The organism is Nesterenkonia sp. AY15 (assembly GCF_022565855.1).
In the GTDB taxonomy this organism is placed as follows: Bacteria; Actinomycetota; Actinomycetes; order Actinomycetales; family Micrococcaceae; genus Nesterenkonia.
Genome location: NZ_JAJOYV010000003.1, coordinates 281,347 through 338,581 on the forward strand (window position 1 = coordinate 281,347; position 57,235 = coordinate 338,581).

Genomic DNA, 57,235 nt, shown 5'->3' on the forward strand with positions numbered 1-57,235 from the left:
CTTCCGGTGCGGCCGCACAGCAGTGCTCTTGACGCTCAACACTAGGAGAACCCGTGGCCCTGACTCACGATGTCACCATCGAAATTCCCGAAGGCTCCCGCGTGAAGTACGAGATCGACCATGAGACCCACCGTCTCCGGCTCGACCGCGTGCTCTTCACCCCCATGCAGTACCCGACCCACTACGGGTACTTCGATGACACCCTCGGTGAAGACGGTGACCCGCTGGACGCGATGGTCTGGATCCCGGGCGTGGACCTGGTCCCCGGCGTCGTCGTGGAGTCCCGCCCGGTGGGCGTGCTGAACATGACCGACGACGGCGGCGGCGACGCCAAGCTGCTCTGCGTCCCCAAGGACAAGCGCTTCGATCACATCCAGGAGCTCGAGGATGTGGATCAGTGGACGCGCCAGGAGATCGAGCACTTCTTCACCCGTTATAAGGACCTCGAGCCCGGCAAGTGGGTCAAGATCGAGGGCTGGGCCGGTCGCGAAGAGGCTGAGGCCGAGCTGACCCGCTCCATCGAGCGCTTCAAGGGCTGACCCAGCCCGACTTCCCAGCGAGTGGGCGATCTGAGCGACTTTTCCGCCGTCTTCGACGGCGATCTTCGCTCATATCGCCCACTCGCTGCGTGCGGCGGTGTTCGCGCGCTCGCGGACCCCGCCGCGTCCAAGCACCCGCTGCGCGCTGGGGCACCTGGCCTGGGCCGGACTCTTCGGCCGACGGATGCTCAGCGACAAGATACTGGACCAGATCACCGGCCGGGTGATGGGCTGAGCGTCGCCGCCATGGGCTGAGCCCGGCCGCCCGGCTGGCGGCGCTGTCACGGAGCTGAGGTTGTTGTGGTGTGATGGACCGATGAACAGCACCTCCACGGCACAAGCCAGTGACCTGATGATCAATTGGGAGCTCGCCACCACGACGGCGGCACGAGTGGCCCCGGCGGGGCCCCGGTTCAGCGCCGCCCAGGTCCAGGAGGAGGTGGCCGCCCTGCGCGGCGCAGCCGCCGAGGCTGTTGACCACGTGCACCGGATCACCGGGCTTGAGGCGGCCCGGAACCTGGGCGCCGATCCCGCCGAGACCCTCGTGGTGGACCGCGCCACGTGGTCCAAGGCCAATGTGGAGAGCTTCCGCGAGCTGCTGGGGCCCGCGCTGAAGGTCGCCCTGGAGCAGAAGCCGGAACTCGGCAAGGAGGGCTCCAACGCGCAGGTCTTCGGCTCCTCCTTCGCCGGCGCCGAGCTCGGCGCGGTGCTGGCCTTCCTCTCCGCCAATGTGCTGGGGCAGTTCGATCCCTTCACGCAGAACCGGCTGATCCTGGTCGCCCCGAACATCGTGGAGATCACCACCGAGCTCAACGTGGTGCCCGAGGATTTCCGCCTCTGGGTGTGCCTGCACGAACAGACCCACCGGGTGCAGTTCGCCGCCGCGCCCTGGCTCGCCGACCATCTCAAGGCCAAGATCACCGAGCTGAGCTCTTCCACCATGGGTATGGCCTCAGGACTGGGGGATCGGCTCGGGGAGATCATCGAGCAGGTCCGGGCCGGCCGGGGACTGGTCGAGGTCATCCAGACCCCGCAGGACCGCGAGACCATGTCCCACCTGACCGCCGTGATGAGCCTGCTCGAGGGTCACGCCAACGTCATCATGGACGGGGTCGACGCCTCGATCGTGCCCAGTGTGAAGACCATCCGGCGGCGCTTCGAAGCCCGCGGCAAGACCCGCACCCCGCTGGAGAAATTCATCCGCAAGCTGCTCCAGCTCGACGTGAAGGCCGCCCAGTACCGGGACGGACAGAAGTTCGTCGGACACATCGTGGATGCCATCGGCATGGACTCCTTCAACATCATCTGGGAGTCCCCCGAGCACCTGCCCACCGAGCATGAGCTGCACCACCCGCAGGAATGGATCGAGCGCATGGGACTGGCGTGAGCCCCCGCTTCCCCGACTCGGTGAACCGGGCGCGCCGCGCCGTCGAAGCCGTCCTTGATCCTGAGGGGCTGACCCTGGTGGCCTGTTCCGGCGGAGCCGACTCGCTCGCCCTGGCCGCTGCCGCCGGCTTCCACCAGCAGCGCCGCGACGGCGGCAGGGACAGCCCCAGCCCTGACAACAGCCCCAGCCCTGACAACAGCCCCAGCGCACCGGGCGGTGCACGGGTGGGCGCCGTCGTCGTGGACCACCAGCTGCACCCGGACAGCGAGGCCGTCACCACGACGGCGCGGGCCCAGCTGACACGCCTTGGGCTGCACCCGGTGATCTCCGTGAAGGCGACCGTGGACCCCGACTCCGGCGAGGGCCCCGAGGCGGCAGCCCGCTCGGCGCGCTACCGGGCCTTCTCCCAGGCGCTGGCCCAGACCGGGGCCACTCGGATCCTGTTGGCCCATACCCGTGATGATCAGGCCGAGCAGGTGCTGCTGGGCCTCGCCCGCGGGTCGGGGACCCGCAGCCTGGCCGGGATCCCTGCCGTGCGCGGCCCATTCCGGCGCCCGCTGCTGGGGCTGACCCGCGCCGAGACCGAAGAGATCTGCGCCCATGCGCAGCTGAGCCCCTGGCAGGATCCCGCGAACACGGATCCCCGCTTCCTGCGCTCGAGGGTCCGCACCGAGATCCTGCCCTATCTCGAGGACCAGCTCAGCAGCTCCATCCGAGAATCGCTGGCGCGCACCGCACAGATCGCCGCAGAGGATGCGGCATACCTGGACCAGGAGGCGAAGGCCCACTTTGAGCTGCTGCTCGAAGATCCCGGGCTTCAGGGGCAGCTGCGGATGGCGCTGCCAGCGCTGCTCGGCGCGCCGCCGGCGATCCGACGCCGGGTGATCGCGCTCGCCGTCGTCGCCGCGGGAGGCGCCAACCCCTCGTTCGAGCGGCTCGGCGCGGTGGAGAAGCTCCTGGCGAAGACCGGATCGGCGGGCCCGATCGAGCTGGAGGGAGGGGTCAGCGCGCACCGCGGGACGCGGGGGAGCCCGGACTATGCGAAACTTGTCATCGTTCCACGCCTGAACTGAGGAACGCGAGACCTTCTACAAGGAGCTGGACACCACCCATGGACGCTCAGGATGTCAGTGCAGATCTCACCGAGGTGCTCTACACCAAGGATGAGATCGACGCGAAGATCAAAGAACTTGCCGCAGTCATCGATCGTGACTACGCAGACAAGGACGTGCTGCTGGTCGGCGTTCTCAAAGGCGCGGTCATGGTCATGGCCGATCTGGCCCGCGCGCTGAGCTCACACGTGACCATGGACTGGATGGCGGTGTCCTCCTACGGCTCCGGCACCAAGTCCTCCGGGGTGGTGCGCATCCTCAAGGATCTCGATGCGGACCTGATGAACCGCCATGTGCTCATCGTCGAAGACATCATCGACTCCGGCCTGACGCTGTCCTGGCTCAAGACCAACCTGGAATCCCGCGGGCCCGCCTCGCTGGAGATCTGCACACTCTTCCGCAAGCCCGACGCCGTGAAGGTCGACATCGACGTGAAGTACGTCGGCATGGACATCCCGAACAAGTTCGTCGTCGGCTACGGCCTGGACTTCGCCGAGAAGTACCGGAACCTCGACTGTGTCGGGATCCTGGCTCCGCACGTCTACCAGTGAGCTGACCGCTCGCCGCGGCAGACACGGGAGGAGCTGGGCTGTGGATGAGATCGTACCGGTGCGGCCGGTGAGCAAGGCCGCGGCCGCCTACTCCAGCCTGCGCAGCAGCATCCAGGCCGGCGAGCTCGCGCCGGGGGAGCGCATCACGCTCAGATACCTGAGCGACATGCTCGACATGAGCCTGACACCGGTGCGCGAAGCGCTGAATCGGCTTCAGGCCGAAGGGTTCGTGGTTCACGACCCGCACGGCAGCACCTTCATCGCCGAGCTCACCCCGGAACGCATCGAGCAGGTCTACCGGCTGCGCGCCGTGCTCGAGCCGCTCGCGGTGCGCCAGGCCGGGCAGCAGCTGACCCCAGGTGATCTCGAGGATCTGCGCGAGCTCGTCTGCGCCTGCGATCAGGCACAGACCGCGCTGGAGGTCGTGCAGCGCAACGAGGCCTTCCACTACGCGCTGTATCGGCTCAGCCGAGACGCCCTGATGATGGGCTTCATCGACCAGCTCTGGGCCGGCATGCCCTATCCCTCTCTGGGCCTCTACGCAGATCAGGAGCGGGTGTCCCAGTCCAGCCGTGAGCACCACGCGATCCTCGACGCCCTGGTGGCCGAGGATCTGGATGCCGCAGCCGCACTGACCGCGCAGCACATCGAACACGGCCGTGAAGCCGCCCTGAACAGGCTCTGAGCCTCAGGCCGTCGAGCCGCTCCGGCCCGAGGACCCTGGCGCATCCCGGGCCACTGGCACACCGGCACCCGCCCTCTGCCGGGTCCGTCCGCCGCCTCATGCAGGGTGCCGCTCGCCTCGTCAATCCTCCCACCGCTCGCCTCAGTTGATACTTTATAAAATGCAAAGTAGCGTAACGCTGGCCACACCGGTGACGTGCCACACACAGGCAGTGAGCCCGCGCGGTCAGGCATCTGAGACTTTCGAGGAGACACGTGCGCGGCGAGACTGAATCGCGGGCAATGCAGCCCGCAGGATCCCCCTCCGAGACGCTTCCGGGCGAGGGGACTTCCAGCGAGACCCACAGGATGACGACGCCGGCCGAACCGGTCCACGCAGACGCCGCCGAGGAGTTTGACCGGCCCGAGAGCTGGACCCGCATCATGGGTCTGCCCATCGGATGGTTCGCCCTGCTGTTCGGCGTCATCCTGCTCTGCGCCGCGCTGGGAGTGCTGCCGAACACGATGCTCGCCGGCTTCGCCGTCGTCATCCTGGTCGGGGCGCTCCTGAACTGGCTCGGCGGACGAGTGCCCGGCCTGCGCAACTACGGCCTGCCCACCGTGCTGTGCATCCTGACCCCGGCGATCCTGCTCCACTTCGGCTGGTTCCCCCAGTCGCTTGCGGAGAACATGGAGATCTTCACCGACGGCTCCGAGATCGGCTTCATCGACTTCTACGTCGCCAGTCTCATCGCCGGCTCCATCCTGGGCATGCCGCGAGCGCTGCTGCTCAAGGCCGGCGCGCGGATCGCGGTGCCGCTGATCGGCACCATCATCACCGTCTTCGTCGTCGTCGGCGCGGTGGGAACCGCGCTGGGCTTCGGGCTGCGCGATTCGGTGCTCTTCGTGGCGGCTCCGATCATGGGCGGAGGTGTGGGCGCCGGCATCGTGCCGATGTCCGGGATCTACTCAGACCAGATGGGCGGCGACGCCGGAGCCTATGTGGCACAGCTGATCCCCGCGGTGATCATCGCCAACGTGCTGACCATCTTCTGCGCCGGCATCTTCAACGGCATCACCTATAAGGGCCAGCAGTTCTTCGTCGGCTTCAACGGCAACGGGCAGATCGTGCGGGTCGAAGGCAGCGCTGATCAGTTCAAGTCCAGGCCGAAGCCCACCAGCGGATCCTTCAACGTGCTCGTCGTGGGCCTGACCCTGGCCGCCACGCTCTTCCTGGCCGGCAGCATCATCGCGGAGTTCGTCCCCGGGCTGCACGCCTACGCCTGGACCATTCTGCTGGCTGCCTCCATCAAGATCTTCGGACTGATGCCAGCCTCCTTCGAGGACGCCGTCTCGAACTGGTTCGGGTTCGTCTCCGGAACGCTGACCCCGGCGCTGCTGGTGGGCATCTCGATCACCTTCTTCGAGTTCGACGAGCTCGGCCGGCTGCTCTCCGACTGGCGCTACCCGGTGCTCGTGGCGCTGGCCGTAGTGGTCGCGATCCTGGTCTCCGGTGCGCTGGGCTGGCTGGTGAAGATGTATTACGCCGAAACCTCGATCGCCATCGGCATGGGCATGACCGACATGGGCGGCACCGGGGATGTCGCCGTGGTCTCCGCCGCGAACCGGCTTGAGCTGATGCCGTTCCTGCAGGTCTCCTCCCGGATCGGCGGGGCCCTGGTGCTGCTGACGGTCTCGCTGCTGATCCCGATCATCGGCTGACCCGGTCGTTTCGCCCCTCCGTTCGGCGCACGCTCCCGGCTGGGCGAGTTCTCCCGGAGGCGAACTTGTCCAGCCCGGGTTAGCCCCATCACCTCGAGCCCGAGTACCTTTAGATGCTAGGTATATCTGCGTCTGACGGAGCTGCATGAACTTCAAGAAGATCTTCACCGGGCCACTGTTCTGGATCGTCCTGGCGGTGGTGCTGCTGCTGCTTGTCGTGCCGATGATGTTCTCCTCCTCGGCCAACGGTCAGCGGGTGGACACGAATGTCGGCATGGAGCTCCTTGCCGAGGGTGAGGTCGTCGAAGCCTCCGTCGAGGACGGCGACCAGCGCGTCGATCTGAACCTGAGCTCCCCGTATGAGCAGGACGGGCAGGAGGTCGGCGACGTCGTCCACTTCTTCTACTCCTCGGCTCGCGCCGAGACCGTGGTCGAGGCCATCGCCGACGCTGACCTCGAGGGCTACACCGATGAGCCGGAGCAGTCGAACTGGCTGCTCTCCATGCTCGGCTTCATGATCCCCTTCCTGATCATCGCGCTGCTCTTCATCTGGCTGCTGACCCGCATGTCCGGCGGCAACTCCCGGGTGATGCAGTTCGGCAAGTCCAAGGCCAAGATGTTCGACAAGGACATGCCCCAGGTGGCGTTCGGCGACGTGGCCGGCGCTGAAGAGGCCGTGGAGGAGCTCCATGAGATCAAGGAGTTCCTCTCCGAGCCCGAGAAGTTCCAGCGCCTGGGGGCGAAGATCCCCAAGGGCGTGCTGCTCTATGGCGCCCCCGGCACCGGCAAGACGCTGCTGGCCAAGGCCGTGGCCGGCGAGGCCGGCGGCGCCTTCTACTCGATCTCAGGCTCGGACTTCGTGGAGATGTTCGTCGGCGTCGGCGCCTCCCGCGTGCGGGACCTCTTCAAGCAGGCCAAGGAGAACGCCCCGGCCATCATCTTCGTCGACGAGATCGACGCCGTGGGCCGCCAGCGCGGCGCCGGTGTGGGTGGAGGCAACGATGAGCGCGAGCAGACGCTGAACCAGCTGCTGGTGGAGATGGACGGCTTCGACGCCAACACCAACATCATCGTCATCGCCGCCACGAACCGGCCCGACGTGCTGGATCCGGCGCTGCTGCGTCCCGGCCGCTTCGACCGACAGATCCCCGTGGAGGCCCCCGACTTCGCCGGCCGCCGCGCGATCCTGGAGGTCCATGCCAAGGGCAAGCCGATGGTCGACGACGTCGACCTCAAGGCCGTGGCCCGCAAGACCCCCGGCTACACCGGTGCGGATCTGGCCAATGTGCTCAACGAGGCCGCGCTGCTCACGGCACGCTCCAACGCCGACCTGATCGATGACCGCGCGATCGACGAGGCCATCGACCGGGTCATGGCCGGACCGCAGAAGCGGACCCGGCTGATGAAGGACCACGAGCGCCGGGTCACCGCCTATCACGAGGGCGGCCACGCGCTGGTGGCGGCTGCGCTGAACTACTCCGCGCCGGTCACCAAGATCACGATCCTTCCGCGCGGCCGCGCCCTGGGCTACACCATGGTCGTGCCCGAGGAGGACAAGTACTCCACCACCCGCAACGAGCTGCTGGACACCATCGCCTACGCCATGGGCGGCCGGGTGGCGGAGGAGATCGTCTTCCAGGACCCCTCCACCGGGGCCGCGAACGACATCCAGAAGGCCACCGAGACCGCACGCCGGATGGTCACCGAATACGGGATGAGCGCGAGGGTCGGCTCCGTGAAGCTCGGTTCCGGCGACACCAGCCCGTTCCTGGGACGCGAGATGGCCCAGGGCAAGGAGTACTCCGAGGACCTCGCCTCCGTCATCGACTCCGAGGTCCGCGCCATCATCGACGAGGCCCACGACGAGGCCTACCACGCGCTGCATGAGAACCGGCATGTGCTCGACCGCCTCGCCGAGGAGCTGCTCCGCGTGGAGACCCTCAACGCCAAGGAGGTCGCCGCGATCTTCCACGACGTGATCAAGCGCCCGGTCCGCCAGATCTGGGAATCTTCCCCGGGACGACCGGTCACGATCACCTCCGAGGTGGTGCCGGAGGACGAGCGGGACCCCGAATACCAGTTCGGCGGCGAGAACTCCGATGCCTGACCGCCCTCCCACCCCATCCGCCGACCGGTCGGGCAGTCGCTCCGTCGGCGCCGCCGGTGCCGCCGGTGCGGGCACCCCGCTTGAAGGCTCGGTGGATCTGCCGCGGATCGAGGCTGCGGTGCGCGAGATCCTGCTCGCCGTCGGGGAGGACCCGGAGCGCGAGGGTCTCAAGGGCACCCCGGCCCGGGTGGCCCGGGCCTATGAGGAGGCCTTCCAGGGTCTCCGCGAGGACCCTGCCGAGCTGATGTCGACCACCTTCGACATCGGCCACGAGGAGCTCGTGCTGGTCCGCGACGTTCCCTTCTACTCCACCTGTGAACATCATCTGGTGCCCTTCTTCGGCCACGCCCACATCGGCTACATCCCCTCCCCGGAGGGCAAGGTCACCGGACTGAGCAAGCTCGCCAGGCTGGTGGACATCTTCGCCAAGCGCCCGCAGGTCCAGGAGCAGCTCACCACTCAGGTGGTCGACGCCCTGGTCGAGCATCTGGCTCCTGGCGGGGCGATGGTCGTCGTCGAGGCCGAGCACCTGTGCATGTCCATGCGCGGGGTCTCCAAACCCGGGGCGCGGACCATCACCTCTGCGGTGCGCGGTCAGCTCCGCGACGCCGCCACCCGCGCCGAGGCGATGAGCCTGATGCTCCACGGCCGGCCCCACTAGCAACCCTCCTGACTGAATCGGAGAGCCAGATGCGCACTTCCATCATGGGGATTCTGAACCTCACCCCGGACTCCTTCTCCGACGGCGGCCGGTTCGACGACGGCGCGGGCACCCCCGACGTCGTGGCCGCGGTCACCGAGGCGCTGCGGATGACCCAGGCCGGCGCGGCACTGATCGACGTCGGCGGGGAATCCACCCGCCCCGGCGCACAGCCCACACCGTTGCTCGAGGAGCAGCGCCGGATCCTGCCGGTGATCGAGGAGCTGCTGGGCTGCGGGATCGCCGTCTCGGTGGACACCCGCCGCGCGGCGACCGCCCGGGCCGCCTTTGAATGCGCAGATCGCCGCGGAGTCGACCCGCGGACGCTCATCATCAATGACGTCTCGGGCGCGCTCACCGAACCGGACATGCCGGAGCTGATCGTCGAGTCCGGGGCGCAGGTGGTGATCACGCACAACCGCGGAGACTCCCAGACGATGGGGTCGCTGACCGATTATGACTCGCTGCTCGAGGACGTGATCGCCGAGCTGCTCGCCGTGCGGGACCGCTATCTCGACGCCGGTGCCCGCCGCGAACAGCTCATCCTGGACCCCGGGATCGGGTTCTCCAAGACCCCTGAGCAGAACTGGGAGCTGATCCGCAGCCTGGAGAGCTTCGTCCGGCTCGGGCACCGAGTGCTCTTCGGGGCCTCCCGCAAGGGATTCCTCGCCCCGGTCACCTCCGGGGAGGCTCGGGACACCGCCACGGCGGTGCTCTCGGCGCTGGCGGCCCAGGCCGGCGTCTGGGGAGTCCGGGTCCATGACGTGCAGGGAAGCCGCGATGCTGTGCAAGTGATCGACAAGCTGAGAAGCTAGAAGGATGTCCAGCAGGAGCAGCTCCCGTGACACCATCCGGCTCACCGGACTCACGGCCACCGGCCACCATGGGGTCTTCGACTTCGAGAAGCGCGAGGGCCAGATCTTCCGGGTCGACGCCGAGCTCACGCTGGACTTCCGCGCCGCCGGTCGCAGCGATGCCCTCGCCGACACCGTCTCCTACGTGGAGATCGCCGAGCTGATCCACGCCGCCATCACCGGCGAGCCCTTCGACCTGATCGAGGCCCTCGCCGATCACCTGGCCCGGGAGATCCTTGCCGGCGATGAGCGCCTTGCCGCCGCGGAGATCACCGTGCACAAGCCGCAGGCGCCGCTGACCCAGACCTTCCAGGACGTCTCGGTGACCGCCCGCCGGGACCGCGCCGACCTGGCTCCCGGCCTGGACCCGGACGCCGCCCCCGCCGCGGACGTCACCGCCGTGCTGGCGCTGGGATCCAACCTCGGGGAATCAGCGGTGACGCTGGCCTCGGCGGTCGCCGCGCTGGACCGCGTGGAGCAGGTGCGGGTGCTCAAGCAGTCCCCGGTGGCCAAGACCAGGCCGGTGGGCGGGCCTGCCGGGCAGCCTGACTTCCACAACCAGGTCATCGAGATCGCCACCACGCTGAGCCCGCATGCCCTGCTGGGATGCACCCAGCAGATCGAGCAGGAACACCACCGGGCCCGCGGCGCCGCGAACGGCGAGATCCGCTGGGGCCCGCGCACCCTGGACATCGACATCATCACCTACGGCCAGGCAGGAATCTCCTCGGTGACGCTGCAGGTCCCGCACCCGCGGGCCGCACAGCGTGGATTCGTGCTGGTCCCCTGGACCTGGATGGACCCGCAGGCGAAGCTGGCCGGAGCGTCGGTGGCCGAACTCGCTCGGCATGCCGCCGATGCCGGCGCCGTGGAACCGCTGGAGAGTGCGCGATGAGCCGGCTCTCCGTGCTGCGCCTGCTGATCATCGGCGCCGTCGCCGCCCTCGTCGGGTTCATCACCACCGTCTACTTGTCCGCCCACGGGATGGGCTCCCCGGTGCTGCCGCGGACCTCCTTGGTGACCCTGCTCGGGATCGCGCTGATCGTGCTGACCCTGGGGCTGATGGTCTGGCGCGATCAGCGCAGGATCGCGACCGCGGCGGCGAAGGGTCGGCGCAGCCAGCGCAGCCTGCACCCGCTCCACGCCGTCCGGGTCCTCACCGCCGGACAGGCCGGCGCCTACGCCGGGGCGCTGATCGCCGGCTGGCATGCGGGTATCCTCGGGGACCTGGTGCCTGCCGCAGCGCTGACCGCGCCGAACGTGAACTCATCCCTGCTGATGATCACGGGAGGAACGATCTGGGTGATCATTGGATTCGTCGTCGAGCTGCTCTGCAGGATCCCCCCGGACGAGAATCCACCGGGCGAGGGGCGCCGCAGAGAGCCCGAACGCAACACAGGACCGATACCCGAGGAGGGCTATGCCCGCGGAACCCATTGATCCCACAGGTGTCACCTGGACCCGGGTGGACGAGCGGTACATCACCGTGAAGTTCATCACCGGCATCCTCGGCTGGGTGATCACCCTGGCAGTGGTCGGTACCCCGATCGTGCTCGACACCCTCGGGGTCTTCGGCGGCATCCCGCTGTGGATCAAGATCGTGGTCTCCGCCGTGCTGCTGACCTGGGCGGCCGTGGACCTCTGGCTGATCCCGCGTCGGATCCGGGCCATCGGCTACCACGAGCGCCAGGACGATCTGCTGATCCGCCGCGGCATCCTCTTCCAGCGGGTCGTCGCGGTGCCCTACGGCCGGCTGCAGTACGTCGACATCGAGGCCGGGCCGCTGATGCGCCGCTACGGGCTCTGCACGGTCCAGCTGAAGACCGCCGCCGCAGCCACCGACGCCGTGATCCCGGGCGCCTCCCGCGAGGAGGGCGCACGGCTGCGTGAAGAGCTCTCGGTCCGCGGCCAGGCTCGCCTGGCTGGTCTGTGAGCCGGCGCATGAACGAACAAGCCACCGAGGACCACGCCACCGAGAAGCCGAAGCGCACCTCCGAGCGCTGGTTCGACGCGACCTGGACCAAGGTCCACCCGCTGAGCCCCGTCGTGCGCGGCGGGCTCGCCGTCGTCGCCATCCCGGGCCTCCTGCTCAGCTACAACTGGCAGAGCTGGATGGATGCCTGGGAGGCGTTCCGCAGCGGCGAGATCCAGCGCAACGTGGAGTCCAACCCGATGCCGTTCCTGCTCGGCGCCGGCGGCGTGCTGCTGGTGGTCGCGCTGATCTTCGCCGGCTTCGCGCTCTCCTGGTGGTTCACCCGCTACAAGATCACCGCCGAGCATGTGATGGTGAAGTCCGGGATCTTCGTGCGCCAGCACCGTCAGGCCCGGATCGACCGGGTCCAGGCCGTGGACCTGCGCCAGCCGCTGCTCGCCCGGCTCACCGGCCTCGCCGAGCTGAAGTTCGAGGTGGCCGAGGGCGACGGCACCGCCGCCACCCTGGCGTTCCTGAAGAGGTCCCAGGCCGAAGAGCTGCGCTCCGAGATCATGGACCGCGCCGCCGGCCGGAGCGAGTCGCCGGCGGAAGTCGAGGGATTCGGGGAGGTGCCCGGTGGTGCGGGTCCCGACGACGCGGAGGCTGCCCACCGCTATGATCCCTACGCCGCGCACGACCCCTACGCCCAGATTCATCCCACCCCCACCGGCCGTGCAGCTGCGGGTCTGCATCGCGCCGCGCATCAGGACCGCCTCATCGCGAAGGTCCCCACCGGACGGCTGATCGGCTCGGTGCTGAGCGGCTGGGGGACGATCTTCGTCCTGGTCATCGTGGTCATGGCCGTGGTCGCCGTCGGGATCGGTCTCGCGGTCGGCTCCGACGGGGGGTCGGTGTCGATCTGGGCCGTGCTGACCGGAGCCGCACTCCCGGCCGTCATCCCGATGGGCATCGCGGCGATCACGATCTACTACCAGCAGTTCAGCTCCGGCTTCGGATTCACCTCCACCGCCACCAGCTCCGGGCTGCGCGTGCGCTACGGGCTGCTCGAGACCACCAATCAGACCATCCCTCCGGGTCGGGTGCAGGCGCTGCAGATCCAGCAGCCGGTGCTCTGGCGCCCGTTCAGGTGGTTCAAGATCGTGGTCACCGTCGCCGGCTACGGCATCGGGGAGAAGCGCTCGGTGCTGCTGCCCGTGGGTCGGCTCGACGACGTGATGGTCACCGCCGCGGAGATGTTCCCTGACCTGCAGGTCGAGAACCCCGAAGAGGTCTTCACCGCCGGGCTCACCGGTTCAGGCACGAAGCTCGGCTACACCGAGGTGCCCCGCCGGGCCCGCTTCTTCGACCCGATCGTGCGCCGTCGTCGCGGGTTCCGCACCACCCCCACCGCGCTGATGTTCCGCGACGGAAGGGCTTCGCGGCAGCTGACGATGGTCCCGCATGAGCGGATCCAGTCGCTGAGCCTGACCCAGGGGCCGTTGCAGCGCCGGCGAGCGATCGCTGACATCTTCATCCACTCCCCGGCCGGCCCGTTCGCGGCGAAGCTGAAGAACCAGGACCTCGACGCGGTCAAGGACCTCTTCGAATACGAGTCCGATCATGCCGCCCAGGCCCGCCGCTACAGCGATCGGAATCAGTGGATGCGCGCCGAGGAGCTCCGCGAGTTCGAGCGCAAGGCCGCCGAGGCGCTGGCGGCACCGGAGGAGCCCAGCACCACCGGACCGGCACACCCCGCTGCCCCGTTGACCTACCAGGAACAGGACCCCCGTGACCGTTGAGCAGCCCGTGGATCCCTATGCCGCGGAACTCCCGCCCTCCCAGCGGGAAGGTCGCCTCGGCGTCGGCGTGATCTCCGCCGGCAAGGTCGGCGCGGTGCTGGGCGCGGCGCTGCGCGGGGCCGGTCACTCGGTGATCGGCGCCCACGCCGTCTCGGAGGACTCGCGCAACCGCGCCGAATCCCTGCTGGGCGGGGTGCCGGTGCTGGAGATCCCGGAGATCATGCGCCGGGCTGAGCTGGTCCTGCTCGCGGTGCCCGACGACGCCCTCGCCGAGCTCGTCTCCGGGCTGGCCGAGGCCGGCCACATCCAGGCCGGTCAGCTGATCGTGCACACCTCCGGCCGCTACGGCACCGAGGTGCTCGCTCCCGCCCAGCGCAGCGGCGCCATCGGACTGGCGATCCACCCGGCGATGACCTTCACCGGGCTGAGCATGGACCTGCAGAAGCTGCACACCTGTGCCTTCGGGGTCACCGCGCCGGGGCCCGTGCTGCCGATCGCGCAGGCACTGGTGGTGGAGATGGGCGGGGAGCCGGTGATGATCCGCGAGGCCGACCGGCTGACCTATCACGCGGCGCTGGCGCACGCCTCGAACCACCTGAACACGATCACCGGGCAGTCAGCCGAGATGCTGCACCGGATCGGGGTGGAGCGCGCCGAGACCGTGCTGCGCCCGCTGATGCAGGCCTCTTTGGACAACGCTTTGGCCTCGGGGGAGGGCGCGCTGACCGGGCCGGTGGCTCGCGGAGACGTCGGCACGCTCCGGCATCACGTTCAGCTGCTGGCGACCTCGGAGCTGCCCGCCGACATCCGCACCGCGTATATGGCCATGGCGCGCGCGACCACCCAGCGTGCCCTGGATCGCAGCATGATCACCGCCGCGAAGGCCGCCGAGCTGCTCGACGTCCTCGACGCCTGACCCGCGCTTCTCGCAGCCTCCGCCCCGCCCAGCTGCCCCTGACCGACGCGACGGGCGACGGGCGAGCGCCGCGCGCGGTCCTAGACTGTCCCGGTGACTCCACCGCAGGTACTGACCACTGTCTCCAGCTTCCGCGCCGCGCTCGCCGAGGCCGTCGCCGCGCACGTCCGCGAACGCGGGGCCGCCCCCGCGGTGGGGCTGGTCCCCACGATGGGGGCGCTGCACTCCGGACACGCCGCTCTGGTCGACGCCGCCCGGGCTGCCTCAGACATCGTGATCGCCTCGATCTTCGTGAACCCGCTGCAGTTCGACGACGACGCCGACTACCTCCACTATCCGCGCACGCCAGAGCGCGACGTCGCCCTGCTGGGTGTCCACGGGGTCGATCTGATCTTCACCCCGGACCTCGCGCAGATGTACCCCGGCGACTCGCACGCCCCGCTGGTCCGGGTCAGCGCCGGGCAGCTCGGAACCCGCTGGGAGGGGGCCGCGCGCCCAGGACACTTCGACGGGGTGGTCACCGTGGTCGCGAAGCTCTTCAACATCATGAGCCCCCCGGCGCCCGCGAGGCTCGAGGCCTGGTTCGGCGCCAAGGACGCCGAGCAGGTCGCGATCATCACCCGGATGACGGCAGACCTGAACATCGACGTGGACATCCGCACCGTTCCGATCGTGCGGGATGAGCACGGCTTGGCCCTCTCCAGCAGGAACCAGCGCCTGGATGAGACCGACTACTCCGCGGCGCTGGCCATTCCCGCCGCGCTCTTCGCGCTGAGCGAGGACGCCGCCTCCGAGCGCCGGCTGGGAGTGGCCGATCAGGTGGAGGAGCTGAGATCTGCCGAGGGTGTGGAGCTGGACTACCTGGTCGTCGTCGACCCGGACTCCCTGGAGGAGCTCCAGCCCGGCGACGCGCTGCTCGACGAGCACGGGGTGCTGCGCGGGCGTGCGCTGGCGCTGATCGCCGCCCGGGTCGGACCGGTGCGGCTGATCGACAACGTGATCCTGAGTCCGGGCAGGTCACAGCCCCGGGAGTAGGCTGGAACCATGACCGATACCGCGAGCAGCAGCCCGAACGCACCCGCCTCCTTCCCGTACATCGATCATGACGTGCGCCCGCAGGACGACCTGCAGCGCCACGTCAACGGTGAATGGCTCAAGACCGCCGAGATCCCCGCGGACATGGACGCCTACGGGTCCTTCCATGAGCTGCGCGACAAGGCCGAGGCTGATGTCCGGGAGATCCTGGAGCAGGCCGCGGCCGGAGAGATCAAGGCGGAGCAGCTCGACGCCGCCGCGGAGGCCGTCCCGGCCCGGATCGGTGCCTTCTACACCTCCTTCATGGATGCCGAGGCCGCTCAGCGGCGCGGGCTGAGTCCGATCGAGCCGATGCTGGAGCAGCTGGAGTCCGTGCGGAGCGTGGAGGATCTGGTTCGGCTCTCCGCCGCCTGGCAGCGCCAGGGCGTGGACGGGCTCCTCGTCGCCGGGTCCATGCGCGACGCCGGAGATCCCACCCGGATGCTCTGGCACGTCATGCAGTCCGGACTCGGTCTGCCCGATGAGTCCTACTACCGCGACGAGAAGCTGGCCGAGATCCTCGCCGCGTACCAGGACCACCTGGTCCGGGTGCTTGAGCTCAGCGGAGTCGACGACGCCGCGGACGCCGCCGCCGCCGTCGTCGAACTCGAAGGTGTCATCGCCGCCGAGCACTGGGACAAGGTGACCCTGCGTGATGCGCAGAAGCGCTACAACCTGGTGACCGACGACGAGGCCGAGACCTTCATGCCGCTGCTGCGCGAGGCGTTCGCCGGCTGGGGGCTGCAGCCGCGGCACACCGAGCAGCTCGTGCTCGCCCAGCCCGACGTGCTCCCCGGGATGCAGGCGGCGCTGACTCAGCAGCCGCTGCGCACCTGGAAGCTCTGGCTGCGAGTCCAGCTGCTGCGCTGGGCGGCCCCGCTGCTCCACGAAGAGCTGGTGAACGAGAACTTCGACTTCTACTCCAAGCGGCTCTCCGGAGCCCAGCAGCTCAAGGAGCGCTGGAAGCGCGGGGTCGCGCTGACCAACGCCCACCTGGGTGAGGACGTGGCGCAGATCTACGTGGCCCGGCACTATCCGCCTCAGGCGCGGGCCGCGATGGACGAGCTGATCAGCGCGCTGATCGAGGCCTACCGCCAGTCCATCAGCGAGCTGAGCTGGATGGGGGAGGAGACCAAGGGCCGCGCGCTGGAGAAGCTCGACGCGTTCAAGCCGATGGTCGGCTTCCCTGAGCGCTGGATCGACTATTCCCGCGTCGACGTGGACCCGACCGATGTGGTGGCAAACGTCCGCCGTGCCGCGGCGTTCGAATGGGAGCGCGACATCACCAAGCTCGACGAGGGACCGGACCCCGACGAGTGGCACATGCACCCCCAGACGGTCAATGCCTACTACTCGCCGCTGGAGAACGTGATCTGCTTCCCGGCCGCGATCCTGCAGCTCCCGTTCTTCTCCGCCGAGCGGGACATGGCGCAGAACTTCGGCGCCATCGGGGCCGTCATCGGCCATGAGCTCGGACACGGCTTCGACGACCAGGGGTCCCGCTACGGCGCCGACGGCTCGCTGAGCAACTGGTGGACCGAGGCTGACCGCAGCGCCTTCGAGGAGCGCACCACGAAGCTGGTGGAGCAGTACAGCGCACTCACCCCCTCCCAGGCGCCGGAGCACAAGGTCAACGGCGAGCTGACCCTGGGTGAGAACATCGGTGATCTCGGCGGGCTCGGCATCGCGCACAAGGCCTACCGGGTGTGGCTGCAGGCACAGGGCGCTGAGGCCGCCGACGTCGAGGGCTACAGTGCTGACCAGCGGTTCTTCTTCGCCTGGGCGCAGGCCTGGCGGAACCTCACCCGCCCCGAGCGGGCGGTCACGCTGATCAGCATCGATCCGCACGCACCGGCCGAGTTCCGCGCCACCCAGGTGGTCAAGAACCTCGACGCCTTCCACTCCGCCTTCGAGACCCAGCCCGGGGACGGGATGTACCTGTCGCCGCGGGAGCGCGTCACCATCTGGTGACTGCGGGGCCCAGGCTGCCTGAGGGCTGCCTCGGCCCGGTCGGAGCGACGGGGCGACGGGACTGCCGCCGCGATTCAGGCAGGGCGCACGGCACGTAGAATGGCCGACTGTGACTGCCCAGAATTCCGCCGCCTCCGGCGCCAATGACCTTGACACCCACGACCAGCGCGCCGTGCGCCTGGACAAGCGTGAGCGCCTGCTCGCCGCCGGGGTCCAGCCCTATCCGGTGAACGTCGAGCGCTCCGCCTCGCTGAGCGAGGTCCGGGAGCGCTTCCCGGACCTGGAGCCCGGCGCTTCCACCGGCGAGACGGTGGCGGTGACCGGTCGCGTGATGTTCGTGCGCAACACCGGCAAGCTGTGCTTCGCCACGCTGCAGGAGGGCGGCCCCGACGGCAGCGGAGTCCGGCTGCAGGCGATGATCTCCCTGGCCGAGGTGGGGGAGGCCGCGCTCGCCGACTGGAAGTCGCTCGTGGATCTCGGTGACCATGTCCGGGTCAGCGGTGAAGTCATCGCTTCGCGCCGCGGGGAGCTCTCCATCATGGCGAGCTCCTTCGAGATCGCCTCCAAGGCCGTGCGGCCGCTGCCGGTGCTGCACGCGGAGCTCAACGAGGAGACCCGGGTGCGTCAGCGCTACGCGGATCTGATCGTGCGGGACGAGGCGCGGCAGATGGTCTTCCGTCGTGCCGCGATCACCCGCTCCCTCCGCGAGACCCTGCACGGACGCGGCTACGTGGAGGTGGAGACCCCCATGTTGCAGCTGATCCACGGCGGCGCCCAGGCGCGGCCTTTCCAGACGCATCTCAACGCCTTTGATCAGGGCATGACGCTGCGCATCGCCACCGAGCTCTACCTCAAGCGCGCCGTGGTGGGCGGCATCGATCGGGTCTTCGAGATCGGCCGGGTCTTCCGCAATGAAGGTGTGGACTCCACGCATTCCCCGGAGTTCACCACGCTGGAGTCCTATGAGGCATGGGCGGACATGTACGTCATGGCCGAGCGGATGCGCGAGATGATTCTGAATGCAGCAGATGCCGCCGGGGCGAGCCGTCAGATCCCGACGGATCAGGGCGTCATCGACCTCGACGGCGAGTGGGCCTGGGTCTCGGTCTACCCGGGCCTCTCCGAGGCCGTGGGGCAGGAGATCACTCCTGAGACTCCCGCCGAGACGCTTCGCGCCGTCGCGGCCGCACGCGAGGTCTCTGTGGACCCGGCCTGGGACGCGCAGAAGCTGGTGATCGAGCTCTTCGCCGAGATCGTCGAGCCCACGCTGATCCAGCCCACCTTCGTCTGTGACTACCCGCCTGCGGCACAGCCGCTGGCCCGCGCCCACCGAGACAAGCCCGGCGTCATCGAGGCCTGGGACCTGATCATCGGGGGCATGGAGCGCGGGACCGCCTTCTCCGAGCTGGTGGACCCCGTGCTGCAGCGGGAACGCCTGGTGGAACAGGCCCGGATGGCGGCCGCCGGTGACGACGAGGCCATGCAGCACGACGAGGACTTCCTGCGGGCCCTGGAATATGGTGCACCACCGATGGGGGGCATCGGTCTGGGCGTCGACCGCCTGGTGATGCTCTTCACCGGCACCGGTATTCGCGAGACGATCCTCTTCCCGCTGCTGAAACCTGAAGCGCAGGCGTGAACGTCATGCCGCGCAAAGACGTAGCATGATTAGCAATGGCAGCGACAGTTTTTTAACCTGAATGTAAGCAAGGAATTCCATGGAAAATTTCTGGACGTACTTCGAAGTTCTTGCCCCCTCCATCGGCGTCGGGCTGGTCTTCTGGCTGGCTATCCGCGCCATCTTCCGGGCTGATCGGAATGAGCGCGCCGCCGAGATTCAGGTGCGCGAAGAGGCCTCTCAGCAGGGAGTTCAGCGCGATGAGCCGACTTCTGGCCCGCACAGCTGAACACCTGATCTGCTGCCGGATCCATGATTCTCATGGCGCTGTCATGGCCGTCTCCAGCCGAGAAACTGGTTCCATATGAGAATCATCTTCCGGGCCCAAAAAAGTAACAATCTCTCCAGCTTGACCGTGAATTGTATTTCTTGAAATACTTGGCTTCACATAGATCGTTCTTGATCTATCGCAGCGAGAAATGCGCCGAGCGAGATGAGACCCATTGCGTCTCGGCGTGTGAGTGAGCAGTGAGGTGTATGAGATGGCCCAGAAGGTAGAAGTGGTTCTCGTCGATGATCTTGACGGCAGCGAAGCAAAGGAGACGGTCACATTTGGGCTGGACTCCCGCTTTTATGAGATTGACCTCAGCGAAGAGCACGCCAAGGAGCTTCGCGAGACGCTGAAGAAGTACATCCGCAAGGGTCGGGCCATCGCCCCGCCCTCGCCGCAGAATGAAGCCCGTCAGATTCGTGACTGGGCCGTGAAGAACGGATATCAGGTCTCCAGCCGAGGTCGCTTGCACCGCGACATCGTAGAGGCCTACCGAAACGCCAAGAAGCGCTGATTCTGCGCACCCGTTGCGGTGCTGCGAAAACGACCGACCGAGGTTGGCCTCAAGCCCGGACGCAGCATGATGCTGCGGCCGGGCTTCGCTCGTGCCCGGCGCAGCGACCCTTCCGGGGAGCCGTCGGAGCAGGCAGAACTTTTCCCTATGGCGAACAGCGGCGACTAGACCGCGCGATGCCCGTAGCCTTGAGGCAGAGCACCAACGCTAGGAGTGTCTGTGGCTATGTTCGAGAGATTTACTGATCGCGCCAGGCGCGTGGTTGTGCTTGCCCAAGAAGAGGCACGCATGCTGAACCACAACTACATCGGCACCGAGCACATTCTGCTCGGCCTGATCCACGAAGGTGAGGGTGTCGCGGCCAAGGCCCTTGAGTCGCTGGACATCTCACTGACCGGCGTGCGCGAAAAGGTGCAGGAGAAGATCGGACCCGGCCAGAACGCGCCGAGCGGTCACATCCCCTTCACCCCGCGCGCCAAGAAGGTCCTGGAGCTCTCGCTGCGCGAGGCGCTCCAGCTGGGCCACAACTACATCGGCACCGAGCACATCCTGCTGGGCCTGATCCGTGAGGGCGAGGGTGTCGCAGCCCAGGTGCTCGTGGAGCTGAACGCCGACCTGAACAAGGTCCGCCAGCAGGTCATCCAGCTGCTCTCCGGCTACTCCGGGGGCAACCAGGAGAAGGCAGGCGCCGGCGTCGGACAGGGCGGCGCCAACGAGGGCACCCCGGCCGGATCCGTGGTGCTCGACCAGTTCGGTCGCAACCTCACAGCCGCCGCCCGCGAAGCGCAGCTGGACCCGGTGGTCGGCCGTGACTACGAGCGTGAGCGCGTGATGCAGGTGCTCTCCCGCCGCACCAAGAACAACCCGGTGCTGATCGGTGAGCCCGGCGTCGGCAAGACCGCCGTCGTCGAAGGCCTGGCCCAGGCCATCGTCAACGGCGATGTGCCGGAGCTGCTGAAGGACAAGCAGCTCTACACCCTGGACCTCGGGTCCCTGGTGGCCGGCTCGCGCTACCGAGGCGACTTCGAGGAGCGCCTGAAGAAGGTGCTCAAGGAGATCCGCACCCGCGGTGACATCATCTTGTTCATCGACGAGATCCACACTCTGGTCGGTGCAGGCGCCGCCGAAGGTGCGATCGACGCCGCGAACATCCTGAAGCCGCTTCTCGCCCGCGGTGAGCTGCAGACCATCGGCGCGACCACGCTCGATGAGTACCGCAAGCACATCGAGAAGGACGCCGCGCTGGAACGTCGCTTCCAGCCGATCCAGGTCGAGGAGCCCTCCGTGGAGGTCACCGTGCAGATCCTGCGCGGACTGCGCGACCGCTACGAGGCCCACCACAAGGTCTCCATCACCGAGGAGGCGCTTGAAGCCGCCGCCTCGCTGGCGAACCGGTACATCAACGACCGCTTCCTCCCGGACAAGGCCATCGACCTGATCGATGAGGCCGGCGCCCGGCTGCGGATCCAGAAGATGACCGCGCCGCCGGAGCTCAAGGAGTTCGACGGCAAGATCGAAGACGTCCGGCGGGAGAAGGAATCCGCCATCGACGCCCAGGACTTCGAGGGTGCTGCCAGCCTGCGTGACAAGGAGCAGAAGCTCGTCGAAGAGCGCCAGGCCAAGGAAGACGCCTGGAAGTCGGGCCAGATCGACGAGATCGCCGAGGTCGACGCCGATCTGATCGCCGAGGTCCTCGCGTTCTCAACCGGCATCCCGGTCTTCAAGCTCACCGAGCAGGAGTCCGATCGCCTCCGCCGCATGGAGGAGGAGCTGCACAAGCGGGTCATCGGTCAGGACGAGGCGGTGAAGTCGCTCTCCCGGGCGATCCGCCGCACCCGTGCCGGGCTCAAGGACCCCAACCGGCCCTCGGGCTCGTTCATCTTCGCCGGGCCCACCGGCGTCGGCAAGACCGAGCTGGCCAAGTCCCTGGCCGAGTTCCTCTTCGGCGACGAAGACGCCCTCATCACCTTGGACATGTCCGAGTTCTCCGAGAAGCACACGGTCTCCCGGCTCTTCGGCGCCCCTCCAGGCTATGTGGGCTACGAGGAGGGCGGTCAGCTCACCGAGAAGGTGCGTCGCCGTCCGTTCTCCGTGGTCCTCTTCGATGAGGTCGAGAAGGCCCACGCGGACCTGTTCAACTCGTTGCTGCAGATCCTCGAGGACGGTCGACTGACCGACTCCCAGGGCCGCGCCGTGGACTTCAAGAACACGGTGATCATCATGACCACCAACCTCGGCACCCGGGACATCTCCAAGAACGTGATGACCGGCTTCACCTCCAGTGGGGACACCTCGACCAACTACGAGCGGATGAAGGCCACGGTCAGCCAGGAGCTGCGCCAGCACTTCCGGCCCGAGTTCCTCAACCGTGTCGATGACACGATCGTGTTCCCGCAGCTCAAGCAGGAGGAGATCGTCCAGATCGTGGACCTCTTCGTGAACAGGCTGCGCTCACGGCTCGCCGAGCAGGCCATGACCCTTGAGGTCACCCAGCCCGCTCGGGTGTTCCTCGCCGAGACCGGCTACGATCCGGCGATGGGTGCCCGGCCGCTGCGCCGCACCATCCAGACCCTGATCGAGGACGAGCTCTCCGAGCGGATCCTCTACGGCGAGATCCCCCACGGCGCCGGCATCGAGATCGGCGTCGAGGGTGAAGACAAGGAGCGCAAGCTCACCTTCGAGTGGCACGAGCCGCAGGATCAGATCGAGGCGTCAGAAGAGCCCGCCGCCATCGAGAGCTGATCCCTCGGGTCGGCCAGCGCTGACCCAGACATGAGTGAAGCGCCGTCGGAATCATCCGGCGGCGCTTCACTCATGTCTGGGTCCCTGCAACGCTGAAGCTCTCGGGCCTTCCGGGGCTGTCAGCCCCCGGGTGGGCCGATGATCAGCAGCACCACGAAGAGCATGACGACCCCGGCGCTCAGCACCCCGCCGACGAGCCCGGGCCGGTTCAGCAGCACCCGCAGTGCGCGGTCATGCCAGCTTCTGTCCCGCGGATCTTCGGTGAGCGCCGTGCGCCAGGGCCCCTCGAGCCGGCCGCTGCGCTTGAGCCAGAGATCCACCGGAATCGTCGCATAGGGGATCACCGCGCTGATCACCGCCACCGAGGTGGGGCCGGCGCTCCAGCGCTGATTCTTCGCCACAATCACTGCGGTCGCGGCATAGGCCAGGAACACGAAGCCGTGGATGCCGCCGCCGATGCTCACCGCGATGTCCAGGCCGTTGGTCGCGCGCAGGATCATCCCGCCGATCAGCAGGGTCCAGGAGACGGCTTCGGCGAAGGCCAGCACGCGGAAGAACATCTTGGGGGAGCGGAACACAGGTCTCCTGAGTCGAAAGGGGGATGGGGGCTCCGAGCATCGTACGGGTTGTGACCGGGGTGCGCCGAAATGTGTCTGTGCCCGGCGGTAACGTAGGGACCATGGCAACTCGCACCGCGTCACGGAGTACGGGGAAGTCCCGGTCCAAGGGATCCCCGGCGTTTGAATGCACTGAATGTGGCTGGCAGACCGTCAAGTGGGTCGGCCGCTGCCCGGAGTGCCAGGCCTGGGGCTCGGTGGAGGAGAAGGGCCAGGTCACTGCCAGAACGACGGCGGCGAGCCAGCTTGCTCAGCCGGCCCGGGTGATCCACGAGGTGGATGCCTCCGAGGCGGAGTTCCGTCCCACCTCCATCGGGGAGCTGGACCGGGTGCTCGGCGGAGGGCTCGTCCCGGGCGCGGTGATCCTGATGGCCGGCGAGCCCGGCGTCGGCAAGTCCACGCTGCTGCTGCAGGTGGCCTCCGCGGTGGCCCGCGCCCACCCCGATTCCCCGGTGCTCTACCTGACCGGTGAGGAATCCGCAGCCCAGGTGAAGAAGCGCGCCGAACGCATCGACGCGATCTCCGACGGCCTCTACCTCGCCGCCGAATCCGATCTGGGCCAGGCGCTGGGCCAGGTGGAGAAGCTCTCACCCCAGCTGACGATCATGGACTCGGTGCAGACCTTCTCCTCGGCCGAGGTCGACGGCGCCCCCGGCGGCGTCACCCAGATCCGCGAGGTCACCGCCTCGATGATCGAGTCGGCCAAGCGCAAGAACATGACCACCATCCTGGTGGGGCATGTGACCAAGGACGGAAGCATCGCCGGGCCGCGGATGCTCGAGCACCTGGTGGATGTGGTCTGTCAGTTCGAAGGGGAGCGACATTCCCGGCTGCGGCTGCTGCGCGCGGTGAAGAACCGCTACGGTCCCACCGATGATGTGGGCTGTTTCGATCTCAATGAGGACGGCCTGACCTCGCTGGCTGACCCCAGCGGGCTCTTCGTCTCAGCGATGACCGAACGCGTCCCCGGCACCTGCATCACCATCACCCTGGAAGGTCGCAGGCCGCTCACCGCAGAGGTCCAGGCCCTGGTGGCCGAGTCTCAGGCGGCCCAGCCCCGCCGTGCGGTCTCCGGCCTGGACTCTCCCCGGGTCTCGATGCTGCTCGCAGTGCTCCAGCGTCGCGCCAAGCTCACCGCGCTGATGAAGTCCGAGGCGTATGTGGCCACAGTGGGCGGGGTCAGGATCACTGAACCCGCGGCTGATCTCTCCATCGCTCTGGCGGTGGCCTCCGCGGCGCTGGAGAAGCCGCTGCCGAACCGGTTCGTGGCCTTCGGGGAGGTGGGCCTGGCTGGGGAGGTGCGCCCGGTGCCGGGTCTGCGTCAGCGACTGGAGGAGGCCCAGCGGCTGGGCTTCACCCATGCGATCGTCCCGCGCAGATCCACCGGCACGGAGAAGGACGCCACCCCGGAGGGGATGCGGGTCCGCGAGGTCGGCTCACTGGCCGAGGCGCTGAACCTGGTGCTCGACGGCGGCCAGTCAGGCTGAGCCTGCAGAATCTCTGGCGGCAGTTCCGGCAAGGACAGGCGCGGAGGCGCCCAGCCCACCGGGAAGGCTGATCAGCCCTTCATCGGCGGCGGCGAGCCCGTCGCGCAGCAGCGAGTCCAGGCACCGGCTCCGCTGCTCCTCCGCGGCCTCGGGCAGCGCCAGTCCGGCGAGAAGCTCCGTGCGCTCCACGGTCTGGCCCGTGCGCAGCACAGCCATGATCGCGCCACGCACCTGACGGTCTGTGCCCGCCCAGGCCTGGCCGCGGGTCTGCTGCTCCGCGGTGGGCGGTGGCGATCCTGCGGCACGCCAGGCACACAGGTCAGCCACCGGGCAGGACTGGCACTGTGGCGCACGTGCGGTGCAGATCAGCGCCCCGAGCTCCATGGCCGAGGCGTTCCAGGCGCAGGCGGTGGCGCCGCCGTCGTGATCGGTGGTGGGCATCAGCTCCTGGGCGAGCCGGCGCTGCGCGGAGGTGTAGGTCTTGCCCGGCAGGGCGTGTCCGGTGAAGGCTCGAGCGTGGACTCGTCGGATATTGGTGTCCACCACAACTTCGGGCTCCTGAAAGGCGAAGCAGGCCACGGCGGCGGCGGTGTACTCGCCCACTCCCGGCAGTGCGCGCAGCTCCGTCGCAGCGCTGGGCACCTTCCCGCCGTGGCGTTCGACCATGGCCGCCGCGGCGGCCTGCAGTCGCAGTGCGCGGCGTGGGTAGCCGAGCCGGTCCCAGGCGGTGAGGATCTCCGCGGTCGGCGCCGCAGCGAGGTCAGCCGGGCGAGGCCAGCGCTTCATCCAGAGCTCCCAGCGAGGGAGCACCCGGACCACCGGGGTCTGCTGCAGCATGATCTCGCTGACCAGCACGCCCCAGGGGGTGCAGCCGGGCTCACGCCAGGGAAGCGGGCGGGCGTTGTCCTCGAACCACTCGATCACACGGTCATGGACCAGCGTGGGCTCGGGCGTGAAGCCAACGTCGGGACGGACGGAGCCGTCCCGAGCGGCAGCAGGAGGGCTCGCGGGAGTGGCGCTGGCGGGAGACTCGGCGGCGGGTGTCATCGCCATGAGTCTAGAGAATCTCGGCCTCCGCCGTGCTCAGCTGGTGGAACCGGCTGAGCTCAGACCTTCACGTTCAGGCTGCCGAGAAGCTGGCGCACGCGGGTGCGGATGTCATCGCGGATCACCCGGACCTTCTCGAGGCTCTGCCCTGCCGGGTCATCGAGCTTCCAGTCCTCGTAGCGCTTGCCCGGGTAGAACGGGCACTCGTCCCCGCAGCCCATGGTGATGACCACGTCGGACTGCTTCACCGAATCATCGGTGAGCTTCTCAGGTGTGTTCTCCGAGATGTCGATCCCGAGCTCCGCCATGGCTTCCACCGCGATGGGGTTCAGCGACTCCTTCGGCGCCGTGCCGCCGGAGAACACCTCTACGGCATCACCGGCGATCTCGCGAAGGAATCCGGCGGCCATCTGCGAGCGCCCAGCGTTGTGGACGCAGACGAAGAGGACGGTGGGCCTGGGGGTGCTCATGGTGTTCCTTCCGAGAAGCTGTGAGAACAGTGGGGGTCAGAGACTGTGTGGGGCAGCTGCAGCGATCGGGCTCTCCTGCTTGGCGGGGATGTTCGATCCGATGAAGAACCGGCGCGCCCACAGCGCCACGTAGACCAGCGCGACCAGCACCGGGACCTCGATCAGCGGGCCGACGACTCCTGCCAGGGCCTGACCGCTGGTGGCGCCGAAGGTGGCGATGGAGACCGCGATGGCGAGTTCGAAGTTGTTGCCGGCCGCGGTGAAGGACAGCGTGGTGGTGCGCTCGTAGCCCATCCGCAGCATCCAACCGATGACCATCGAGGCGGCGAAGATGACCACGAAGTAGACCAGCAGCGGGACGGCGATCCGGACCACGTCCATCGGACTACTGAGCACCTGTTCGCCCTGCAGCGCGAAGAGCACCACGATCGTGAAGAGCAGGCCGTAGAGCGCCCAAGGGCCGATCCTCGGCAGGACCTTGGCCTCGTACCATTCGCGACCCCGGGCTCGTTCGCCAAGGGTGCGGGTGAGGTACCCGGCGAGCAGCGGGATGCCCAGGAAGACCAGCACCGAGACCGTGATCGCAACGATGGAGAACTCGGCCGAGGTGGTCTCCAACCCGAGCCAGCCCGGCAGGACCTGCAGGTAGAACCAGCCCAGCACGCCGAACATGAAGACCTGGAACACAGAGTTGATGGCCACCAGCACCGCAGCAGCCTCACGATCACCGCAGGCCAGATCGTTCCAGATCAGCACCATGGCGATGCAGCGGGCGAGACCGACGATGATCAGCCCGGTGCGGTACTCCGGCAGATCGGCGAGGAAGACCCAGGCCAGGACGAACATGAAGGCCGGTGCGAGGATCCAGTTGATCAGCAGCGAAGTGACGACCAGCTTCTTGTCCGAGAGCACCCGGCCGGTCTCGTTGTAGCGGACCTTCGCCAGCACCGGGTACATCATGATCAGCAGTCCGATGGCTATCGGCAGCGAGACGCCTGCCACCTCCATGGACTCCATCGCCACACCCACCTGGGGGACGACGGCGCCCAGCGCCAGTCCCAGCCCCATGGCCGCGATGATCCACACGGGGAGGAAGCGATCGAGCACCGAGAGCTTGGCCACCACGGCCGAGGGGTCCGGGACGGGTGGGGCAGACTGGCTCACAAACACTCCTGGGAAGATCGACAAACTTCGATGCCCCGAGTATCGTCAGAAACATCGATGCATGTCAATCCATGTGACGTTCGCCATGGGGGCAGGCTGGGACGATAGAGCTCGGAGCACTGCTCCCAAGACCGATGACGAACCCTCGAGGAGAAGCGATGATCACCCAGATCGACTGCACGCCCCCGCAGGCGCCCCTGGCGGAGAGCGTCACGCTGGACCCAGAGGGCGCCGCCGAGCTCGCCGTCGGATTCAAGGCGCTCGCGGACCCGAATCGCATCACGCTGCTCACCCTGATCGCCGCCGAGGAGACCGGGGAGGCCTGCGTCTGCGACCTCACCGAGCCGCTCGGCCTCGGCCAGCCCACCGTCTCCCACCACCTGAAGGTGCTGGTCGATGCCGGATTGCTCATTCGTGAGAAGCGCGGCACCTGGTCCTACTACTCGGTGGTGCCCGGCGCCCTGCAGGACCTCTTCAACTCCATGACCGAAAGGACCGCACACTGATGCGCGAGACGACCACCCCGGAGAACTCCACGAGACCCTCGGATCAGCCGGTGCGCGGCGCAGAGGAGGAGGTCGCCCCGGTGGCGCACTCCACTGAGCGCGCCGAAAAGCCAGCGGTGCTCTTCGTGTGCGTGAAGAACGGCGGCAAATCTCAGATGGCCGCCGGGCTGATGCGCCAGGACCTCGCTGCGGCGGGACTAGAGGGCGCCGTCGTCGTCTCCTCGGCCGGCACGCGGCCGGGTTCGAAGGTCAATGCGCTCTCGACAGAGGTGCTTGCGGAGATCGGGGCCGACATCGCCGGAGAGACTCCCACCCAGCTGACCCCGGAGGCGATGCGTGAGGCTGGGCACGTCGTGATCATCGGTGCCGAAGCTGAAGTGGAGCCATTGGAGGGTGTTGAGATCGAACGCTGGGAGGTCGATGAGCCCAGCAGCCGCGGGATCGAAGGGCGGGAGCGCATGGAGCTGGTCCGCGATGACATCCACCTGCGCGTGCGCGAGCTCAGGGAACGCCTGCTCGGCTGAGAAACAGCGCCAGTCTCCTCCGCTAACCTGGGGCCATGGGTTCCCAGCGAAGGCGGCAGTCTGCCGAGGTGTACAGGCGCCGACGCATCCTGGTCGGGGTGCTCGCCGTGGTGCTGCTGGTCCTTGCAGGATGGCTCACCGGCCTCGCCATGGGCGGGGGCCAGGACACGGACGAGGCCGATCCGCAGGAGGCCGCTGAGGGTGCCGCTGCGCAGGACGAGGCGGGTTCGGATCCAGGGTCCCAGAATGACTCGCAGCCAGGCTCCGAGGACTCCGCCGACGCCGACGGCCAGGACTCCGAGGCGGAGGCGCCTCAGGACAAGCCTCCCGAGGATGGCAGCTGCCGCACCGGCGATCTTGAGGTTCGGGCATCCACCGGTTCAGAGTCCTACGGACCTGGCTACGCCCCCAGGCTGGTCATGGAGGTGGAGAACACCGCCGACTACGCCTGTGAGGCTGACCTGGGTACGGCGGAGCAGGAGTTCCTGGTCGAGCACGCCGGAGCCACCGTCTTCTCCACCGCCGAATGCTCCGTCTCCCGAGAGTCGCTTCCGGTGCAGCTGGAGCCGGGCCAGGTGGAGCAGGCGCATTTCACGTGGCCACGCTCAGACTCAGCCGAGGACTGCGCAGAGCCGATCGCGCTGAATCCCGGCAGCTATCAGCTGACCGTGAGCCTCAGCGGCATCCGTTCGGAGCCGCATGACTTCACCCTGAACGAGGGCTGATCGACTCAAGTGCAGTCCGCGATGCGCGGCCCGCCTGGCTCTGCGTCCGCGCTTAGACTGTGCCGATGGGTTCCTTCATCATCAGGCCGGCGCGCACCGCCGATGTCGCCGCGATCATGGGCATGGCGGAGCCCCTGGTGGATCAGCGCGTGCTGGTGCACAAGGAGGCCGTCGCCTACTACGAGGCGATCCAGGAGTTCGTCGTCGCCGAAGCCCAGGACGGTGCCCTGATCGGGTTCGGCGCCCTGCACGTGATGTGGAAGGACCTCGCCGAAGTGCGCACCCTGGCCACCGATTCCCGCTGTCGGGGTCACGGAGTGGGTTCAGGACTGCTGAAAGAGCTCACGGCTCGTGCCCACGCCCTCGGTGTCAGCAGGGTGTTCTGCCTGACCTTCGAGGTGGAGTTCTTCACCCGGCACGGCTTCGGGATCATGGATGACCAGGCGGCGGTGGATCCGGAGGTCTACACCGAGCTGCTGCGTTCACCTGATGAAGGTGTCGCGGAGTTCCTGGACCTCGCCCGGGTCAAGCCCAACACCTTGGGCAACACCAGGATGATCCTGCAGCTCTAGATGTATTGAGTCACGACGTCGATGACACCTGGTTGGCAGGACTCGTTCCGATGTTGGCGCGGATGCGATCAGCGCTGCGACCGGGTCAGGATCTCCACGAGAAGGTCTCGCTCGCCAGGGGCCGCGCCGAGGGGGCCCACGTTGACGAAGGTCATGGCTCCGACTGTGGACGAGAAGGGTTGCAGCCGCTTCACCTGCCATGAACGTCGCATCAACCGCCGCCGTACCGGGTCTGGGAGACGCAGACCCTCTCGCCACTGATCCACCGTCGGTTAGGGTGCTTGTGACGAAGGCGGCACATCATGGACCGAGCATGGGTGACATGGACGGCAGCTGCGGTGCTGCTCCTGGGGGCAGGCTCTGTCGGCTGCGGGCGGCCGTACCTGCACGCGGTGGATGACGGGGTGTACGGCGCGCTGCTCCCTAGGACGGAGCAGTGGGCCGAGGAGGGGTCTGAGGGGATCCCGGGAGGCTACGCCGCTCTCAGCGCCGACGGCGCGGAGCGTGTCGTGCTGCGGATCGAGGACGACACTGTCACGTTCGAGCTGGACGGGGAGAGCGCGGTGACCCGACAGGTGGTGCAACGCCGCGACATCCAGGACAGCGAGGGATCGGGCCCGTTCAAGGCCGACTCCCAGGCCCTGGCCCTGGGGGATGAGCCTCTGGTCCTGGGCTCGCTGACGATCAGCGACCCGGTGATCTGGTACGCCGGAGGCTATGACAGCACCGAGGTGGTCGCGATCAAGCCGTGGGACCCCGAAGAGCGGGGGCCGATCGTGCAGTGCGCGGCCGCGGACGAGCAGTGCCTGGCGCTTCCGGTCGGCGAGAGCCTGGTCGGAGATCCGATCGGTGACTACACGGACATGACCCGGCCCGGCGCTGCGGAGAACCCGGTTACCGGCATTCGGGTGACCGCCACGGACATCGTGTACACGCTCGACACCGGACAGGAGGTGCGCAGCAGCCGTGCGGAGGAGACCCTCATCCAGGCATGTGCTCTCTGGAAGTCGGCGGTGTGGCCAGTCCCAGCCGAGATCGGTCTCTCCTTCGACGAACCTGTGCTCGTGGAGACCAGCTGCCCCTTGCCCTCCGGGGAGGCGCCCAGACTCACCGTGATGGAACGCGCCTCGCTCCCCGTGCTCGCGCCGTTGGAGCCTCATCGGGCCGGGCAGTGGTGCCAGCCGGGGCCAGACTGCCTGTGGTTCGTCGACGAGGAAGGCGGCCCTGGCTGAGCGCGACAGCCTCACCCCGGCGACCAGGCCATGTCTGAGCGTGCACATTCATCCGCGTGTGGCACTAGCCGGCCTGAGTCACGACGTAGGTGACACCTGGTTGGCGGGGCCTCAAAGCTCGGGCAGCTGCTCGGTGGCGTCTTCGTGGCTGGCCCCTGTCGCCTGAAGCATGTCCACCACCAGCGTGCGCAGCAGCAGCACCACCGTCTCACCCTCGAGCGTCCCGATGCCCAGCGATTTCGGGTGCAGCCGCTGGGCCAGAGCGGACAGTGCCTCCTGGGCGGTGTTCATCCGGCGCGTGTAGGCCGAGCCAGGTTCAGACACTGCCTGGGAGAGTAGCAGCGAGCCGTCGGCGAACTCGTCCAGCACCGCCGAGAGGTTCGCCACCGCTTCGTCACTGAGGGTGGCGTGGTCCACGGTGCTGATGATCCGGCGTGCCACCACCCGCATGCTGCGCACCGAGAGGTCCACGTGGTCCGCGACCTCGGCCATGTGTCGGACGTAGTGGCGGTGCTTGCGGTAGGCGGGGGAGAAGACCGTCAGCTCCTTGGCTGAACGCACCGCATCGCGCAGCTCATCGATCTGCGGCTGCAGGCCGCGGCAGCGGATCAGCGAGTGCCAGGCCTGGCGCGAGTCTGAGTTCCGCACCGCCTCGGCGACGTCGCGCAGCGAGGCGGTCATCGCGTCCACCACGCTCTTGAGCTCAGCGATCGGCTCGCGGCGCGGATCCTTCGGGGTCAGCAGCGTGATCGCCAGCGCCACCGCACCGCCGACGATGGCGTCCAGGCTGCGCGTGAACGGGCCGAGTGCGGCTGCCTCGGGGGGCGGGATCAGCACCACCAGGAGGGCCTGGAGGCCCATCTGCATGGCCAGCACCGGTCCTGAGTCGAGGAATCGGGCCAACATGATGGAGAGGAAGAGGACCAGCGTGGCGGTGCCCAGGTTCGAGCCGAGCTGGTGCAGCAGCAGGTCACCGATGAGGATGCCCAAGGTGCAGCCCACGCTGACCTCGAGGACCTTGCGCATCCGTGGTTCTTTGGTGAAGCCCAGCGCGATCATCGCAGCGATGGCCGCGAAGAGCGGATCGTCGTGGCCCAGGACCCGTTCAGCAATCGTGTAGGCACCCACGCCGGCCACGGTCATCTGCAGCGCAGGAATCACCGAGCGTCGCATCCTGCGGGCACCGACCTTGACTCGGCGCTGCGTGAAGCGGCGCGCACGGGCCAGCAGTGGGGGAGTAGAGCGCTCGGTCGTCACCCCATGAGTGTAGGCCGCGACCAGTTCCGGGGATACGAGGAGCCTCACATCCGCCAGGCCTCCGGTGTGGTGCACGACACACCGGTGAGGCGCGCCAGTTCACCGAGCGTTCATCTTAAGTGGGCACCTTGGCCACCTGTTGAGCGGCCCACTGTCACTTGCCCCTCCTAATGTGATTCGAGGTTCGCCGAGGCATCCGCGGAGAACCTCATAAGGCTTGAAAAACGGCGCTTCCTCGCGCTTGATGAATCACTCAGAGAGGCATACCCGTGAAGATGAGAACTTTTGGTCGTTCAACGGCCATCCTGTCCATTGCAACCCTGGCACTGGTCGGATGTGGCGACGGCGGAGAAGAGGGCGAAGCTGAGACTGGCACCGAAGAGGGCGGCAACGGGGCCTCAGGCCAGGTCACCATCGACGGCTCGTCGACCGTGGCGCCGCTCGGTGAGGCTGCAGCTGAGATGTTCATGGAGGAGAACCCCGACGTCCAGGTGACGGTCGGCACCTCCGGCACCGGTGGCGGCTTCGAGAGCTTCTGCCGCGGCGAGACCGACATCTCCGAGGCCTCCCGCTCGATCTCCGATGAAGAGATCGCGGCATGTGATGAAGCGGGAATCGCGTACGAGGAGATCGGTGTCGCGAACGATGCGATCTCGCTCATCGTCAACGAGGAGAACGACTTCCTGCAGTGTGCCTCTGTTGAGGAGCTCTCCGAGGTCTGGAACCAGGACTCGGAAGCGACCAACTGGTCTGACATCGATCCTTCCTACCCGGATGAGCCTATCGAGCTCTACGGCCCCGGCACCGACTCCGGCACCTTCGACTACTTCACCGAGGCGATCAACGGTGAAGAGGGCAACATCCGCGCCGACTACAACGACATCGGTGAGGACGACTTCGCCGCCATCACCGGCACCTCCGGCAACGAGTTCGCCATGGCCTTCGTCCCGCTCTCCTACACGATCGAGGCCGAGGCAGAGCCGATTCGCACCCTCGAGATCGAGAATGAAGACGGCGACTGCGTCGAGCCGGCCACCGAGACCGTCCAGGACGGCAGCTACAACCCACTGGGTCGCCAGCTGTTCATGTACCCATCGGACCTCGCCCTCGAGCGCACCGAGGTGCAGGACTTCCTGGCTTTCACGCTGGAGAACAACGAGGCCCTCGCCGAGGCTGCGAACTTCATCCCGCTGACCGAGGACCAGGCCACCGAGGCACAGGCAACTGTGGACGAGCTCGCCGGGAACTGATCTACCCCACAGCGGAGGCTCGGTGCCCTCTCCAGGGCGCCGAGCCTTCGTTCTTCACGTTTTTCACAGCAGAAGGAGCAAGGTGAGCACTACGACGCGAACCGACCGGCCCAGTGTGGTCCTGGTCGCGCAGTCCTCTCGCTGGGGCGAGAAGCTGATCCAATTCTGGCTTGGTTTCTGCGCGATCGCCTCGGTCATCATCACGGTCGGCATCGTTCTGGCCCTGTTCTCGCCGCTGCCTGAATTCTTCAGCCGGGTCGATTTCCGGGAGTTCTTCTCCACCGACACCTGGGCGCCGGCGCTGGCCACCCCCAGCTTCGGTGTCTGGAACATCGTCGTCGGCACCCTGAACGTCACCATGTACGCGCTCATCGTCGCGCTCCCGGCAGGGCTGGGCGCCGCGATCTACCTCAGCGAGTTCGCCGGTCGGCGTGCCCGGAAGGTATTGAAGCCGATCCTCGAGGTGCTCGAAGGCGTCCCCACCGTCGCCTACGGCATCTTCGCCTTCACCTTCGTCACGCCGCTGCTGCGTGACAACTGGCCCACCTGGCTGCCCGGCGATCTCGGAGATCCCCCAGGGATCTTCTCGGCCGGCGCCGCAGGCATCGTGCTGGGCATCATGATCATCCCGACCGTCGCTTCCATTGCAGAAGATTCAATGTCTGCAGTGCCGCGCTCGCTGCGCGAAGGCGCCTATGGACTTGGCAGTACACGCATGCAGGTCGCGACCAAGGTCGTCGTTCCCGCCGCGCTCTCAGGCATCGTCGCCGGGTTCGTCCTCGGTGTGTCTCGCGCCATCGGCGAGACGATGGTCGTGCTCCTGGCCGCAGGTGCCAGCCCCAACATGACTCTGATGCCCAACGAATCGGTCCTGCCGATGACAGCGTTCATCGGACGCACCGCCACGGGCGACATCTCCGCCGGCACCGATGTCTACTTCACGATCTTCGCAGTGGGTGCCCTGCTGTTCACCATGACCTTCGTGATGAACATGATCTCCATCGCCCTCGTCCGCCGATTCCGGGAGAAGTACGAATGATGAGCACGCGCGCCGAGAAGGCGTCAACTGCCGCCCGCGACACCACCCGCCGCATCGCGATGGGCAAGCGCAGTGGCATCTGGAAGGAAGAGCTGTTCAAGTACGTCCTGATCCTGTGCATCGTGATCGCCTTCGTCACTCTGCTGGCGCTCATCATCCATTCGGCATGGCTGGGTCGTTCACGTCTGGACCTCAACCTCATCACGCAGATGCCCTCCACGCTGGATCCAGAGACCTCCGGAATGCAGTCTGCGATCTGGGGCACCGTGATCCTCATGGTCGGTGTGCTGGTGACGGTGGTCCCGTTGGGCATCTCCGCAGCGGTCTACCTGGAGGAGTACGCGGACACCGAACGCTGGTGGAATCGGTTCATCGAGCTGAACATCCAGAACCTCGCTGCGGTCCCGTCCATCGTCTTCGGCATCCTGGGGCTGGCCTACGTGGTCCGTGAGGGCTTCGCCTTCGGGCCGGTGGCCTACGCCGGCTCACTCACTCTGGCGATGCTGGTCCTGCCCACGGTGATCCTCGCATCCCGCGAAGCGCTCAAGGCCGTGCCGGACTCGATCCGACAGGCGTCATACGGCATGGGCGCCACCAGATGGCAGACGGTCTGGCACCAGGTGCTGCCCGTCGCCGTCCCCGGCATGATCACCGGCACGATCCTTGCCATGTCTCGGGCCATCGGTGAGACGGCTCCGCTGCTGCTCGTCGGTGCCACGACCTTCGTGACCTTCAACCCAGACAGCGCCTTCAGCGGCGCGTACACCGCGATCCCGGTGCAGATCTTCCAGTGGGCCTCACGTCCGCAGCCGGAGTTCCGCGAACTCGCGGCCGCTGGTGTGATCCTGCTGATAGCCGTGCTGCTGATCATGAACTCCGCGGCGATCTGGCTGCGCAACCGCTACTCTCGCTACGACCTGTGAGTCACGCGCGCTCCTCCATCTTCACGACTTGCTCTGCACCACTGATCGACAAGGACCCATGACTATGACTTCACAGACCAGCACAGATGCTTTCAACGACACCCGCGGTCACGTTCCTCCGGTGATGGCGACCAGGGGGCTCAATGTCTACTACGGGGATTTCCACGCCGTGGACGACGTGAACCTCGACTTCAACCGTCGTGAGGTCACCGCGCTCATCGGTCCCTCGGGCTGCGGCAAGTCAACGGTGCTGCGCAGCCTGAACCGGATGAACGACCTGATTCCCTCGGCGCGGATCGAGGGTGAGGTCACCTATCACGGCCAGAACATCTACCAGCCGAAGATCGACCCGATCGAAGTGCGGCGCCGCATCGGCATGGTCTTCCAGAAGCCCAACCCCTTCCCGAAGTCCATCTTCGACAACGTCGCATACGGACCTCGGGTGACCAAGATGAAGGTCGATTCGATGAGTGACCTGGTGGAGCAGTCGCTTCGCCGCGCGGCTCTCTGGGATGAGGTCAAGGACAACCTGAAGGGCTCGGCATTCGGGCTCTCCGGCGGCCAGCAACAGCGACTGTGCATCGCTCGTGCGATCGCCACGTCTCCCGACGTGATCCTGCTCGACGAGCCGTGCTCCGCACTCGATCCGATCGCCACCGCCGCGATCGAGGATCTGATGACAGACCTCAAACAGGAGTACACCCAGATCATCGTCACGCACAACATGCAACAGGCCGCCCGGATCTCTGACACGACCGCGTTCTTCACCGCTGGCCTCGATCAGGACAACGGAAAGCGTATCGGGCGCCTGGTGGAGTACAACGACACCTCCACCATCTTCAACAACCCGGCCGAGAAGTCCACCGAGGACTACGTCTCCGGACGCTTCGGCTGACCATTCTGCTGCTGGCTGGGCGCGTCCGATCAGGACGCGTCTAACCGAGCAGCAGACTCATCACCGTGGTGAGCAGCGCCGTCACTGTGGCGGCGACCAGTGGGGTCAGCACCCAGTAGAGGCAGATCCGGCGGAACTGACGCCAATGGACTGTGGCGAAGCGCTGATTCGATCCAGCCCCGATCACCGATGAAGCCGCGGTCAGTGACGTGGACAGCGGCAGCGCGAACCCCAGTGAACCGACGAAGAGCAGTCCCGAAGTGGTGGTTGTGGCCACCATGCCGCGCAGCGGGTCGATGTCCACCAGACGATGGCCCAGCGTGTGAGCGATTCGCCACCCTCCGGTCAGGCAGCCAGCACCGATCAGCAGCGCGAACGCGACATACGCGTAGGGCAACCAGGCCTCAGCCGCTTCGATCTGCGCTGCCGTTGAGGCGGTGATCAGCACGAAGGAGAACCGTTGACCCTGCTGCAGCCCGGTGCCCAGGGATGTGACGCCGACGCTCACCGACTGCGCCATCCGGGAGGTGGAGTTGACGGCGTCGGGATCACCACCGCGAGCGAAGCGCACAGCCGCGAAGACCAGCAGGTAGGCCAGCCCGAACGCGACCAGCGGAGACAGCAGGAGCGTGAGCACGACCCCGACCCACGGCATGGCAAGAACTTCCGCGAAGTCGAGATCCGCGACGACCGCGGCAGCCAGGGTGCCCCCGAGGAATGCCGCCAGCAGAGCATGGGTGATTGATGTCGGCATTCCCCTGAGGTAGGTGAAGATATTCCACCCAAGCAGGGTCGACGCCGCGCAGAGCGTCACCGTCAGCAGCAGTACTGGATCCATCTCCGGGAATTCGAACCAGGTGAAGAGGTAGATCCCCAGCGGGAGAGTGAGCAGAACCCCCAGGGCGTTGAAACCCGCCGCCACACGTGTCGCCACCCGAGGTGTGAGCGCCCTGGTGCGCACCGGAATGGCGATGGCATTGGGAACATCATGGAGCCCGGCCACGTAGGCGTTGGGAACCAGCACCAGACAGATGAGTCCGAGCAGGATCATCTCCACGCGGGCGCCTCAGGACTCGCGCACGATGATGGAACCGGCAGTGACCGCCACCATCCGCTGGTCGTCTATCGCGGCCAGCAGCGCATCTGCGATCTGCGCCTGCTGCAGCGCGATGTTCGGTTGGAAGGCATTGTCGGTGCTGGTCATCCACACCCGGTGGGTCCGGTTTGCCTGCTTGGTCAGGCGCTGCATCTGAATCCAGTACTCCTCCAGCAGATCGAAGTCCTCCAACCGGGACATCGCGGCCACCGTGAGGTCCAGCTGGCGGCTCAGCGTCTCCAGCTGGTCGGCGCTCTGGCTGGGCAGGCTCAGATGTGGGCGGGCGAGGATCAGGTCACCTGCCGCGACCACGTGCTCCATGGTGCGGTTGAGCTGCTGGGAGAGGGCATAGATGTCATGACGCGGCAGAGGGGTCAGGAAGACGCTGCGGATATGAGTCATCAGATTGAAGTGCAGGTCCACCGCCCGACCCTCCAGGCCGAGCAGCTGGTCCCGCAGTGCGGCCCGGTCCTCGTTCGGACTGCCGAGCAGCTGCGAGATCAGCTGCACCCCGGAGCGCACTTCCCGGGCGATGCTGGCCAGCAGGTCGGTGGCCTCAGGCTTTCGCTGGCCTCTGCGTACGATCATGCGGTGTGTTTCCCCAGGTGAACGAGTGTCGACGTGTCGGCCACGAGTGTATAGCCCGAACATGAACTCGGCCGTGATGGCCTGGGAGGAGCGCCGGATGAGGGCACGTGCAGAGGAGCTGGCCGAATCGGCGTGGAAGATTGAGGTGTGCCGGGCTGGGAACGCCTCACGGCGCGGGGCCGCTCGAAGCGGCTCAATAATGGAGCCCGGGGGTTACCGCAGCCCGGCACACCTCAAGTGTGCTCCTTGTTCGGGCACTCGGTCAACTACGCGTCGGGGCAGGTTCGAAATCCACCCCCCGATGAGGTATGCCCAGGCCTACGCTGAGCGCTGACCTGGGCATACCTGTCTCCAGTGGAGGGCTATGGTGGGCCCTGCGGGACTCGAACCCGCGACCAGCGGATTAAAAGTCCGATGCTCTACCAACTGAGCTAAAGGCCCCTGCGAAGCCTCTGAAGACGTGCCCTATGGTATCGCCGCCGGGGCCTGCGGCATAATGACGGACACTATGCAGGTCGGCAGTTGAGCGGCCCGCAGACCGAAGCGAATCTCTTCAAGGAGGACGCGATGACCAGCAAGCCCCGCCACCGTCGGCCGAGCTACACCGAGCCGGCAGCCTTTGATCAGCGAGAGGGCGGCGCGGATCCTGCCATCATCTCCCAGGCCGCCCACGACACCGCGCACGCGCTGGTCTTCCACGGTCGCGACTCCGATGATCCCGAGGTGACGGAGCGGTTCATACGGCTGGCCGAGACCGAAGGCATCGAGGCCATTGCCGAGCTCTGGGCCGACTCTCCGGCACACTCGCTGGCCGGCGGTCTCTGGAGGATCTACGCGATCCGAGCCGCTGTGAACAAAGATCCACAACGGATGAGTGAGTACTACCAGCTGGGCAAGACCGACTCGGCGCCCCACGCGATCGCGGGCGTCGCTGAGCCGCCCACCGCCCAGGAGATGGACCGACTGGCAGATCTGGTGCTCGCGGGGATGTACCGCGGAGACATCGATTCGGCCTTCGACCGGGCGGGGGCATTCTGTCGGGTCATAGCTCGCGGACAGGCGCTGTGGGCGGGAGGCTCCGAAGAGCACAGCCCGGAATCGGCCCGCCGGCTCACCGAGCGTGCCGACCAGCTGCTGCGCACCGCGGAGGAGCTTGAGAGCGCCGCACGGGGCTGCCGGGCCGGAACCCTCGACTGAGCAGCCGCTACGCGCTGTACTTCGGGGATGCGGGCACCCACGGAACCCCTCTGGTCGACATGACTGCCGATGAGCTGGAGGTCATCTGGGAGTAGGGTCCCCTCCCGCGGGCTTACACTCTCCTCGTGCACCAGAACACTGCGAATCTCCCCACGGCGCTGCCCACCGGTGAATCCGTCCTGCAGGGCCTGCCCTGGCGGTGGAACACCCAGGGCCGGATCTTCCTCATCGGTGGACTCGGCTTCATGTTCGACGCCTGGGACGTCTCGCTCAACGGCATCCTGATCCCGCTTCTGTCCGAGGAGTGGAACCTGACACCCTCGGACGCCGCCTGGATCGGCACGGCGAACCTGATCGGCATGGCCGTGGGTGCGGTCATGTGGGGCACGATCGCCGACCGGATCGGGCGCAAGAAGGCCTTCGCCTGGACGCTGCTGATCTTCTCGCTGTTCACCGTGGCCGGTGCCATGACCGGAAGTCTGGAATGGTTCGTGCTCTTCCGCTTCCTCGCCGGCGTCGGCCTCGGCGGCTGCATCCCGGTGGACTACGCCCTGGTGGGCGAATTCACCCCGGCCAAGCAGCGCGGACGGGTGCTCACCGCCATGGACGGCTGGTGGCCCATCGGAGCGGCGCTCGCCGGCTTCGTCTCGGCCTGGCTGGTCGGGACATGGGGCGACTGGAGGCTGCCGCTGCTGGCCATGATCCTGCCCGCGCTGCTGGTCTTCGCGGTGCGGCTCTACGTGCCTGAGTCTCCGATGTATCTGATGCGCCAGGGGCAGATGGAGGAGGCGCGCAAGGTCATCGACTCGATGGTGACCCGCACCGGGGCTCCGGTCCAGGAGTACACGATGGAGACCACCCAGGCTCCCGCGAAGCTCAGCTTCCGTGCGGTGGGAGAGCAGCTGAAGCTCGTCTGGGCGCACGGCTGGCGGGTCACCACCGTCTCCTGGGTGCTCTTCCTCGCGATCATGACCGTCTATTACATCGCGATTCAATGGATGCCCACCCTTCTGATCGACGCCGGGTACGAACAAGATCAAGCGTTCATCCGCACCGCAGGAATGGCCGCCGTCGGACTCGTCGGGGTGGTGATCTCCACGGTGCTCGTGGAGATCACCGGACGCCGGGTGCTGTTGGCGATCTCCGCTCCGGTGGCCACCGCGATGCTGGTGGTGCTCGGGCTGACCATGCACCTGCCCACCGCCGTGCTGATCCTGCTGCTGGGCTTCGGCATGGTGATCCAGATCGCGATCCCGGTGCTCTACACCTACGTCTCTGAGCTCTACCCCACGGAACTGCGCGGATCGGGCTTCGGCTGGGCATCGACCATCTCGCGGATCGGCGCCGGGCTGGGCCCGCTGCTCTTCATCGCCTGGATGGAGCCGACCTTCGGCCTGGCCGGAGCCTTCGGGATCTGCCTGATCGGGGTGGTTCTGGCGGTGCTGCTGATGCTCAAGCTGGCTCCGGACACCACGGCCAAAGAGCTTGCCTGAGCCGAGTTCTGCCGCATCAGGCCGGTGAACATCACCGAAACATCCGAGCAATGTTTGAGCGGGAAATGTGCCGTACTATTGCCTGCATCACTCGTTTCTCGGCACCCGTATGGGTGCCGTTCTTGCACCATGAGGAGAACCCCATGAAGAGGTCCTTCAAGACCAGCGGTGCCATCGCCGCGACGGCCGCCGCAGCACTGATCCTGTCCTCCTGTGGAGAGGCCCCTGAGGAGGAGGGCGACGGCGCCGCCTCCGAAGAGGTCGACTACAAGGCGTGCCTGGTCTCCGATGAGGGTGGCTGGGATGACCGCTCCTTCAACCAGTCTGCGTTCGAGGGCCTGGAGATGGCGATCGACGAGCTCGGCGTCGACTCCGCCGATGCGCAGTCCACCGCCGAGTCCGAGTACGGCCCCAACGTCGACACGATGGTCCAACAGAACTGCGACGTCGTCTTCGGCGTCGGCTTCCTGCTTGAAGAGGGCCTGCGTGAAGCCGCCGAGGCCAACCCCGAGACCGACTTCGCGCTGATCGACTCCTACTTCAACTTCGAAGAGGGTGAAGAGCCGGAGAACGCGAAGCCGCTGGTGTTCAACACCGGTGAAGCCGCCTACCTGGCCGGCTACGTCGCCGCCGCGATGTCTGAGACCGGAGTGGTCGGCACCTGGGGCGGCATCCAGATCCCCTCGGTGACCGTCTTCATGGACGGCTACGCCGACGGCGTGGAGCGTTACAACGAGGACAACGACGACGACGTCGAGGTGGTCGGCTGGGACAAGGACGGCCAGAACGGCAGCTTCTCCGGCGACTTCAGCGACCAGACCCAGGGCCGTGAGGTCACCGAGCAGCTGCTGAGCCAGGACGCCGACGTCATCATGCCCGTGGCCGGCAACGCCGGCGTCGGTGCAGGTCCCGCCCTGGAGGCAGCCGAGGCCAAGATGATCTGGGTCGACTCCGACGGCTACGAGTCCACCGACTACGGAGACATCGTGCTGACCTCGGTGATGAAGGAGATCGGTGCCGCCGTCTACGCCACCATCGATGAAGGTGTCCAGGACGGCTTCACCAACGAGTCCTACGTGGGCACCCTTGAGAACGAGGGTGTCGGACTCGCACCGTTCCACGACTTCGAGGACGAGGTGCCCTCCGAGGTGGCAGAGGCCATCGAGCAGCTGCGCCAGGAGATCATCGATGGCGAGACCGTCGTCGAGTCCGAGAACGCCCCGTCCTGACCCGCGAATAACTGATTGGCGACACCGCAGCGATGAAGCTTGAGCTCAGAGGAGTCACGAAGCGGTTCGGCTCCTTCACCGCCAATGACCGGATCTCCCTCACCGTGGAGCCGGGCGAGATCCACGCCCTGCTCGGGGAGAACGGAGCTGGCAAGTCCACTCTGATGAACACCATCTACGGGCTCTACAGCCCCGACGAGGGTGAGATTCTGCTGGATGACCAGGGGGTCAGCTTCAACGGGCCCGGTGACGCCGTGGATGCCGGGATCGGCATGGTGCACCAGCACTTCATGCTGATCCCGGTGTTCACCGTGACCGAGTCGGTCGCGCTGGGCTACGAGCCCACCCGCGCCGCCGGCATCATGGACATGGCTCAGGCTCGCGCGAAGGTCTTGGAGATCTCCGCGCGCTTCGGCTTCGACGTGGACCCCGATGCGCGCATCGAGGACCTCCCGGTCGGGGCTCAGCAGCGCGTGGAGATCATCAAGGCGCTGTCCCGCGACGCGAAGGTGCTCATCCTCGACGAGCCCACCGCGGTGCTGACCCCGCAGGAGACCGACGAGCTGATCACCATCATGGGACAGCTGCGCGACTCGGGCACCTCCATCGTCTTCATCACCCACAAGCTGCGTGAAGTCCGCGCCGTGGCCGATCGCATCACCGTGATTCGGCGCGGCGCCGTGGTGGGGGAGACCTCCCCGCAGTCCACCGAGACCGAGCTCGCCGGGCTGATGGTCGGCCGCGAGGTCAACCTGACCACCGCCAAGGAATCGGCGGATCCCGGTGAGGTCTGCTTCGAGGTGCGCGGACTGACGGTGCTCAACAGCGCGGACAAGGTGGTCGTCGACCACGTCGACTTCCAGATGCGCCGGGGCGAGATCCTGGTCATCGCCGGGGTCGACGGCAACGGGCAGAGCGAGCTCGCCCAGACCGTCTTGGGGCTCCGGGCCCCGGTGGCGGGCAGCATCCTGCTCGATGACAAGGATCTGGCTCCGCTCAGCGTCAAGCAGCGCCTGGCGGCCGGACTGGGCTTCGTCCCGGAGGACCGCAGCACCGACGGCGTCATCGGCGCCTTCACCATCACCGAGAACTATGTGCTGGACATGTATGACCGGCCCCCCTACGCCGGGGGCCCCGGAAACGTCGCGCTGCGGCTGCCGGTGATGCGCGAGGCCGCGCAGACCCAGGCGGAGCGCTTCGATGTGCGCATGGGCGGCGTGGATGACCCGATCTCTACGCTCTCTGGGGGCAATCAGCAGAAGGTCGTGCTGGCCCGTGAGATGAGCCGAGACCTGCGGCTGTTCGTGGCCAGCCAGCCCACCCGCGGCCTCGATGTCGGCTCCATCGAGTTCGTGCACCGCACGATCATCGAGGAGCGCGACAAGGGCACGCCTTGCCTGATCGTCTCCACAGAGCTTGACGAGGCGCTGAACCTTGCCGATCGGATCGCGGTCATGTACCGCGGCAGGATCGTAGGGATCGTGCCGGCCAGCACCAGCCGCGATGTGCTCGGACTGATGATGGCCGGGGTGCCCGCCGATGAGGCGCAGGCCCAGGCAGCCACCCACCACACCGTGCTGGCCGAGGCCGACGAGCAGGCCGAAGCAGAGGAGAACAAGTGAGCGCATCAGGGTCGCAGCAGGGAATGACCCCTGCCCCGAAGCCCGAGCAGCAGAGCCCTTGGGCCGAGGCCGAGGGCCGGCTCTCGCGTGTGCTGCGCGAGCTGGGCCAGACCTCCTGGCTGGTGACCGTGCTGGCAGTCGTCGTCGCCCTCGTGGTCGGCGCGGTGCTGATCCTCGCCGCCAACCGTGACGTCCAGGCCAGCCTGAGCTATTTCTTCGCCCAGCCCACAGCCTTCCTGGAGACCTCCTTCCAGGTGCTGCGGGAGGCCTATTCATCGCTGTTCCGCGGGGCGGTCTTCGACTGGCAGGCGCCCTCGGCGGCGCGTTCGATCCGACCGCTGACCGAGACGATGGTCTACTCGGTGCCGCTGATCCTGGCCGGGCTCGGCATCGCCATCGGCTTCCGCTCCGGGATGCTGAACATCGGCGGCCAGGGACAGATCATCCTGGGCGCCACCTCCGCCGGGTTCCTCGGCTACGCGCTCTCGATGCCGGTGGGACTGCACGCGCTGCTCGCGCTCGCCGGCGGCATCCTCGGCGGCGCCATCTGGGGTGGGATCGCCGGAGTGCTCAAGGCGCGCACCGGGGCCAACGAGGTGATCGTGACGATCATGCTCAACAACATCGCCATCTATCTGCTCGCCTGGTTGCTGCAGGAGCAGTGGTACAAGCAGACCGGCTCCAACCAGCCGCTCTCGAGCTCGGTCGATGAATCCGCGCAGCTCTTCTCGCTGCTCGGATCCGGGTTCCGACTCCACGCCGGGTTCCTCATCGCCATCCTGGCCACCCTCGGTGTGTGGTGGCTGCTGGAGCGCTCCACGCTCGGCTTCGAGTTCCGCGCCATCGGGGAGAACCCGCAGGCAGCGCGGACTGCCGGGATCAACGTGCCCAAGGCCACCGCGCTGGTGCTGGTGATCGCAGGTGGTCTCGCCGGCCTCGGCGGCGCCGCCCACGTGCTGGGCACCGAGTATCGACTCGCCGGCGGTGTGGCCGGCACCTTGGGCTTCGACGCCATCACCGTGGCGCTGCTCGGACGCTCCAAGCCCCTGGGCACCTTCCTGGCGGGGCTGCTGCTGGGCGGGCTGCGCGCCGGCGGCGTGCTGATGCAGGCTCAGACCGGCACCCCGATCGACATCGTGCTGGTCCTGCAGGCCGTGATCGTGCTGATGATCGCGGCCCCGCCGCTGGTGCGCGCGATCTTCTTCCTGCCCCACGCCGATGGGCGCCCGCGGATCCGCACCCGACGCTCCCGGCGCACGGCGAAGGGTGCGGCCCCCACCGGCTCCACGACGGAGCGGGAGCTGCAGACCTCCGGCGCACCGAGCGCCGGTTCGCGGAGCACCGGGCCATCGGGCACCCATGCGCCGGGCACCGGGCCGAGTGACACGCAGCCACCGAGCACCACGACACAGGAGCCTGGCAAGTGAGCGAACAGACCGTGAGCACCGCTGCCGTCCAGGCGGACCCGCTGAAGCGGGCGTCCACCGGGGTTCGTCCGATCTCCTGGAAGTACCCGATCACCTACGCCGTGCTGGCAGCGTTGAGCGTGCTCTTCGCGCTGACCGTTCCGGAGGGCGCGCGGACTCACTTCCGACTCTCCTCGGGCGGGGACTTCTTTCAGATCCCGATCGTGGAGCTGCCCTCGCGCCCAGCAGGTTGGATCTCGGCGGTGGTGCTTGTCGTGCTGGCTTGCTTCGCCTTCTGGCAGGCGTCTCGCCGCGCGCAGGCCCGGCTGTGGCTGCCGCTGCTCTTCGGCGTGCTCTTCGTGTTCGCGTTCCTGGTCTGGGCCGGCGCCGACCGCGGCGCCGTCATCCCGCTGGTCACCATGCTCACCGGAGCGTTGGCACTGTCGGTGCCGCTGATCTTCGGCGCCATGTGCGGACTGGTGGGTGAGCGCTCAGGCGTCATCAACATCGCCATCGAGGCGCAGCTGCTGGCCGGAGCGTTCCTCGCCGCCGTCGCCGCCTCGGTGTTCACCAGCGCCTACATGGGGCTGGTCTTCGCCCCGATCGCCGGTGCGCTGGTCGGTGCGCTGCTGGTGTTCTTCTCGGTGAAGTACCAGGTGAATCAGATCATCGTCGGCGTGGTGCTCAACGTGCTGATCATCGGGCTGACCGGATTCCTCTTCTCCACGGCGCTGACCCAGAACCCAGAGCTGTGGAACGCCCGCCAGCAGCTGCCGCGAGTGCCGATCCCGGGGCTCTCGCAGATCCCGATAATCGGCCCGGTGCTGTTCAACCAGACCATTCTGGTCTACCTGATGTACCTGATCGTGGGGCTCCTGAACATCTTCCTCTTCCGGTCCCGCTGGGGCCTGCGCACCCGCGCGGTGGGGGAGCACCCCAAGGCCGCAGACACCGTGGGCATCAAGGTCAACCGGATGCGGGTCTACAACGTGATCCTGGCCGGGGCGATCGCCGGACTCGGCGGTGCCTTCTTCACCATCGGACAGGGGCTCGCCTTCGGCAAGGAGATGTCGGCAGGCGCCGGCTTCATCGCGCTGGCTGCGATGATCCTCGGTCGCTGGCACCCCATCGGGGCGCTGCTGGCAGCCCTGTTGTTCGGGTTCTCCACCTCACTGGGCAACGTGCTGGCCACCATCGGCACTCCGGTGCCCTCCGAGGCGCTGCTGATGCTGCCCTATGTGATCACCATCTTCGCGGTGGCAGGCTTCGTGGGCAGGGTTCGGCCTCCTGCGGCCAACGGCACCCCATACGTGAAGTAGGCAAGGCGCCGATAGGGCGTCTTTACCGCAGACGACCTTCCCTATAGGCTCTTACCAGCTCAAGCAGCGGGCTCTCGGTTCACTACTTGAGGGTTGCCTATGGAGCACATTTCACGTTCGACCGCACGGCTCACCGGCCGCCACGCCACTCTTCGCTCGCGGGGGGCGCGCGAACTCCGCGTCAGCGACCTCATGTCTCCCGTCGAGTCGGTCGTCTCGGTGACCGCGTCGCTGAGCGACGCCGCGGCGCTGGTGCGTGGTCTGGACGCGGCCGCACTGATCGTCGGACTCTCCCACCAGCCGCTGGGCCTGATCACCGAAGCCGCCCTGGCCGAAGTGGCCTTGGAGCATCCTGCGCAGTGGGAGAAGAAGCGCTGCGCCGCGCTCATCGGGGTCGCCCCCGGCCCACTCAGCCCGGAGGACCCGATCGAGGAAGTGCTGGCCCGGTACCGCATCTCCGGAGCGCAGCCGCTGCTGGTGCTCGACGGAGACTATGCGGTGGGGATCATCTACCCAGACCCGGTCTTCAGCTGGTGCCTGACCCAGCCCTCCTCAGTGTTCGACGCACTCGGCCTCGGCCGTGCCCCACACTGATCCTCGACCCACACCGACCCTGGGAAGAAGGCAACCAGTGAGATCCCGCTTGGTCGCCGCTGTGGATTACTGTGGCCACTGGATCCGTTGAGATCCAGCACACAGTCCCAGCACACACCAGAATGAGGCGCCATGAGAATCGCAGTCACCGGATCCACAGGCAAGCTCGGCACCGTCGTGGCGCGGGAGCTGCGATCCGCGGGTCATGAGGTCATCGGCCTCGATGTCGAAGGCACCCGCGGCCCGGGCTTCGTGAAGCTGGATCTGACCGACTACGGCCAGGTCATCGACGCGCTGGGCGGGGTCGCGGATCAGCACGACGGCGTGGACGCCCTGGTGCACCTGGCTGCTGTCCCGGCGCCCGGAATCCGCACCGACGTCGCGACCTTCCACAACAACGTCACGGCCACCTTCAACGTCTTCTGGGCCGCAGTCCGGCTCGGGATCGACCGGATCGTCTGCGCCTCGAGCGAGACCGTGCTGGGACTGCCCTTCGACACCCCTCCGCCCTACATCCCGGTGGACGAGCAGTACCCCGCACGGCCCGAGTCCACCTACTCTCTGGTCAAGCACCTGGAGGAGCAGATGGCGGTCGAACTGGTCCGCTGGAACCCGCAGCTCTCGATCACCGCGCTGCGCTTCTCCAATGTGATGAACCCCGAAGACTACGCAGACTTCCCGGCCTTCGACTCCGACGCGAGGCTGCGCAAGTGGAACCTCTGGGGCTACATCGACGCGCGCGACGGCGCCCAGGCCGTCCAGCGCGCCCTCGAGGTCGCCGGCCCGGGTTTCGAGCGCTACATCATCGCCGCCGCGGACACGGTGATGTCCCGGCCCAACGCGGAACTCGTCGCAGAGGTCTTCCCGGAGGTCGCGCTGCGCGGTGAGCTCGGCGTCAATGACACGCTGCTCTCCATCGAGAAGGCCCGCCGGGAGCTCGGCTACGAGCCGAGGCACTCCTGGCGCGATGCCACAGACCCCGCCTCGGGCTGACCCTCAGGCTGACCGCGGGCCCTGCGCCTGCCCAGCGTCAGCTCCGAACCAACCCTCAGCTTCGAACCCAGCGTCGGCTCGGAACCGCAGGCCACAGACGAGCGGCCCCCGCTCCAGTGATGGAGCGAGGGCCGCTTGTCTGTGTGGGTCTGCCGCAGCAGGCCGATTCAGGAACGCACATTCGCCTTTCGGGTCTGCGGGTACCGGATATCTTCGACCATCTCCTGCACGTGCTCGCTCGGCGGCGCCGTGAGTTTGGAGACCACCACGATCACGATGAAGTTGATCGCGGCACCGATGGCACCGATGCCCTCGGGAGAGACGTTGAAGAGGTGATCGTTCGCGCCGGTTCCGAAGACCTCCAGCGTGTAGATCATGTAGGTTCCGGTGAACGCCAGACCGGTCAGCATGCCTGCGGTGGCACCCGGACCGTTGGCCTTCTTCCAGAAGATCCCGAGGATCAGGATCGGGAAGAAGGTCGCCGCTGCGAGGCCGAAGGCGAACGCGACCACCTGGGCCACGAATGCCGGCGGGTTGATGCCGGCCCAGATGGCGAACAGGATCGCAACGCCCATGGCGATGCGTCCGACCATCATCTGCTCCTTCTCGGAAGCACCGGTCTTCTTGAAGACCCGGAAGTACAGGTCGTGCGAAGCGGCGGAGGAGATGACCAGCAGCAGACCTGCCGCGGTGGACATGGCTGCCGCCATGCCGCCGGCGGCCATCAGGCCGACGATCGGAGCGGGAAGCCCGCCGATCTCCGGTGAGGCCAGGACCAGGATGTCGTTGTTGACGATCAGGTCCGCCCCGGATGTCGCCAGGTTGGACACGGTTCCGATCGTCTCGACGTCCTCGTTCACGGTCACCAGACCCGTCGGAGCCCAGGTGTTGATCCAGTCAGGCAGGCTGTCAGGACCCTGGCCCTGCACACCCTGAAGCAGGTTCAGCTTGGTGAAGGCACCCACGGCAGGAGCCGTGAGGTAGAGCAGCGAGATGAAGAACAGGGCCCAGAAGGCCGAGTAGCGAGCACCGCGGACCGTCTTGGTCGTGTAGAAGCGGATGATCACGTGCGGCAGACCTGCGGTGCCCAGCATCAGCGAGAGCGTGACCAGGAAGACGTCGATCTGGCCGCCTGCGCGGCCGGAGAACGCCTCGGTGAACTCGTTGAGCCCGAACTCCACGCTGAGCGAGTCCAGCTCCGCGAGGATCTGCCCGTAGGAGATCTGCGGAACCGGGATGCCCGTGGTCTGGTAGGCCACGGCGAAGGCCGGGATCAGGTAGGCGATGATCAGCACGGTGTACTGCGCGACCTGGGTGTAGGTGATCCCCTTCATGCCGCCGAGCACTGCGTAGATGAAGATGACGACGGCGACCAGCACCACGCCCCATTCGACGCTCAGTCCGAGGAAGCGGCTGAAGACGATGCCGCCACCGGCCATCTGGCCGACCACGTAGGTGAAGGAGACGACGATCGCGGCGATGGCCGCGACGATGCGCACCGACTCCGAATACCGGTCGCCCACAAACTCGGGCACCGTGAACTTGCCCCATTTACGAAGGTAGGGAGCCAGCAGCAGTGCAAGCAGCACATAACCGCCGGTCCAGCCCATCAGGTAGACGGAGCCGTCGGAGCCCAGGAAGGCGATCAGGCCGGCCATGCCGATGAAGCTGGCGGCACTCATCCAGTCCGCCGCGACCGCGGCGCCGTTGGCGAGGGTCGGGACGCCCTGAGAGGCGACGTAGAACTCCTTGGTCTCCTTCACCCGAGAGCGCCACGCGATGATGATGTAGATGCCGAAGGTCAGGATGATGAAGAAGAAGGTCCAGAACTGAGTCTCGTTCACTTGTAACCACCTTCTTCGTTGCGCTCGGCCACGCCGAACTCGTCATCGATCTTGTCCATCCACAGCGCGTAGACCAGGATCAGGATCACGAAGACGTAGATCGATCCCTGCTGGGCGAACCAGAGGCCGAGTGGGAAGCCGAGGATCACGATGTTGTTGAGCGGCTCGATCAGCAGAATGCCGAAGCCGAATGAGACGGTGAACCAGATGACCAGCAGGGTGATCATCAGTCGGAGGTTCTTCTTCCAGTAGCGCTTGCGCCAACTGGTGTCCTCCGCCTCTGGCGGACCGCCGGAGGTTCCCTCATGTGCCACATCGGACATGGGAGACTCCCTTCTTCCTAGTGCGAGTAGTGCGGGGCGATTCACCCACGCGGATGCGCAGGGACTGGTCTAAGAAAGTCAAAATGTGGCACAAATCACAAGCCCGGGGACCTCCAGCGGTGCATCTGTGTTTGCCAGCGGCGCGAATCCCGCGCTGAGCGGGTCAGTCAAGCAGAATCACCGTTCACCTGCCGGAATACGCCGCTCAGCGCCCGGAAGCCGCCGTTGATCAGTTTCTCTGGCGCATGCTTCGTCTGTGGCGCCGATCACATCTAGGATGACGGCATGACCACGACAGCGGACAAAGGGATCTACGGCGGCATCACCGCGCGGCTGAAGGCTGGCAGCGCCACGGGCTGGGGCGTCTTCCACCCCGGCAGCAAGGCCATGATCCTCGGCGGTCTCATGCTGATCGTCTCGGCCTTCCTTCCCTGGGTCTACCTGCCCTTCATGGCGCAGGTCACCGGGGAGACCTACGCTCTGCGCGGCACCGACGGCCCCGGAGTGATCACCCTGGCGGTGGGCTTCCTGGCCTTCGCCGGCGCGTTCGTGCCGCGCCGCAAGCTGGCGATCGCCCACGCCGGGATCCCAGGCCTGATCGTCACCGGCATCGTGCTGCTGCAGACCTGGAACATCCTCGCCTTCTCGGCCAGCTCCGGCGCCTGGGGCGGGCTCCTGCCCGGCATGGGTCTCGTGCTCGCCGGCGGCGGCGCGGTGGTCCTGCTCAAGTCCTCCTGGAACATGTACCGGACGTGGCTCCCCGCCTGAGGGGACATGGACCTGAGGAGGTGAAACCGTCTTCTGCAGGCTCGACGCCGGAATCCCCCCACCCGGGTCCTCCCTCGGCCGGCGAACACCGCGCCGGTGCCGACTTCCCCGCGGACTCTGACTTTCCCTCTGACAACGAGGTTCGTGACACCCCCGCCGAGGTCGATGCCGCCTTCCGCGCCCAGCGCGGGGTGGCGCTGGCCTACTTCGTCGTCTTCCTGGTGCTGGTGGCCGCCTTCCCGGTGCTGACCATGACGCTGCAGTGGTGGACCCAGGCGCGGGTCTTCGGAGACCTCAGCCCCGGCTTCGTCGCCGCGGCCGGCGGACTCTACCTGGTCTTCGCCATCATCGGCATCGCTGCGGCTCGGCTCAGTGCCTCGGTGGAATCGCGCATGCTCGGGGGTCAACACGGACTCGACGACGACTCCGCCGCAGGGGAGGAGCTCAAGTGACCTCGACCGCGGTGGTGACACTGGCCGCGGTGCTGATCATCGTGCTCGGAGTCTCCTTCATCAGCCGCCCTCGGGGTCCCTCCACCGTGGACTTCTATCTGGCGGGCCAGCGGGTCGGTGTGATGACCAATTCCTGGGCGATCTGCGGGGACTACCTCTCGGCCGCCTCCTTCCTCGGGGTCGCCGCTGCGGTGTATGTCTCGGGTCTGGACGGCGCCTGGTATGCGGTGGGCTTCGCCGCCGGCTTCGTGCCCGTGCTGCTGCTCATCGCGGCTCCGCTGCGCCGCTTCGGAGAGTTCTCGCTGGCCGACTTCCTCGGCCGCCGAATGGATTCGGATCCGGTCCGGCTGGCGTCGGTCGGTGTCGTCCAGCTCGTCATCCTCTGTTATCTGGTGCCGCAGTCGGTGGGTGGAGGCATCACCTGGGAGCTGCTGGTCGGGCAGGGCCTGTTGGGCCTCTCTCCCTACGCGACCGGAGTGCTGCTCTCCACTGCGGTGGTCGCCGTGGTCGTCGCCTTCGGGGGGATGCGCGGGACCACCTGGAATCAGGCCGTACAGTTCCTGCTGCTCTTCGCCGCGCTGGTCTGGCTCGCCGTGGTGGTCACCGCGGACGGCTTCCGCTATGGGGAGGCCGTGCAGAGCCTGAGCGAGGCCCCACTGGCGAATCCCACGCTCGGCGGCGCCGACGGGCAGGAGTGGACGCTGACCGAGGAGACCAACCACATGCACCCGGGGGAGCCGGCGCTCTTCGGTGAGCCCGGCGCCCGCTACGGGCCGCTGGGTCAGGTGGCGCTGGTGGTCACCCTGGGGCTCGGCACCGCCGGGCTGCCGCATGTGATGAATCGGTACTTCACCTCTCCCACCGGCAAGGCCGCCCGCACCACCACCGTCTGGGTGCTGGTGCTCATCGGCGCGTTCTACGCGATGGCGATCATGCTGGGCACCGCCGCCCGGGACATCATCCCTGACGCCGTCGCGGGCAGGCCCTGGCTTCAGGAGCTCACCGTCGACGGAGTGCTGCACACCCCTGAGCACGCGCTGCCGGTGCTGGGCCGGATCTACGGCGAGCAGACCGGGCTGGGGCTGATCGCCGCCGCCGCCCTGATCGCCGCCATGTCCACGGTGGCCGGGCTGCTGCTGGCCTCGGCGGCCACCTGGGGCCACGACGTCTATGAGCGTCATATCAACCCCCGCGCCACGCAGCGCCAGGCAGTGTGGGCCGGGCGGATCACCACGCTGCTGGGCGCAGCGCTCGCGGCGGGACTGGCCATCGCGCTGCGCCCCGAGGCCTTCGCCCCGGCGATGCCCTCGCTGGTCGCGACCATGGTGACCTGGGCCTTCGCCGTGGCCGGCTCCGCACTGACGCCGGTGCTGGTGCTCGCGATCTGGTGGCACCGGACGACGGCGGCCGGTTCCCTGGCCGGGCTGCTCACCGGGGCGACCCTCTCGGTGAGCATGTTCATGACGGCCGGACTGATCGAGGCCGACTGGCTGCGCGAGCTTCTTGCCGCTCCGACCCTGGTGGTCGCGCCGATCACGGTGGCGGTGGTGGTGCTGGTCTCGCTGCGCACCAGGGCCCCCGACGGGGTCCAGGCGCACTGGGTGCGGATGCACGGCACCGCGGCGGATCGCCGCGCCGAACGTATGGCCCGACTGACCCGAGGAGGCGTGGATGCGCGGTAGCGCGATGCTGGCAGCGGGAGTGACGCTGATCTGGATGCTGGTCTATCTCGGCACCCAGGTGTTCGCCGACCCGGCCCTGCCGATGCTTCCCACTCTCGGGCTCGGGCTCGGGCTCACGGTCGGAGCGGTGCTGGGGTACCCGTCGGCGCTGCGCGGGGCCACCGGTCGGCGTCGCCAGCGTCCGGTCTCACCGCGGGAGGTCGAGGTCAGCCGTGGGGTGCGCAACCTCGCCGCAGCGGGACGCTCCATGCCGCTGCGCGCCGGACTCACCCCGGAGGCCGCCCGGCGGACCTGCGAGCTGCTGCGCCCGATGCTCTCCGGTGATGCCGTCTCGATCACCGACCGCGAGCAGATCCTCGCCTATGTGGGACCTGGCGCGGATCACCACCGCGAGGGGGCCCAGATGCAGACCTCCGCGGCCCCGCGCACCATCGCCAAGGGCCGGACCCAGGTGGTCCGCGACCGCGCCGGTGTGGGCTGCCGCAAGCCCGACTGTGAGTTGACCTCCGCGGTGATCGTGCCGCTGCGCGTGGGTGCCCGGGTGATCGGGACCCTCGGGGTGTACCAGGCCGAGGCCGACATCCCGCCGCGTCAGCTGGTCGAGGACATGGCCGCGATGCTCTCGCTGCACCTGGAGCTGGCCGAGCTCGACCGTGAGAAGCAGCTGGCCACCGATGCGCGACTCAACGCGCTGCGCGCCCAGATCAACCCACACTTTCTGTTCAACATCCTCAACACCATCGCCTCGAAGGCTCGCACCCGACCAGATGAGGCCCGCGAGCTGCTGCTGCGGCTCTCCGAGTTCTTCCGCTACGCGGTGCGCCAGGAGGGGCATTACGCCGAGTTCGCCCAGGAGTACTACTTCGTGCGCACCTACGTCTCGCTGGAGCAGGCGCGCTTCGGGGACCGGCTCAAGGTCCGCTATGACATCGACCCGCAGGTGCTCACCACCAGAGTGCCGGTGCTGATGATCCAGCCGCTGGTGGAGAACGCGGTCAAGCACGGCATCGCGGGCAAGCCCGCGGGCGGGACCGTGCATCTGCGGGCCAGAGTGGACCCGCTGGCGCGCACCACGAGCATCCGGGTCAGCGACGACGGCGTAGGGATGGCCCCCGAGGTGTTGGCGCAGATGGCCGACGGAGCCGGTCGCCTCGACGGGAGTGAGACCCTCACCGATGACCCGAAGCATGCCGGTGTCGGCCTGCAGAACATCACCGAACGGCTGAACTCGCTGTTCGGGGACCGCTATGACCTCTCCATCTCGACCCCGCGCTCCGGAGGCACCGTGGTGGAGCTGCAGATCCCGCTTCGGTGACCGCGATCACAGTGACCTGGATGTTCCCCCTATACTGAGTCAATGCACCCACGCGCTCTGATCGTGGACGACGAGGCTCCTGCCCGCGAGGAACTCCGGTTCCTGCTCGAGGAGGTCGGCGGCGTCCAAGTGGTGGGAGAAGCCACCAATGGTGAAGAGGCGCTCCTGCTGCTGAACTCTCTTGCCTACGACCTGGTCTTCCTCGACATCCGCATGCCCGGGCTCACCGGACTGGAGGTCGCGCAGCGGCTGCGCGGCGCGAGTGCTCCCGAGGGCGTGCGCCCGCCTCAGGTCATCTTCACCACCGCCTACCCCGATCATGCCGTGGAGGCCTTTGATCTCGCGGCCGCGGACTACCTGGTCAAGCCGTTCTCCGCCGACCGGCTCCAGCGAGCTGTGCAACGCGCGCTCGCCGGGGCCGAGGCCGCCTCGTCACCGGCCGCGGCGGCCTCAGCTGCGGCAGTTCCGGAGCCCGCCCGGGCCGAGGCCGCCCCCCGACGAAATGCGCAGCAGCTGGTGCGGATCCCGGTGCAGAAGGACGGCCGGACGGTGCTCGTCGACGGTGATGCGATCGTCTACGCCGTGGCGGCGCGCGGCTACGCCTCGCTGAAGCTCACCGATGATCGCGTGCTGGTGTCGTTCTCGCTCAATGAGCTCGAGCGTCGCCTCCAGGGCCATTTCTTCCGGGTGCACCGCTCATATCTGGTCAATCTGCGCTACGTCCGGGAGCTGGTGCCAGACTTCCGCGGTGCACTGGTCCTGGTGCTCAATGATCGCCAGCGCAGCCGGGTAGAGGTCTCCCGACGGCACGCACCCGAGCTGCGCCGTCGACTCGGCGTGTGAGGCCCGGACCCTTCCGGGTGTCCGGTCGTCCCCAGGCGCGCTCAGGGGCGCGGGCGATCTTCGGGAAGATCCTGCGGCAATGGCCTCGTCGGCGCGGTGCGGGTCTGCGGGGGCTGCGCGTGGGGTGCGGCGCCTGCCTGGGTGCCTGGCTGCGCCGGCGCTTCGGGAGTCCGGTCAAGCCCCCGCGGGGTGTTCCCGGCAGCCGGCTGGCGGCTCTGCTGCCCCTTCGTCCTGGAGTCCTTCGCGGCGGTGACGGGATCGCGCGTGGCCTCGGGTCGCTTCGCGGCGGCCGACGGCGGCTGCTCCGTCGCCGGCTGGTGCCCCCACGCCTTGATGCAGCCGAGGACGACATAGGCGATGAGCAGAGCCACCGCGAGCAGCCCGTGCAGGATCATGGTCGCCGTGGCGCCGGCCGCGTCCTGATTGAGGAACGCCAGCACGAACATTCCGATGCTGTGCACGATGGTCAGCTCCATCAGGCCGGGGTAGGCCCGGGGGCGCCAGGCGACGAGGGCGAAGAGCCCCGCGAAGACGATCAGCCCGAAGGCGTGCCACGCTTCCGAGAGAAACGTCTCGGAAGTGGTGAGCTGGAGCTGCGCCAACGACCAACCGGCGAATCCCGCGCAGCCGAGGGCTGAGACGATCAGCAGGGTGCGCCCAGTGGCTCGGCGTCGTGAAGCGGTGACCTCTGCGGCCATGATGAATCCTCTGATCGGTGCGGAGGAGCGGCGCCCGGCACGGTGCACTCCTATGACTTCAGCTTAGGCCCGTCTGCATCGGCTGACCAGTGAGTAGGCACTCTGACGAGGGGTCTGCGGAAATGGACCCTTGTCGACCGACCTCATGGAATGATCCTGACTGTTGCGTGGTTCACACAACACGAGGGCAGGGCTGCCCTCAGACATGTACGCAGGATGAGAGAGGTTGCCGATGGCTACTGTTCCCACGATCACACTCAATGATGGGACCGCGATCCCCCAGCTCGGCTTCGGGGTCTGGCAGGTTCCAGCCGACGACGCCGAGAAGGTGGTCGCCGAAGCGCTGAAGGTCGGATACCGGCACATCGACAACGCCGCCGTCTACGGAAACGAAGAGGGCGTGGGACGCGCCATCGCTGCCTCGGGCATTCCTCGCGAGGAGCTCTTCATCACCACCAAGGTCTGGGTGAACGACTTCAAGGCCGGAAACACCAAGCAGGCGCTGCGCACCTCGCTGCAGAAGCTCGGCCTGGACTACGTGGACCTCTACCTGATCCACTGGCCCTCACCAGCCGACGAGGCCTACCTGGACGCGTGGAAGGCGATGGAGGAGCTCCAGGCGGAGGGACTGACGCGCAGCATCGGTGTCTCGAACTTCCTGCCTGAACACCTCGAGCGTGTGGTCGAGGCCGGCACGGTGATTCCAGCGATCAACCAGGTGGAGATCCACCCTGCGCTGCAGCAGCGCAACATCCAGGAGGCCAACGACCGGCACGGCATCAAGACCCAGGCCTGGAGCCCGCTCGCGCAGGGTGCCGTCTTCGAGGACGAGCCCGTGGTCGCCGCGGCCCAGGCGCACGAGGTGTCTCCCGCGCAGGTCGTGATCCGCTGGCACCTTCAGCGTGGACGCATCCTGTTCCCCAAGTCAGTCACCCCGGATCGGATCGCGTCGAACTTCGACGTCTTCGGCTTCGAGCTCACCGAGGAGGAGCTCTCAGCCATCGACGGGCTTGAGCGCGACGGTCGAACCGGCCCGAACCCGGGTGAGTTCAACCCCTCCTGATCCCGAGCAGGAGGTGTCTGATCCGGCCGGACGCGGCTGGGCAGATGAGAAGGGCGGGCCCCAGTTCATTTGAACTGGGGCCCGCCCTTCTTTCACGTGATCAGATCGCGCAGTGCATCAGCGCTGCGTGTCATCACCCGTGGGCGTGTCAGGATCTGACTCGACCTCGCTGTTTCCGACGGCCTCGTCGTAGATCTGCTCGGACTCCCACTGCTGACCGGTGGCGGAATCCGCGAACTCCGGAGTCGCGAACACCTGATCGGCGATCGGATCGTTGAAAGCGACGTCCTCGTCCCAGCCGATGGTGCCCGTCTGCGGGTTGACCATGGTGGAGTGGGGCGGGACGTCCTGGATCGCGAACACCATGTCGTCGGAGTCGAACGGCGTGGAGATGCTTGATTCCTTGGAGGTGGGCTTGTCCAGTCCGGCCAGAGTTGCTGAGGTGCCTCCGAGGAAGCCCTTCAGCGCAGCGCGCTGACCGGTGAGGATC

The 57,235-nt window shown here is 67.3% G+C and carries 56 protein-coding genes and 1 tRNA gene (1 of these 57 cut by a window edge); 45 read left to right on the plus strand and 12 right to left on the minus strand.

What is annotated here, in order from left to right; translation table 11 throughout:
- Nucleotides 1-59: 59 nt before the first annotated feature.
- The 21 genes from LSI54_RS06900 to LSI54_RS07000 all read left to right on the plus strand — a co-directional run bounded on the left by LSI54_RS06900 (nt 60) and on the right by LSI54_RS07000 (nt 22,512).
- Nucleotides 60-539: an inorganic diphosphatase gene (locus tag LSI54_RS06900; RefSeq protein WP_241465779.1), complete on the plus strand. Its 480-nt coding sequence runs from the start codon at nt 60-62 to the stop codon at nt 537-539.
- A gap of 97 nt (nt 540-636) precedes the next feature.
- Entirely contained in the window at nt 637-774 is a 138-nt protein-coding gene (locus LSI54_RS06905) for a hypothetical protein (protein ID WP_241470870.1), read from the plus strand.
- Between the two features lie 117 nt (nt 775-891).
- Complete coding sequence (locus tag LSI54_RS06910; RefSeq protein WP_241478017.1) at nt 892-1,926, plus strand: zinc-dependent metalloprotease; 1,035 nt, start codon at nt 892-894, stop codon at nt 1,924-1,926.
- A complete protein-coding gene (gene tilS, locus LSI54_RS06915; RefSeq protein ID WP_241470872.1) occupies nt 1,923-2,999 on the plus strand; it encodes a tRNA lysidine(34) synthetase TilS in 1,077 nt (358 codons plus the stop codon). The genes LSI54_RS06910 and tilS overlap by 4 nt, the downstream gene beginning before the upstream one ends.
- Nucleotides 3,000-3,037: 38 nt before the next feature.
- On the plus strand, nt 3,038-3,589 hold the full coding sequence (gene hpt / locus LSI54_RS06920; RefSeq protein ID WP_241466357.1) for a hypoxanthine phosphoribosyltransferase: 552 nt from the start codon (nt 3,038-3,040) through the stop codon (nt 3,587-3,589).
- A 40-nt stretch (nt 3,590-3,629) separates the two neighbouring features.
- Entirely contained in the window at nt 3,630-4,274 is a 645-nt protein-coding gene (locus LSI54_RS06925) for a GntR family transcriptional regulator (protein WP_241478018.1), read from the plus strand.
- 254 nt (nt 4,275-4,528) lie between these two features.
- Nucleotides 4,529-5,974 carry a 2-hydroxycarboxylate transporter family protein gene (locus tag LSI54_RS06930; protein WP_241476325.1) on the plus strand — a complete coding sequence of 482 codons (1,446 nt, stop codon included), beginning with the start codon at nt 4,529-4,531 and terminating at the stop codon, nt 5,972-5,974.
- Nucleotides 5,975-6,119: 145 nt separating this feature from the next.
- Nucleotides 6,120-8,081, plus strand: coding sequence for an ATP-dependent zinc metalloprotease FtsH (gene ftsH / locus LSI54_RS06935; protein ID WP_241466354.1), 1,962 nt, complete (start codon nt 6,120-6,122; stop codon nt 8,079-8,081).
- Nucleotides 8,074-8,742, plus strand: coding sequence for a GTP cyclohydrolase I FolE (gene folE, locus LSI54_RS06940; RefSeq protein ID WP_241478019.1), 669 nt, complete (start codon nt 8,074-8,076; stop codon nt 8,740-8,742). The genes ftsH and folE overlap by 8 nt, the downstream gene beginning before the upstream one ends.
- A gap of 29 nt (nt 8,743-8,771) precedes the next feature.
- The gene (folP, locus tag LSI54_RS06945; protein WP_241466352.1) at nt 8,772-9,596 is read left to right on the plus strand and encodes a dihydropteroate synthase; all 825 of its coding nucleotides are present in this window, start codon (nt 8,772-8,774) and stop codon (nt 9,594-9,596) included.
- A gap of 4 nt (nt 9,597-9,600) precedes the next feature.
- A complete protein-coding gene (gene folK / locus LSI54_RS06950) occupies nt 9,601-10,530 on the plus strand; it encodes a 2-amino-4-hydroxy-6-hydroxymethyldihydropteridine diphosphokinase (RefSeq protein ID WP_241478020.1) in 930 nt (309 codons plus the stop codon).
- Nucleotides 10,527-11,075, plus strand: a complete 549-nt coding sequence (locus tag LSI54_RS06955; protein WP_241466350.1) for a DUF3180 domain-containing protein — start codon at nt 10,527-10,529, stop codon at nt 11,073-11,075. The genes folK and LSI54_RS06955 overlap by 4 nt, the downstream gene beginning before the upstream one ends.
- Nucleotides 11,056-11,568, plus strand: coding sequence for a PH domain-containing protein (locus LSI54_RS06960; protein WP_241466349.1), 513 nt, complete (start codon nt 11,056-11,058; stop codon nt 11,566-11,568). Before LSI54_RS06955 ends, LSI54_RS06960 begins: the two co-directional genes overlap by 20 nt.
- Nucleotides 11,569-11,576: 8 nt before the next feature.
- Nucleotides 11,577-13,346, plus strand: a complete 1,770-nt coding sequence (locus LSI54_RS06965) for a PH domain-containing protein (protein WP_241478021.1) — start codon at nt 11,577-11,579, stop codon at nt 13,344-13,346.
- Nucleotides 13,336-14,262: a Rossmann-like and DUF2520 domain-containing protein gene (locus LSI54_RS06970; RefSeq protein ID WP_241478022.1), complete on the plus strand. Its 927-nt coding sequence runs from the start codon at nt 13,336-13,338 to the stop codon at nt 14,260-14,262. Before LSI54_RS06965 ends, LSI54_RS06970 begins: the two co-directional genes overlap by 11 nt.
- Before the next feature lie 93 nt (nt 14,263-14,355).
- The gene (panC, locus tag LSI54_RS06975) at nt 14,356-15,297 is read left to right on the plus strand and encodes a pantoate--beta-alanine ligase (protein WP_241478023.1); all 942 of its coding nucleotides are present in this window, start codon (nt 14,356-14,358) and stop codon (nt 15,295-15,297) included.
- A 9-nt stretch (nt 15,298-15,306) separates the two neighbouring features.
- Complete coding sequence (locus LSI54_RS06980; RefSeq protein WP_241470878.1) at nt 15,307-17,307, plus strand: M13 family metallopeptidase; 2,001 nt, start codon at nt 15,307-15,309, stop codon at nt 17,305-17,307.
- Between the two features lie 109 nt (nt 17,308-17,416).
- Nucleotides 17,417-18,946 carry a lysine--tRNA ligase gene (gene lysS / locus LSI54_RS06985; RefSeq protein WP_241466344.1) on the plus strand — a complete coding sequence of 510 codons (1,530 nt, stop codon included), beginning with the start codon at nt 17,417-17,419 and terminating at the stop codon, nt 18,944-18,946.
- Between the two features lie 79 nt (nt 18,947-19,025).
- Nucleotides 19,026-19,214: a hypothetical protein gene (locus tag LSI54_RS06990; RefSeq protein WP_241466343.1), complete on the plus strand. Its 189-nt coding sequence runs from the start codon at nt 19,026-19,028 to the stop codon at nt 19,212-19,214.
- Nucleotides 19,215-19,467: 253 nt separating this feature from the next.
- The gene (locus LSI54_RS06995; RefSeq protein ID WP_036474614.1) at nt 19,468-19,770 is read left to right on the plus strand and encodes a histone-like nucleoid-structuring protein Lsr2; all 303 of its coding nucleotides are present in this window, start codon (nt 19,468-19,470) and stop codon (nt 19,768-19,770) included.
- A gap of 225 nt (nt 19,771-19,995) precedes the next feature.
- Nucleotides 19,996-22,512, plus strand: coding sequence for an ATP-dependent Clp protease ATP-binding subunit (locus tag LSI54_RS07000; RefSeq protein ID WP_241478047.1), 2,517 nt, complete (start codon nt 19,996-19,998; stop codon nt 22,510-22,512).
- A 119-nt stretch (nt 22,513-22,631) separates the two neighbouring features.
- On the opposite strand, the gene LSI54_RS07005 is transcribed toward LSI54_RS07000, so the two are convergent.
- Entirely contained in the window at nt 22,632-23,090 is a 459-nt protein-coding gene (locus LSI54_RS07005) for a DUF3817 domain-containing protein (protein WP_241466341.1), read from the minus strand.
- Between the two features lie 101 nt (nt 23,091-23,191).
- On the opposite strand from LSI54_RS07005, the gene radA reads away from it, so the two are divergent.
- A complete protein-coding gene (radA, locus tag LSI54_RS07010; RefSeq protein ID WP_241478024.1) occupies nt 23,192-24,616 on the plus strand; it encodes a DNA repair protein RadA in 1,425 nt (474 codons plus the stop codon).
- Here radA and LSI54_RS07015 read toward each other — a convergent pair.
- From LSI54_RS07015 to arsB, 3 genes are read right to left on the minus strand one after another with little or no spacing between them, the layout of a single operon-like run.
- Entirely contained in the window at nt 24,608-25,663 is a 1,056-nt protein-coding gene (locus tag LSI54_RS07015; RefSeq protein ID WP_241478025.1) for an A/G-specific adenine glycosylase, read from the minus strand. The genes radA and LSI54_RS07015 overlap by 9 nt on opposite strands.
- Before the next feature lie 59 nt (nt 25,664-25,722).
- Complete coding sequence (locus tag LSI54_RS07020) at nt 25,723-26,133, minus strand: arsenate reductase ArsC (RefSeq protein ID WP_241466338.1); 411 nt, start codon at nt 26,131-26,133, stop codon at nt 25,723-25,725.
- 36 nt (nt 26,134-26,169) lie between these two features.
- On the minus strand, nt 26,170-27,297 hold the full coding sequence (arsB, locus tag LSI54_RS07025; RefSeq protein WP_241466337.1) for an ACR3 family arsenite efflux transporter: 1,128 nt from the start codon (nt 27,295-27,297) through the stop codon (nt 26,170-26,172).
- 158 nt (nt 27,298-27,455) lie between these two features.
- Between arsB and LSI54_RS07030 the strand changes: the two genes are divergently transcribed.
- The 5 genes from LSI54_RS07030 to LSI54_RS07050 all read left to right on the plus strand — a co-directional run bounded on the left by LSI54_RS07030 (nt 27,456) and on the right by LSI54_RS07050 (nt 30,856).
- Nucleotides 27,456-27,803: an ArsR/SmtB family transcription factor gene (locus LSI54_RS07030; RefSeq protein ID WP_241466336.1), complete on the plus strand. Its 348-nt coding sequence runs from the start codon at nt 27,456-27,458 to the stop codon at nt 27,801-27,803.
- Nucleotides 27,803-28,327 carry an arsenate-mycothiol transferase ArsC gene (locus LSI54_RS07035; protein WP_274616080.1) on the plus strand — a complete coding sequence of 175 codons (525 nt, stop codon included), beginning with the start codon at nt 27,803-27,805 and terminating at the stop codon, nt 28,325-28,327. Before LSI54_RS07030 ends, LSI54_RS07035 begins: the two co-directional genes overlap by 1 nt.
- A 35-nt stretch (nt 28,328-28,362) precedes the next feature.
- Nucleotides 28,363-29,052, plus strand: coding sequence for a hypothetical protein (locus LSI54_RS07040; protein ID WP_241478026.1), 690 nt, complete (start codon nt 28,363-28,365; stop codon nt 29,050-29,052).
- A 65-nt stretch (nt 29,053-29,117) separates the two neighbouring features.
- Nucleotides 29,118-29,624 (plus strand): amino-acid N-acetyltransferase, encoded by a 507-nt coding sequence (locus tag LSI54_RS07045; protein WP_241466334.1) that lies wholly within the window; start codon nt 29,118-29,120, stop codon nt 29,622-29,624.
- Between the two features lie 302 nt (nt 29,625-29,926).
- On the plus strand, nt 29,927-30,856 hold the full coding sequence (locus LSI54_RS07050; protein ID WP_241478027.1) for a hypothetical protein: 930 nt from the start codon (nt 29,927-29,929) through the stop codon (nt 30,854-30,856).
- A 111-nt stretch (nt 30,857-30,967) separates the two neighbouring features.
- On the opposite strand, the gene LSI54_RS07055 is transcribed toward LSI54_RS07050, so the two are convergent.
- Nucleotides 30,968-32,113, minus strand: coding sequence for an FUSC family protein (locus LSI54_RS07055; RefSeq protein WP_241466332.1), 1,146 nt, complete (start codon nt 32,111-32,113; stop codon nt 30,968-30,970).
- A gap of 275 nt (nt 32,114-32,388) precedes the next feature.
- On the opposite strand from LSI54_RS07055, the gene LSI54_RS07060 reads away from it, so the two are divergent.
- From LSI54_RS07060 to pstB, 4 genes are all read left to right on the plus strand, one after another.
- A complete protein-coding gene (locus LSI54_RS07060; RefSeq protein ID WP_241466331.1) occupies nt 32,389-33,363 on the plus strand; it encodes a phosphate ABC transporter substrate-binding protein PstS family protein in 975 nt (324 codons plus the stop codon).
- Between the two features lie 82 nt (nt 33,364-33,445).
- The gene (gene pstC, locus LSI54_RS07065) at nt 33,446-34,402 is read left to right on the plus strand and encodes a phosphate ABC transporter permease subunit PstC (protein ID WP_241466330.1); all 957 of its coding nucleotides are present in this window, start codon (nt 33,446-33,448) and stop codon (nt 34,400-34,402) included.
- Complete coding sequence (gene pstA, locus LSI54_RS07070) at nt 34,399-35,325, plus strand: phosphate ABC transporter permease PstA (RefSeq protein ID WP_241466329.1); 927 nt, start codon at nt 34,399-34,401, stop codon at nt 35,323-35,325. The genes pstC and pstA overlap by 4 nt, the downstream gene beginning before the upstream one ends.
- 124 nt (nt 35,326-35,449) lie before the next feature.
- Nucleotides 35,450-36,220, plus strand: a complete 771-nt coding sequence (gene pstB / locus LSI54_RS07075; RefSeq protein WP_241466363.1) for a phosphate ABC transporter ATP-binding protein PstB — start codon at nt 35,450-35,452, stop codon at nt 36,218-36,220.
- Between the two features lie 40 nt (nt 36,221-36,260).
- Here the strand turns inward: pstB and LSI54_RS07080 are convergent, their stop codons facing one another.
- From LSI54_RS07080 to LSI54_RS07090, 3 genes are all read right to left on the minus strand, one after another.
- Entirely contained in the window at nt 36,261-37,271 is a 1,011-nt protein-coding gene (locus LSI54_RS07080) for an inorganic phosphate transporter (protein ID WP_241476464.1), read from the minus strand.
- Between the two features lie 15 nt (nt 37,272-37,286).
- Complete coding sequence (locus LSI54_RS07085) at nt 37,287-37,904, minus strand: DUF47 domain-containing protein (protein WP_241466328.1); 618 nt, start codon at nt 37,902-37,904, stop codon at nt 37,287-37,289.
- 365 nt (nt 37,905-38,269) lie between these two features.
- A tRNA-Lys gene (locus tag LSI54_RS07090) sits at nt 38,270-38,345 on the minus strand.
- A 126-nt stretch (nt 38,346-38,471) separates the two neighbouring features.
- On the opposite strand from LSI54_RS07090, the gene LSI54_RS07095 reads away from it, so the two are divergent.
- The 8 genes from LSI54_RS07095 to LSI54_RS07130 all read left to right on the plus strand — a co-directional run bounded on the left by LSI54_RS07095 (nt 38,472) and on the right by LSI54_RS07130 (nt 47,757).
- Nucleotides 38,472-39,101, plus strand: coding sequence for a hypothetical protein (locus LSI54_RS07095; RefSeq protein WP_241476313.1), 630 nt, complete (start codon nt 38,472-38,474; stop codon nt 39,099-39,101).
- 125 nt (nt 39,102-39,226) lie between these two features.
- The gene (locus LSI54_RS07100; RefSeq protein ID WP_241466326.1) at nt 39,227-40,594 is read left to right on the plus strand and encodes an MFS transporter; all 1,368 of its coding nucleotides are present in this window, start codon (nt 39,227-39,229) and stop codon (nt 40,592-40,594) included.
- A gap of 143 nt (nt 40,595-40,737) precedes the next feature.
- Complete coding sequence (locus LSI54_RS07105) at nt 40,738-41,823, plus strand: BMP family lipoprotein (RefSeq protein ID WP_241476312.1); 1,086 nt, start codon at nt 40,738-40,740, stop codon at nt 41,821-41,823.
- Nucleotides 41,824-41,855: 32 nt separating this feature from the next.
- Complete coding sequence (locus tag LSI54_RS07110) at nt 41,856-43,445, plus strand: ABC transporter ATP-binding protein (protein ID WP_241478028.1); 1,590 nt, start codon at nt 41,856-41,858, stop codon at nt 43,443-43,445.
- A gap of 23 nt (nt 43,446-43,468) precedes the next feature.
- A complete protein-coding gene (locus LSI54_RS07115; RefSeq protein WP_274617561.1) occupies nt 43,469-44,872 on the plus strand; it encodes an ABC transporter permease in 1,404 nt (467 codons plus the stop codon).
- A complete protein-coding gene (locus tag LSI54_RS07120) occupies nt 44,869-46,170 on the plus strand; it encodes an ABC transporter permease (protein ID WP_446740419.1) in 1,302 nt (433 codons plus the stop codon). The genes LSI54_RS07115 and LSI54_RS07120 overlap by 4 nt, the downstream gene beginning before the upstream one ends.
- Before the next feature lie 99 nt (nt 46,171-46,269).
- The gene (locus LSI54_RS07125; RefSeq protein WP_241478030.1) at nt 46,270-46,764 is read left to right on the plus strand and encodes a CBS domain-containing protein; all 495 of its coding nucleotides are present in this window, start codon (nt 46,270-46,272) and stop codon (nt 46,762-46,764) included.
- Nucleotides 46,765-46,896: 132 nt separating this feature from the next.
- Nucleotides 46,897-47,757, plus strand: a complete 861-nt coding sequence (locus LSI54_RS07130; RefSeq protein WP_241466321.1) for an NAD-dependent epimerase/dehydratase family protein — start codon at nt 46,897-46,899, stop codon at nt 47,755-47,757.
- Nucleotides 47,758-47,924: 167 nt separating this feature from the next.
- Here the strand turns inward: LSI54_RS07130 and LSI54_RS07135 are convergent, their stop codons facing one another.
- Nucleotides 47,925-49,601, minus strand: a complete 1,677-nt coding sequence (locus LSI54_RS07135) for a sodium:solute symporter family protein (RefSeq protein ID WP_241466320.1) — start codon at nt 49,599-49,601, stop codon at nt 47,925-47,927.
- Nucleotides 49,598-49,924: a DUF4212 domain-containing protein gene (locus LSI54_RS07140; protein WP_241466319.1), complete on the minus strand. Its 327-nt coding sequence runs from the start codon at nt 49,922-49,924 to the stop codon at nt 49,598-49,600. Before LSI54_RS07140 ends, LSI54_RS07135 begins: the two co-directional genes overlap by 4 nt.
- A gap of 285 nt (nt 49,925-50,209) precedes the next feature.
- On the opposite strand from LSI54_RS07140, the gene LSI54_RS07145 reads away from it, so the two are divergent.
- The 5 genes from LSI54_RS07145 to LSI54_RS07165 are packed head-to-tail and all read left to right on the plus strand — an operon-like array spanning nt 50,210 to nt 54,984.
- Nucleotides 50,210-50,692, plus strand: a complete 483-nt coding sequence (locus LSI54_RS07145; RefSeq protein WP_241466318.1) for a hypothetical protein — start codon at nt 50,210-50,212, stop codon at nt 50,690-50,692.
- Between the two features lie 20 nt (nt 50,693-50,712).
- Nucleotides 50,713-51,144, plus strand: coding sequence for a hypothetical protein (locus tag LSI54_RS07150; protein WP_241478031.1), 432 nt, complete (start codon nt 50,713-50,715; stop codon nt 51,142-51,144).
- Nucleotides 51,141-52,826: a sodium/solute symporter gene (locus LSI54_RS07155; protein WP_241470897.1), complete on the plus strand. Its 1,686-nt coding sequence runs from the start codon at nt 51,141-51,143 to the stop codon at nt 52,824-52,826. Before LSI54_RS07150 ends, LSI54_RS07155 begins: the two co-directional genes overlap by 4 nt.
- Nucleotides 52,816-54,141 carry a histidine kinase gene (locus LSI54_RS07160; RefSeq protein ID WP_241466315.1) on the plus strand — a complete coding sequence of 442 codons (1,326 nt, stop codon included), beginning with the start codon at nt 52,816-52,818 and terminating at the stop codon, nt 54,139-54,141. Before LSI54_RS07155 ends, LSI54_RS07160 begins: the two co-directional genes overlap by 11 nt.
- Nucleotides 54,142-54,183: 42 nt before the next feature.
- Nucleotides 54,184-54,984, plus strand: coding sequence for a LytR/AlgR family response regulator transcription factor (locus LSI54_RS07165; protein ID WP_241466314.1), 801 nt, complete (start codon nt 54,184-54,186; stop codon nt 54,982-54,984).
- A 41-nt stretch (nt 54,985-55,025) separates the two neighbouring features.
- Here the strand turns inward: LSI54_RS07165 and LSI54_RS07170 are convergent, their stop codons facing one another.
- A complete protein-coding gene (locus tag LSI54_RS07170; RefSeq protein WP_241478032.1) occupies nt 55,026-55,682 on the minus strand; it encodes a hypothetical protein in 657 nt (218 codons plus the stop codon).
- A gap of 232 nt (nt 55,683-55,914) precedes the next feature.
- Here LSI54_RS07170 and LSI54_RS07175 point away from each other — a divergent pair, with 232 nt between their 5' ends.
- Complete coding sequence (locus LSI54_RS07175; RefSeq protein ID WP_241470901.1) at nt 55,915-56,745, plus strand: aldo/keto reductase; 831 nt, start codon at nt 55,915-55,917, stop codon at nt 56,743-56,745.
- Between the two features lie 117 nt (nt 56,746-56,862).
- On the opposite strand, the gene LSI54_RS07180 is transcribed toward LSI54_RS07175, so the two are convergent.
- Nucleotides 56,863-57,235 carry the 3' portion of a BCCT family transporter gene (locus LSI54_RS07180; RefSeq protein ID WP_241478033.1) on the minus strand. It continues 1,730 nt past the right edge of the window, so 373 of the gene's 2,103 nt are visible here — the last part of the coding sequence; its start codon lies beyond the right edge, outside the window; the stop codon is at nt 56,863-56,865.

Coding starts and splice junctions, on each gene's coding strand:
- LSI54_RS06910 (WP_241478017.1), top strand. CDS start 892: ATGATCAATTGGGAGCTCGCCACCACGACGGCGGCACGAGTGGCCCCG.
- hpt (WP_241466357.1), top strand. CDS start 3,038: ATGGACGCTCAGGATGTCAGTGCAGATCTCACCGAGGTGCTCTACACC.
- ftsH (WP_241466354.1), top strand. CDS start 6,120: ATGAACTTCAAGAAGATCTTCACCGGGCCACTGTTCTGGATCGTCCTG.
- folE (WP_241478019.1), top strand. CDS start 8,074: ATGCCTGACCGCCCTCCCACCCCATCCGCCGACCGGTCGGGCAGTCGC.
- folP (WP_241466352.1), top strand. CDS start 8,772: ATGCGCACTTCCATCATGGGGATTCTGAACCTCACCCCGGACTCCTTC.
- folK (WP_241478020.1), top strand. CDS start 9,601: ATGTCCAGCAGGAGCAGCTCCCGTGACACCATCCGGCTCACCGGACTC.
- LSI54_RS06955 (WP_241466350.1), top strand. CDS start 10,527: ATGAGCCGGCTCTCCGTGCTGCGCCTGCTGATCATCGGCGCCGTCGCC.
- LSI54_RS06960 (WP_241466349.1), top strand. CDS start 11,056: ATGCCCGCGGAACCCATTGATCCCACAGGTGTCACCTGGACCCGGGTG.
- LSI54_RS06965 (WP_241478021.1), top strand. CDS start 11,577: ATGAACGAACAAGCCACCGAGGACCACGCCACCGAGAAGCCGAAGCGC.
- LSI54_RS06980 (WP_241470878.1), top strand. CDS start 15,307: ATGACCGATACCGCGAGCAGCAGCCCGAACGCACCCGCCTCCTTCCCG.
- LSI54_RS06990 (WP_241466343.1), top strand. CDS start 19,026: ATGGAAAATTTCTGGACGTACTTCGAAGTTCTTGCCCCCTCCATCGGC.
- LSI54_RS06995 (WP_036474614.1), top strand. CDS start 19,468: ATGGCCCAGAAGGTAGAAGTGGTTCTCGTCGATGATCTTGACGGCAGC.
- LSI54_RS07000 (WP_241478047.1), top strand. CDS start 19,996: ATGTTCGAGAGATTTACTGATCGCGCCAGGCGCGTGGTTGTGCTTGCC.
- radA (WP_241478024.1), top strand. CDS start 23,192: ATGGCAACTCGCACCGCGTCACGGAGTACGGGGAAGTCCCGGTCCAAG.
- LSI54_RS07015 (WP_241478025.1), bottom strand. CDS start 25,663: ATGACACCCGCCGCCGAGTCTCCCGCCAGCGCCACTCCCGCGAGCCCT.
- LSI54_RS07020 (WP_241466338.1), bottom strand. CDS start 26,133: ATGAGCACCCCCAGGCCCACCGTCCTCTTCGTCTGCGTCCACAACGCT.
- LSI54_RS07030 (WP_241466336.1), top strand. CDS start 27,456: ATGATCACCCAGATCGACTGCACGCCCCCGCAGGCGCCCCTGGCGGAG.
- LSI54_RS07035 (WP_274616080.1), top strand. CDS start 27,803: ATGCGCGAGACGACCACCCCGGAGAACTCCACGAGACCCTCGGATCAG.
- LSI54_RS07040 (WP_241478026.1), top strand. CDS start 28,363: ATGGGTTCCCAGCGAAGGCGGCAGTCTGCCGAGGTGTACAGGCGCCGA.
- LSI54_RS07045 (WP_241466334.1), top strand. CDS start 29,118: ATGGGTTCCTTCATCATCAGGCCGGCGCGCACCGCCGATGTCGCCGCG.
- LSI54_RS07050 (WP_241478027.1), top strand. CDS start 29,927: ATGGACCGAGCATGGGTGACATGGACGGCAGCTGCGGTGCTGCTCCTG.
- LSI54_RS07060 (WP_241466331.1), top strand. CDS start 32,389: ATGAGAACTTTTGGTCGTTCAACGGCCATCCTGTCCATTGCAACCCTG.
- pstA (WP_241466329.1), top strand. CDS start 34,399: ATGATGAGCACGCGCGCCGAGAAGGCGTCAACTGCCGCCCGCGACACC.
- pstB (WP_241466363.1), top strand. CDS start 35,450: ATGGCGACCAGGGGGCTCAATGTCTACTACGGGGATTTCCACGCCGTG.
- LSI54_RS07080 (WP_241476464.1), bottom strand. CDS start 37,271: ATGATCCTGCTCGGACTCATCTGTCTGGTGCTGGTTCCCAACGCCTAC.
- LSI54_RS07085 (WP_241466328.1), bottom strand. CDS start 37,904: ATGATCGTACGCAGAGGCCAGCGAAAGCCTGAGGCCACCGACCTGCTG.
- LSI54_RS07095 (WP_241476313.1), top strand. CDS start 38,472: ATGACCAGCAAGCCCCGCCACCGTCGGCCGAGCTACACCGAGCCGGCA.
- LSI54_RS07105 (WP_241476312.1), top strand. CDS start 40,738: ATGAAGAGGTCCTTCAAGACCAGCGGTGCCATCGCCGCGACGGCCGCC.
- LSI54_RS07110 (WP_241478028.1), top strand. CDS start 41,856: ATGAAGCTTGAGCTCAGAGGAGTCACGAAGCGGTTCGGCTCCTTCACC.
- LSI54_RS07115 (WP_274617561.1), top strand. CDS start 43,469: ATGACCCCTGCCCCGAAGCCCGAGCAGCAGAGCCCTTGGGCCGAGGCC.
- LSI54_RS07125 (WP_241478030.1), top strand. CDS start 46,270: ATGGAGCACATTTCACGTTCGACCGCACGGCTCACCGGCCGCCACGCC.
- LSI54_RS07130 (WP_241466321.1), top strand. CDS start 46,897: ATGAGAATCGCAGTCACCGGATCCACAGGCAAGCTCGGCACCGTCGTG.
- LSI54_RS07140 (WP_241466319.1), bottom strand. CDS start 49,924: ATGTCCGATGTGGCACATGAGGGAACCTCCGGCGGTCCGCCAGAGGCG.
- LSI54_RS07145 (WP_241466318.1), top strand. CDS start 50,210: ATGACCACGACAGCGGACAAAGGGATCTACGGCGGCATCACCGCGCGG.
- LSI54_RS07160 (WP_241466315.1), top strand. CDS start 52,816: ATGCGCGGTAGCGCGATGCTGGCAGCGGGAGTGACGCTGATCTGGATG.
- LSI54_RS07165 (WP_241466314.1), top strand. CDS start 54,184: ATGCACCCACGCGCTCTGATCGTGGACGACGAGGCTCCTGCCCGCGAG.
- LSI54_RS07170 (WP_241478032.1), bottom strand. CDS start 55,682: ATGGCCGCAGAGGTCACCGCTTCACGACGCCGAGCCACTGGGCGCACC.
- LSI54_RS07175 (WP_241470901.1), top strand. CDS start 55,915: ATGGCTACTGTTCCCACGATCACACTCAATGATGGGACCGCGATCCCC.